The organism is Bradyrhizobium sp. CSS354 (genome assembly GCF_029051725.1).
Taxonomy (GTDB): domain Bacteria; phylum Pseudomonadota; class Alphaproteobacteria; order Rhizobiales; family Xanthobacteraceae; genus Bradyrhizobium.
The window spans coordinates 1-57,671 of record NZ_JAACFU010000027.1 but is presented as its reverse complement, the minus strand read 5'-3'; the positions used below and the strand labels follow the sequence as shown (position 1 = coordinate 57,671).

At 60.8% G+C, this 57,671-nt stretch carries 43 protein-coding genes, 8 pseudogenes and 1 other annotated feature; of the genes and pseudogenes, 32 read left to right on the top strand and 19 right to left on the bottom strand.

Translation table 11 applies throughout. The features are described 5' to 3' along the window. Window positions 1-37: 37 nt before the first annotated feature. Window positions 38-634 (top strand): 5-formyltetrahydrofolate cyclo-ligase, encoded by a 597-nt coding sequence (locus GWG67_RS35435; RefSeq protein WP_275174300.1) that lies wholly within the window; start codon window positions 38-40, stop codon window positions 632-634. Then, entirely contained in the window at window positions 612-1,436 is an 825-nt protein-coding gene (locus GWG67_RS35430) for a TIGR00282 family metallophosphoesterase (protein WP_275174298.1), read from the top strand. Before GWG67_RS35435 ends, GWG67_RS35430 begins: the two co-directional genes overlap by 23 nt. A gap of 218 nt (window positions 1,437-1,654) precedes the next feature. Here GWG67_RS35430 and GWG67_RS35425 read toward each other — a convergent pair whose 3' ends face one another. The 7 genes from GWG67_RS35425 to GWG67_RS35395 all read right to left on the bottom strand — a co-directional run bounded on the left by GWG67_RS35425 (window position 1,655) and on the right by GWG67_RS35395 (window position 12,289). Then, window positions 1,655-2,998: a cytochrome c gene (locus GWG67_RS35425; RefSeq protein WP_275174296.1), complete on the bottom strand. Its 1,344-nt coding sequence runs from the start codon at window positions 2,996-2,998 to the stop codon at window positions 1,655-1,657. Next, window positions 2,995-5,172, bottom strand: a complete 2,178-nt coding sequence (locus tag GWG67_RS35420) for a xanthine dehydrogenase family protein molybdopterin-binding subunit (RefSeq protein WP_275174294.1) — start codon at window positions 5,170-5,172, stop codon at window positions 2,995-2,997. Before GWG67_RS35420 ends, GWG67_RS35425 begins: the two co-directional genes overlap by 4 nt. An 8-nt stretch (window positions 5,173-5,180) precedes the next feature. After that, window positions 5,181-5,645, bottom strand: coding sequence for a (2Fe-2S)-binding protein (locus GWG67_RS35415; RefSeq protein ID WP_275174292.1), 465 nt, complete (start codon window positions 5,643-5,645; stop codon window positions 5,181-5,183). 445 nt (window positions 5,646-6,090) lie between these two features. Continuing rightward, on the bottom strand, window positions 6,091-7,962 hold the full coding sequence (locus GWG67_RS35410) for a HAMP domain-containing sensor histidine kinase (protein ID WP_275174290.1): 1,872 nt from the start codon (window positions 7,960-7,962) through the stop codon (window positions 6,091-6,093). A 13-nt stretch (window positions 7,963-7,975) separates the two neighbouring features. Then, window positions 7,976-9,316, bottom strand: coding sequence for a carbohydrate porin (locus tag GWG67_RS35405; protein WP_275174289.1), 1,341 nt, complete (start codon window positions 9,314-9,316; stop codon window positions 7,976-7,978). A gap of 437 nt (window positions 9,317-9,753) precedes the next feature. Then, window positions 9,754-11,700 carry an ABC transporter substrate binding protein gene (locus tag GWG67_RS35400; protein WP_275174288.1) on the bottom strand — a complete coding sequence of 649 codons (1,947 nt, stop codon included), beginning with the start codon at window positions 11,698-11,700 and terminating at the stop codon, window positions 9,754-9,756. A gap of 253 nt (window positions 11,701-11,953) precedes the next feature. Beyond that, window positions 11,954-12,289: a hypothetical protein gene (locus GWG67_RS35395; protein WP_245286150.1), complete on the bottom strand. Its 336-nt coding sequence runs from the start codon at window positions 12,287-12,289 to the stop codon at window positions 11,954-11,956. Between the two features lie 177 nt (window positions 12,290-12,466). On the opposite strand from GWG67_RS35395, the gene GWG67_RS35390 reads away from it, so the two are divergent. After that, complete coding sequence (locus tag GWG67_RS35390) at window positions 12,467-12,730, top strand: hypothetical protein (protein WP_275174286.1); 264 nt, start codon at window positions 12,467-12,469, stop codon at window positions 12,728-12,730. A gap of 108 nt (window positions 12,731-12,838) precedes the next feature. Next, entirely contained in the window at window positions 12,839-13,087 is a 249-nt protein-coding gene (locus tag GWG67_RS35385; RefSeq protein ID WP_275174284.1) for a hypothetical protein, read from the top strand. A gap of 732 nt (window positions 13,088-13,819) precedes the next feature. On the opposite strand, the gene GWG67_RS35380 is transcribed toward GWG67_RS35385, so the two are convergent. The 3 genes from GWG67_RS35380 to GWG67_RS35370 all read right to left on the bottom strand — a co-directional run bounded on the left by GWG67_RS35380 (window position 13,820) and on the right by GWG67_RS35370 (window position 17,729). Further along, window positions 13,820-14,221: a hypothetical protein gene (locus tag GWG67_RS35380; protein WP_275174282.1), complete on the bottom strand. Its 402-nt coding sequence runs from the start codon at window positions 14,219-14,221 to the stop codon at window positions 13,820-13,822. A 225-nt stretch (window positions 14,222-14,446) separates the two neighbouring features. Continuing rightward, complete coding sequence (locus GWG67_RS35375) at window positions 14,447-15,871, bottom strand: methyl-accepting chemotaxis protein (RefSeq protein ID WP_275174280.1); 1,425 nt, start codon at window positions 15,869-15,871, stop codon at window positions 14,447-14,449. A gap of 109 nt (window positions 15,872-15,980) precedes the next feature. Then, window positions 15,981-17,729, bottom strand: a complete 1,749-nt coding sequence (locus tag GWG67_RS35370; protein ID WP_275174279.1) for a methyl-accepting chemotaxis protein — start codon at window positions 17,727-17,729, stop codon at window positions 15,981-15,983. Window positions 17,730-17,935: 206 nt separating this feature from the next. Here GWG67_RS35370 and GWG67_RS35365 point away from each other — a divergent pair, with 206 nt between their 5' ends. The 7 genes and pseudogenes from GWG67_RS35365 to GWG67_RS35335 all read left to right on the top strand — a co-directional run. Then, on the top strand, window positions 17,936-18,682 hold the full coding sequence (locus GWG67_RS35365) for a YebC/PmpR family DNA-binding transcriptional regulator (protein WP_275174278.1): 747 nt from the start codon (window positions 17,936-17,938) through the stop codon (window positions 18,680-18,682). 71 nt (window positions 18,683-18,753) lie between these two features. Then, window positions 18,754-19,281, top strand: coding sequence for a crossover junction endodeoxyribonuclease RuvC (ruvC, locus tag GWG67_RS35360; protein WP_275174276.1), 528 nt, complete (start codon window positions 18,754-18,756; stop codon window positions 19,279-19,281). Beyond that, window positions 19,278-19,895, top strand: coding sequence for a Holliday junction branch migration protein RuvA (gene ruvA, locus GWG67_RS35355; RefSeq protein WP_275174274.1), 618 nt, complete (start codon window positions 19,278-19,280; stop codon window positions 19,893-19,895). Before ruvC ends, ruvA begins: the two co-directional genes overlap by 4 nt. Further along, window positions 19,892-20,416: a hypothetical protein gene (locus GWG67_RS35350; RefSeq protein WP_275174273.1), complete on the top strand. Its 525-nt coding sequence runs from the start codon at window positions 19,892-19,894 to the stop codon at window positions 20,414-20,416. The genes ruvA and GWG67_RS35350 overlap by 4 nt, the downstream gene beginning before the upstream one ends. Then, entirely contained in the window at window positions 20,413-21,465 is a 1,053-nt protein-coding gene (ruvB, locus tag GWG67_RS35345; protein ID WP_275174271.1) for a Holliday junction branch migration DNA helicase RuvB, read from the top strand. The genes GWG67_RS35350 and ruvB overlap by 4 nt, the downstream gene beginning before the upstream one ends. Window positions 21,466-21,594: 129 nt before the next feature. Next, complete coding sequence (locus tag GWG67_RS35340) at window positions 21,595-22,512, top strand: metallophosphoesterase (RefSeq protein ID WP_275174269.1); 918 nt, start codon at window positions 21,595-21,597, stop codon at window positions 22,510-22,512. A gap of 69 nt (window positions 22,513-22,581) precedes the next feature. Continuing rightward, a pseudogene (locus GWG67_RS35335) lies at window positions 22,582-22,665 on the top strand (acyl-CoA thioester hydrolase); the annotation flags it as partial. Here the strand turns inward: GWG67_RS35335 and GWG67_RS35330 are convergent. After that, window positions 22,644-24,290 (bottom strand): recombinase family protein, encoded by a 1,647-nt coding sequence (locus tag GWG67_RS35330; protein ID WP_275174267.1) that lies wholly within the window; start codon window positions 24,288-24,290, stop codon window positions 22,644-22,646. The pseudogene GWG67_RS35335 and the gene GWG67_RS35330 overlap by 22 nt on opposite strands. Continuing rightward, the gene (locus GWG67_RS35325; RefSeq protein WP_275174266.1) at window positions 24,268-24,489 is read right to left on the bottom strand and encodes a hypothetical protein; all 222 of its coding nucleotides are present in this window, start codon (window positions 24,487-24,489) and stop codon (window positions 24,268-24,270) included. Before GWG67_RS35325 ends, GWG67_RS35330 begins: the two co-directional genes overlap by 23 nt. Window positions 24,490-25,376: 887 nt before the next feature. Here GWG67_RS35325 and ybgC point away from each other — a divergent pair. The 5 genes and pseudogenes from ybgC to GWG67_RS35300 all read left to right on the top strand — a co-directional run bounded on the left by ybgC (window position 25,377) and on the right by GWG67_RS35300 (window position 30,562). Further along, on the top strand, window positions 25,377-25,820 hold the full coding sequence (gene ybgC, locus GWG67_RS35320; protein ID WP_275174265.1) for a tol-pal system-associated acyl-CoA thioesterase: 444 nt from the start codon (window positions 25,377-25,379) through the stop codon (window positions 25,818-25,820). A gap of 468 nt (window positions 25,821-26,288) precedes the next feature. Then, window positions 26,289-26,489, top strand: a complete 201-nt coding sequence (locus GWG67_RS35315) for a hypothetical protein (protein ID WP_057848204.1) — start codon at window positions 26,289-26,291, stop codon at window positions 26,487-26,489. A 2,339-nt stretch (window positions 26,490-28,828) separates the two neighbouring features. After that, window positions 28,829-29,051, top strand: a pseudogene (locus GWG67_RS35310) (hypothetical protein). A gap of 17 nt (window positions 29,052-29,068) precedes the next feature. Next, window positions 29,069-29,491, top strand: coding sequence for a hypothetical protein (locus tag GWG67_RS35305; protein ID WP_275174264.1), 423 nt, complete (start codon window positions 29,069-29,071; stop codon window positions 29,489-29,491). A gap of 666 nt (window positions 29,492-30,157) precedes the next feature. Continuing rightward, complete coding sequence (locus GWG67_RS35300) at window positions 30,158-30,562, top strand: hypothetical protein (RefSeq protein WP_275174263.1); 405 nt, start codon at window positions 30,158-30,160, stop codon at window positions 30,560-30,562. A 158-nt stretch (window positions 30,563-30,720) separates the two neighbouring features. Here the strand turns inward: GWG67_RS35300 and GWG67_RS35295 are convergent, their stop codons facing one another. Both GWG67_RS35295 and GWG67_RS35290 read right to left on the bottom strand, forming a co-directional pair. Continuing rightward, the gene (locus GWG67_RS35295; protein WP_275174261.1) at window positions 30,721-30,942 is read right to left on the bottom strand and encodes a hypothetical protein; all 222 of its coding nucleotides are present in this window, start codon (window positions 30,940-30,942) and stop codon (window positions 30,721-30,723) included. 2 nt (window positions 30,943-30,944) lie between these two features. After that, window positions 30,945-31,178, bottom strand: coding sequence for a hypothetical protein (locus tag GWG67_RS35290; protein ID WP_275174259.1), 234 nt, complete (start codon window positions 31,176-31,178; stop codon window positions 30,945-30,947). Window positions 31,179-31,379: 201 nt separating this feature from the next. On the opposite strand from GWG67_RS35290, the gene GWG67_RS35285 reads away from it, so the two are divergent. The 4 genes and pseudogenes from GWG67_RS35285 to GWG67_RS35270 all read left to right on the top strand — a co-directional run bounded on the left by GWG67_RS35285 (window position 31,380) and on the right by GWG67_RS35270 (window position 35,740). After that, window positions 31,380-31,646, top strand: a complete 267-nt coding sequence (locus GWG67_RS35285; RefSeq protein WP_275174257.1) for a hypothetical protein — start codon at window positions 31,380-31,382, stop codon at window positions 31,644-31,646. A 417-nt stretch (window positions 31,647-32,063) separates the two neighbouring features. After that, window positions 32,064-32,243, top strand: a complete 180-nt coding sequence (locus tag GWG67_RS35280) for a hypothetical protein (RefSeq protein ID WP_275174255.1) — start codon at window positions 32,064-32,066, stop codon at window positions 32,241-32,243. 1,000 nt (window positions 32,244-33,243) lie between these two features. Beyond that, window positions 33,244-34,461, top strand: coding sequence for a Fic family protein (locus GWG67_RS35275; RefSeq protein ID WP_275174253.1), 1,218 nt, complete (start codon window positions 33,244-33,246; stop codon window positions 34,459-34,461). A gap of 109 nt (window positions 34,462-34,570) precedes the next feature. Then, a pseudogene (locus GWG67_RS35270) lies at window positions 34,571-35,740 on the top strand (IS3 family transposase). Beyond that, window positions 34,798-34,911: a sequence feature (AL1L pseudoknot), on the top strand. (Overlaps the previous pseudogene by 114 nt.) A gap of 1,591 nt (window positions 35,741-37,331) precedes the next feature. Here GWG67_RS35270 and GWG67_RS35265 read toward each other — a convergent pair. Both GWG67_RS35265 and GWG67_RS35260 read right to left on the bottom strand, forming a co-directional pair. Further along, a complete protein-coding gene (locus tag GWG67_RS35265; protein WP_275174251.1) occupies window positions 37,332-38,000 on the bottom strand; it encodes a hypothetical protein in 669 nt (222 codons plus the stop codon). A gap of 11 nt (window positions 38,001-38,011) precedes the next feature. Then, on the bottom strand, window positions 38,012-39,793 hold the full coding sequence (locus GWG67_RS35260) for a hypothetical protein (RefSeq protein WP_275174249.1): 1,782 nt from the start codon (window positions 39,791-39,793) through the stop codon (window positions 38,012-38,014). A gap of 674 nt (window positions 39,794-40,467) precedes the next feature. Between GWG67_RS35260 and GWG67_RS35255 the strand changes: the two genes are divergently transcribed. Continuing rightward, window positions 40,468-41,877 (top strand): S8 family serine peptidase, encoded by a 1,410-nt coding sequence (locus tag GWG67_RS35255; RefSeq protein WP_275174247.1) that lies wholly within the window; start codon window positions 40,468-40,470, stop codon window positions 41,875-41,877. A gap of 126 nt (window positions 41,878-42,003) precedes the next feature. Further along, window positions 42,004-42,366, top strand: a complete 363-nt coding sequence (locus tag GWG67_RS35250; RefSeq protein WP_275174245.1) for a hypothetical protein — start codon at window positions 42,004-42,006, stop codon at window positions 42,364-42,366. Between the two features lie 425 nt (window positions 42,367-42,791). On the opposite strand, the gene GWG67_RS35245 is transcribed toward GWG67_RS35250, so the two are convergent. Continuing rightward, window positions 42,792-44,576 (bottom strand): heme peroxidase family protein, encoded by a 1,785-nt coding sequence (locus tag GWG67_RS35245; RefSeq protein ID WP_275174243.1) that lies wholly within the window; start codon window positions 44,574-44,576, stop codon window positions 42,792-42,794. A gap of 557 nt (window positions 44,577-45,133) precedes the next feature. On the opposite strand from GWG67_RS35245, the pseudogene GWG67_RS35240 reads away from it, so the two are divergent. The 3 pseudogenes from GWG67_RS35240 to GWG67_RS35230 form a co-directional block, all read left to right on the top strand. Beyond that, a pseudogene (locus tag GWG67_RS35240) lies at window positions 45,134-46,213 on the top strand (IS256 family transposase). Between the two features lie 105 nt (window positions 46,214-46,318). Beyond that, window positions 46,319-46,480, top strand: a pseudogene (locus GWG67_RS35235) (family 3 adenylate cyclase); the annotation flags it as partial. A 21-nt stretch (window positions 46,481-46,501) separates the two neighbouring features. After that, window positions 46,502-46,621: pseudogene (locus GWG67_RS35230) on the top strand (IS110 family transposase); the annotation flags it as partial. Between the two features lie 97 nt (window positions 46,622-46,718). Here GWG67_RS35230 and GWG67_RS35225 read toward each other — a convergent pair. Then, window positions 46,719-47,165: pseudogene (locus GWG67_RS35225) on the bottom strand (IS110 family transposase); the annotation flags it as partial. A 1,051-nt stretch (window positions 47,166-48,216) separates the two neighbouring features. Between GWG67_RS35225 and GWG67_RS35220 the strand changes: the two are divergent. From GWG67_RS35220 to GWG67_RS35200, 5 genes are all read left to right on the top strand, one after another. Then, window positions 48,217-49,890, top strand: a complete 1,674-nt coding sequence (locus GWG67_RS35220) for a hypothetical protein (protein ID WP_275174241.1) — start codon at window positions 48,217-48,219, stop codon at window positions 49,888-49,890. Continuing rightward, window positions 49,887-51,227, top strand: coding sequence for a radical SAM protein (locus GWG67_RS35215; protein ID WP_275174239.1), 1,341 nt, complete (start codon window positions 49,887-49,889; stop codon window positions 51,225-51,227). The genes GWG67_RS35220 and GWG67_RS35215 overlap by 4 nt, the downstream gene beginning before the upstream one ends. Beyond that, complete coding sequence (locus tag GWG67_RS35210; RefSeq protein ID WP_275174237.1) at window positions 51,224-53,017, top strand: ferritin-like domain-containing protein; 1,794 nt, start codon at window positions 51,224-51,226, stop codon at window positions 53,015-53,017. The genes GWG67_RS35215 and GWG67_RS35210 overlap by 4 nt, the downstream gene beginning before the upstream one ends. Window positions 53,018-53,153: 136 nt before the next feature. Then, a complete protein-coding gene (locus GWG67_RS35205) occupies window positions 53,154-54,071 on the top strand; it encodes a hypothetical protein (protein WP_275174235.1) in 918 nt (305 codons plus the stop codon). Then, entirely contained in the window at window positions 54,062-54,463 is a 402-nt protein-coding gene (locus tag GWG67_RS35200) for a hypothetical protein (RefSeq protein ID WP_275174312.1), read from the top strand. Before GWG67_RS35205 ends, GWG67_RS35200 begins: the two co-directional genes overlap by 10 nt. Here GWG67_RS35200 and GWG67_RS35195 read toward each other — a convergent pair. Then, a pseudogene (locus tag GWG67_RS35195) lies at window positions 54,366-54,931 on the bottom strand (transposase); the annotation flags it as partial. The gene GWG67_RS35200 and the pseudogene GWG67_RS35195 overlap by 98 nt on opposite strands. A gap of 131 nt (window positions 54,932-55,062) precedes the next feature. On the opposite strand from GWG67_RS35195, the gene GWG67_RS35190 reads away from it, so the two are divergent. Then, on the top strand, window positions 55,063-55,254 hold the full coding sequence (locus GWG67_RS35190; protein WP_275174233.1) for a hypothetical protein: 192 nt from the start codon (window positions 55,063-55,065) through the stop codon (window positions 55,252-55,254). Window positions 55,255-56,174: 920 nt separating this feature from the next. After that, on the top strand, window positions 56,175-57,131 hold the full coding sequence (locus tag GWG67_RS35185; RefSeq protein WP_275174231.1) for a hypothetical protein: 957 nt from the start codon (window positions 56,175-56,177) through the stop codon (window positions 57,129-57,131). Window positions 57,132-57,671: the final 540 nt, after the last annotated feature.

Here is a 57,671-nt window from a genome sequence, read left to right as displayed (position 1 = left end):
TGACAGCGGGGGGTAGCTCTGCCTCGGGGGCACGCGCATGACCAACACCAAAGCCGAACTCCGTGCCAAGGCCCTCGCGGCGCGCGATGCGCTGAGCGAAAAGAAACGCACCGCGGCCGCCGCCAAGCTCGCCAAGCGCGGGCTGCCGTTCCAGCTCCTGCCTGGCAGTATCGTATCCGGCTATTCGCCGATCCGCAGCGAGATCGATCCGATGCCGCTGCTGAAGAAGCTCGCCGAGCAGGGCGCCAGGCTCGCGCTGCCTTGCGTCACCGCGCGCGGCCAGGCGCTGATCTTTCGCGTCTTCCATCCCAACGATCGCCTGATGCTCGGCCCGCTCGGCATTCCCGAGCCGTCGCCTGGGGCCGCTGAAGTCATTCCCGACATCATGCTGACGCCGCTCGCTGCCTTCGATCGCCTTGGCCATCGCATCGGTTATGGCGCGGGGCACTACGACCACACTTTCGCGCATCTGCGAAAAGCCAAGACTATCGTCGGCATCGGGCTCGCTTTTGCAGCGCAGGAGATCAAGGCGGTTCCGGCACTAGCCCACGACGTCGCGCTGGATTATGTGCTAACGGAATCCGACGTATTCGATTTCCGGAGTTCTGAAGTTGCGCATTCTGTTCGTGGGTGATGTCGTCGGCCGTGCCGGGCGCAATGCCATCGCCGAATATCTGCCCGGCATGGTCAAGGACTGGTCGCTCGATCTCGTCGTCGTCAACGGCGAGAATTCCGCCGGCGGCTTCGGCATCACGGAAGCGATCTATCAGGAGTTTCTCGACGCCGGCGCCGACGCGGTGACGCTCGGCAATCACTCGTGGGACCAGCGCGAAGCGCTTGTGTTCATCGAGCGCGCCGAGCGCCTGGTGCGGCCGGCGAACTATCCGCGCGGTACGCCCGGCCGCGGCGCCGCATTGGTCGAGACCAAGAACGGGAAGCACGCGCTCGTCGTCAACGCGCTCGGCCGCGTCTTCATGACCCCGTTCGACGATCCCTTCGCAGCGCTGGAGCGCGAGCTCGGTGCCTGTCCGCTCGGCGTTGCCGCGGACGCCATCGTCGTCGATTTCCATTGCGAGGCGAGCAGCGAGAAGCAGGGCATCGGCTTCTTCTGCGATGGCCGCGCCAGCCTCGTCGTCGGCACCCACACCCATGTGCCGACCGCCGATCATCAGATCCTGTCGGGGGGCACCGCCTACATGACCGATGCCGGCATGACCGGCGACTACGATTCCATCATCGGCATGCAGAAAGAAGAGCCGCTGCGGAGGTTCACCTCCGGGATTCCGTCAGGCCGCTTCGAGCCGGCAGCGGGCGCGGCGACGCTCAGTGGCGTGGCCGTAGAGACTGATGACGCGACCGGACTCGCACTGCGCATCGCGCCGGTGCGTGCCGGCGGCCGGCTGGAGCCGGCGACGCCGAAATTCTGGTTGAGCTGAAGCGACAAATTCAGTGTCGTCCCGGCCTAGTGCGCAATTGCGCACGGGGGCCGGGACTCATAACCCCAGGGAGTAGTGTGAGGCTCAGCTCCCACTCCGAATCTTCGCCAAACGACTTCCTGTGGGTATGGTTCCCGGATCTGCGCTCCGCTCCGCTGCGCTTGTCCGGGACGACAGTAGAGATTGACGCGCGATTGCGCATCAATCCCGCTGCGCCACTACTCCGCCGTCTGCTCCCTCAACTCCGCAACATCCTTCGCCGTCAGCTTCGACCCCTTCGTCCCGAACCGCGCCGTGACATAATTCGCCACCGCGGCAATCTCGTCGTCGCTATACGCGTTGCCGAACGCGGGCATCGACAGCGCCCCGTCGGGCGTGTGGCGCTTGGTGCCTGACAGCACGATCTGCGCGACGTTGGTGGCGGCAGGGTCGTTGACGGCCCAGGTGCCGGTCAGCGTCGCCATCGGCGAGACCGGGCTCTCGCCGCTCCAGCCATGGCAGCTGGCGCAGGCGCTGGCGAACATCTTCTTGCCGCGCGCGTCCGCCGTAACACCGTCCTTGTGCGAGGCGGGCGCAACGGGTGCGGTGGTTGCGGGCAGGTCGGGCGAGGGCTGCGGCGGCACGCTGCGCAAGTACGCGACGATGCTGCTTATGTCCTCAGGCGCGAACTGGCTGAAACTGTGGTCGACCGCTTCACCCATCGGACCCGACGCCGAGCCGTGGCCCGGCGCATGGCCAAGCGACAGATAGGAGATCAGGTCCTCGTCGCGCCAGTTCCCGAGACCAGTGGCCTTGTCGGAGGAGATGTTGAAGGCGCGCCAGCCGGCCGTAATCGCGCCTGCGAATTTCTTGCGGTTGTCCAACGCAAAGCCGATATTGCGCGGCGTATGGCATTCGCCGCAATGCGCCAATGCTTCAACAAGATACGCGCCGCGATTCCACTCGGGGCTCTTGGAGGTGTCGGGCGCAAAGCGCGTGTCGGGATTGAACACGGCCGACCAGACAATCATGGCCCAGCGCTGGTTGAACGGGAACGCCAGCGTGTTCTCCGGCGGCTTCGCGCGCACCGCCGGCAGGCTGAACAGATAGGCCTTCACCGCCAGCACGTCCTCGTCGGTCATGTAGGTGTAGGACGTGTACGGCATCGCCGGATAAAGCCGGGCGCCGTCATGGCGCTTGCCGCGCTGGACCGCGTTGAGGAAATCCTGGTCGCTGTAATTGCCGATGCCGGTGTCCTTGTCCGGCGTGATGTTGGTCGAATAGAGCGTGCCGAACGGCAGCTTGAAGCCGAGCCCGCCGGAATAGTCCTTCTCGCCCGGCTTGCTGTGGCAGACCATGCAATCGGCCGCCTTCGCGAGATATTCGCCGCGCTCGACCATGCCAACCTTCTCCAGCTTCGCCGGCACGCCGGTCGGCTTGCCGGCGCGGTATTCCGCCAGAGCCACCTTGGGGCCGCCGGCGAAGTCGAGCGGACCCGGCCCGCGGATGAACCAGACGCCGAGCGCCGCCACGACGATGGCGATCACGACGATGCCGGTGAGAATACGCATCTTGCCGCTCATGCCTTTTTCCCCGCAGCCAGCAGTTTTCGATCGATCGGCAGGCGCCGCAGCGCGACGCCGGTTGCCGCGTAAATGGCGTTGCGCAGCGCCGGCGGTCCGGCGTTGACGCCGGCCTCGCCGATGCCGCCGGGCGCCTCGCCGCTCTTGACCACGATGACCTCGATCTTCGGCATCTCGTTGATGCGCATCATGCGGTAGTCGTGGAAGTTCGATTGCTGCACGCGGCCCTTCTCGATGGTGATCTCGCCATAGAGCGCGGCGGTGAGGCCGAACACCAGGCCGCCCTCGATCTGCGCTTTCACCGTATCGGGATTGACCGCAATGCCGGTGTCGACCACCGAGGTGATGCGGCGGAGCACGATCTCGCCGATATCGTCGATCTCCGCTTCCACAACGGTGGCGAGGAAGCTTGCAAACGACGGCTGGACGCAGACGCCGCGACCGACGCGCGGTGGCAGCGGTTGGCCCCAGCCGGATTTCTCGGCCGCGAGATTGAGCACCGCGAGCATGCGCGGATTCTTCGTCAGCATCGAGCGGCGGAATTCGACCGGATCCTTGCCGGCCTTGCGCGCGAGCTCGTCCATCGCGCATTCGACCGCGAACACGTTGTTGTTCGGACCGACGCCGCGCCAGAAGCCGGTGGGCACCGCCGGCGGTTCGGCGCGGACATATTCGACATGGAAGTTGGCGAAGTCGTAGGGCGCATCCACCGCGGCATCGACCGCGTCGATGTCGATGCCTTTCTGGAACGCCGGCGGCAGCCAGCGCGCCAGCACTGCGGAGCCGGCGACCTTGTACTTCCAGGCCGCGACCTTGCCGTCGACCAGCGATGCCGTGACCTGGTCGCGATAGACCGGTCGATAGACGTCGTGCTGGATGTCCTCCTCACGAGTCCATATCACCTTGACGGGATAGTCGACCTGTTTTGCGATCTTCACGGCGGCCACCACCATGTCCGGCTCGAGCTTGCGGCCGAAGCCGCCACCGAGCAGATGCTGGTTGACGATCACCTTGTCGACGGGGAGGCCCGCGGCCTTCGCCGCCTCCGACTGCACGCGCGTCATGATCTGCGTGCCGGTCCAGATCTCGCACACATCTGGCCTGACGTGAACGGTCGCGTTGATCGGCTCCATCGAGGCGTGCGCCAGGAACGGCAGTTCGAAGCTCGCCTCGAACCTGTCGCCGCTCGCGAGCCCCTTGACGATGTCGCCGACCGATTTCGCGACCACGCCGTCCTTCGCGCTGGCGGCGCGCAGATGCTGCCAGATGTCGTTTGTGCTGAGCTTCGCGTTCGGTCCCTCGTTCCACTCGATCTTGAGTGCATCGAGGCCTTTCTTGGCGGCCCACATGTGGTCGCCGATCACGGCGACCGTGTCCTCGAGCACCACGACCTTGCGCACCCCTGGGATTTTCACCGCCGCGCTGTCGTCGACCTTGCCGACCTTGCCGCCGAAGACCGGGCAATTGGCGATCGCGGCGATCTTCATGCCGGGCAGGATCGCGTCGATGCCGTAGACGGCCTTGCCGTTGACCTTGTCCGGCGTGTCGAGCCGCTTCAGGGGCTGGCCGATGATCACGAAATCCTTGGGGTCCTTGAGCGGCACGTCCTTCGGCGGCGTCTTGGCCTGTGCGGCCAGTGCCAGTTCGCCATAGCCGAGCTTGCGGCCGCTTGCGGCGTGCATGACCTCGCCTTTTGACGCGGTGCAGCTTGCAGGCTCGACCTGCCATTGCGTCGCTGCGGCCTGCACCAGCATCGCTCGCGCGCTCGCGCCGGCTGCGCGCAACGGCTTCCACCAGGCGCGGATCGAGGTCGAGCCACCGGTCGCCTGCAGGCCGAAGGCGGGATTGGCGTAGAGCTGGTCGTTGGGCGGCGCGTGCAGCACCGCAACCTTTGCCCAATCCGCGTCGAGCTCTTCGGCCAGGATCATCGAGATCGAGGTATAAATGCCCTGGCCCATCTCGACCTGCGGCATGATCAGGACGGTGCGGCCAGTGTCTTCGATCCGGATGAAGGCGTTCGGGGCGAACTTGCCATCGGTGGTGTCACGCGGCTGCTCCGGTTCGTTGACGGCGGCGCGCAGCGGCAGATGGAAGGCGAGCAGGAATCCGGTCGCGAGACCGCCAGTTAGCAGCGAGCGGCGGGAAACGTCGGGAAGAGTCTTGTCTGCGATCATGGCGGACCTCATGACTGGCGGCCGGAGGCGGCCTGCTTGATGGCCTCGCGGATGCGCACATAGGTGCCGCAGCGGCAGATGTTGCCGGCCATCGCGGCGTCGATGTCGGAATCGTCAGGGCTGGGCGTTGCCGCCAGCAGTGCCGCGGCCGCCATGATCTGGCCGGACTGGCAGTAGCCGCACTGGATCACTTCGGCATCGAGCCAGGCCTTTTGCACCTTTGCGCCGGCCGGCGTGCTGCCGACATGCTCGATCGTGGTGATGGCGCGGTTCGCGACCGCGCTGACCGGCAAGACGCAGGAGCGGACTGCCTTGCCATCGACGTGCACGGTGCAGGCGCCGCACTGCGCGATGCCGCAGCCGAATTTGGTGCCGGTCATCCCGAGGACGTCGCGCAGGACCCACAGCAGCGGCATTTCAGGTGGCGCGTCGAACGATTTCGTTTCGCCGTTGATGGTGAGAACAGTTGCCATATGCATCCCCTTGCTCGCTCGATCGCTTACGGCGATCTAGTCAGCGAATTCGCGCGCACAATAATCATATCGATGCGAAACGATGAAGCGTCGACATGTCCGGCAATGCATATTTGCGGAGCGTGAGCGTCAGGCCATGACGTTCACGAATTTGTGCGGCGATCGCTGCGGTGATTTTGGGCTAATTGATATGATAATCGTCATTTTCTGACGTTTTTTCGTCGCGAGCGTCATTGATCGCCGCAGATGATCGTGCGAATGCGCAAAATCATGCGATGACGAAACTCGTGCGATTATGGAAGTCAGACGGCGAGCACTTCTGACGCGATCAATTGCAGCGGCTCATTGTTGTGCCCTCTCCCCTTGTGGGAGAGGGCAGCGACGCCGGTAGACGCAGGCTCACTCTGGTGAGGGGTCGGTCTCCGCGTATGGGCGCCGTTTTGAATCAACCGACAAACGGAAGCCTGATCGTGAACGAGGCGCCGCCGTGCTCCCGATTACTCGCTGATATGAACCCGTTGTGCGCTTCGATGATGGTGCGCGCAATGGACAGGCCCATGCCCATGCCTTCGGCTTTGCTGGTGTAAAACGGCTCGAAAATTTCCTTTAGTTTGTCTTCGGGAATGCCGGGCCCGCGATCCGACACGGATAACTCCGCAAACTTCTCGACGCGCGAAGTCCGGATGCTGATGCTGCGATGTTCAGGCGGCGTATCCTTCATCGCCTCGATGCCGTTCATTACAAGGTTCAGAACAACCTGTTGAAGTTGAATGCGGTCGCCGAGGATCGGAAGCGCATTCTGCGTAGTCGGGCTGGTCAATTCGATCTGTCGTGCGATGGCCAGTGCTGAAAGAAAATCTATGGTTTCCCGCACAACATCGTTGAGGTCCAATTCTATCGGGTCGAAGGGAGCTTTTTTCATCAGACTTCGTAACCTTCGAATGACTTCGCTGGCGCGCTGATCATCCCTTAGAATATCGCCCAGGATCTCGCTTAATTCGGCAAGGTCCGGATTTGAGGATTTGAGTATCGCCTGTGCCGTTTCGGTATTCGTCAGAATAGACCCTAGTGGCTGATTTATTTCATGGGCAATCGACGCAGTAAGCTCCCCAGCGGTCGAGAAGCGGTTGACGTGGGCGAGTTCTTTCATTCGCTGCCGCGCTTGTACTTCCGCCAACCGACGCCGACGATGTGCGCTCAGCAGGGCCAAGATTAACCCAGCTTGCGCGAGAAGAACGGCACTGATCAGCAGGATTTGTGAGGAATAACGCTGCCATGCAGTTTGCTCCCGAAACAGGATTTCGCTCCCCGGCGGCAGGCGGCTCTCGCTGATGTTCCAGCGCTGAAGCAGTCGCCAATCGTATTTCGGCGCTGAAAATCCGATTGGATTGATGCCGCTGAGCTTCTCGCCTCGCAACATGCGCACGGCAACAGCAGCCATTGGTTGGGCGCCCTCAGCCGGTGAAAACATCGGACCGCCAACAACCTGACCGACAAAGTAAGACTGATCGAATGAAAAAATGGGAGCGTTGGCGACTTCATAGATGCGCCTCAATGGCTCCTTGTCTCCATAGACGGCACCTGCACCGTCCACCGCTAGCTGCTGATAGAAAAGTGCAGTGTGCGGTGGCAAAGTCGCAACTGCTTTCAGTATATCCGCTAGCGGCTGCTCGCCGTAAAAGATTAATTCAACGTTGTTTTTCTTCAGCAGTGGACCGACTATCCGTTGGTTCTCGCCAGCCCAAAAGCGCTCACTGGGGGAGCTTCCGAGGATGATCGCGATGGCCTTTGTTTCCGGCAGCAACCGCAAAATGTTTTCAAAAGCCGCGACTTGATCGTATCGCACCCCGGCCAAGGCGTCCCGCTCCGACAACATGGATGGCTCAACCCGCCGCACCTCAACTGCCGCAAGCAGCATCGGCGTTGTCGGATAGAAGTTTGGCCTGTGCTGCTGGACGAAGAGGGCAGCGGGTGCACCTAAAGCGACAATCAAATCCGGCGGCCGTTGAGCATAGAGCGCCTTAAGATACTCAACAAATTTCGCATCGGCGGCGTCGTCCCCGTCCAGCGCCGTGACGAGCGAGTGTTCCTGAATGTTCAGCGGCCAAGGCGATTGTTTGTTGAGTTCTCTCTGAATTTCCCTGCTCCATGCGGCTCCTTGCTCAAAATTCGGGCCGAATGTATGAAGCAGCAAAATCTTTTTCGGTTGGCCGGCAATCTGGCCAGACAGGGTTTGGGCGGTTGTGCTCCCCATTGAGACGACAAGCACGACAACGGCAGCAACCCACACGCAAACGCGCCGCTTTAGCGAGGTCATCGCGATGGTCGCCTCACCAGTACATCGTCGCATTGGCTAACACGTTGAGGGCGCTCCCGGTCTGCGGCGTATAGACTACCGGCGTGGGGTGATTGGTGTACCCGAGCCCGATGCCCACGCGGATGCCGGGCGCAATGGGTGCATAATAGGCTGCAGTTATCGAAAAATTGCCGGTATGCGCGAGCTGGCCGCCTCGCACGGCGGCATCGACCAGATATCGGCTGAAGACATTGCGGGAGACAACCAAGGATACCATATCGCCTGGCCGGGACGGCAGCAGACCTATGCCATAGAGGCGTGCCTCATAGTACTCGCTGACGCGATTGAATTCCGGCGGAGCGTACATCGCGGTGAGGCCAGCGTACCACCCCCTTGCAGCCTGACCTTCGACTCGAGCAAGTTGGACAAATTGTCGATCCGCCAGAAGATAGGCTGCGTAATTCCCGGCATTCCGTCCGCCGAATTCGAAATCGACATACCTGCTGGTGTTGATGATGGCTGCGGCACGCACCCAGGTCGCAAGCTGGCCGGGGGCGGCCTCTTTGCGATAGCCAACCTCGTTGATCGCGAGAAATCCACTGTTCGGCGTAGACCAGTCCAGGCCGGTCGGGTTAGCGGTCTTCTCGGCGAAGGGGCCATCCGGGCTGCTCGCCACCTGCACACCGAACTTGTCATATAGCCCCTCCGGGCCGTTGACCTTGATGTTGATCGCCGGTTTCGCCCAGGCCCAGGCGCTTAGACCCGCCGCGACCGGAATTTGTCCGCTCGGTCCAAAGATGCTGGACGACAAATTGCCTGCGAGAAATGGTCCCCAATACTCAACAACATTGGCCAAATATCCAACCTTCAATTCCACCTGCCGGTTCAGGAAGGTCTGATAATAGCTGAGTGTCGCGAGGCTAAATGCGTTCGGCCCAGCCGGTGCCCAGGTGTCGTAATTGTAGATGCCGCCAACCGCGATCTGACCGTCGGAAATACCGTATCTGCTGAGGTCGTAAGTCATCTGCATCACGTTATTCGTGAAGAAGGTTGGCTTCTGACCATTATAGACCTGCTGGCCGAACGTGCTCCGCTCCGCGGGCAGCATGTTGTCGTAAAAGTTGTTGTTGGTGTAGCCGACGTAGCCGATCCCGAGTGCCGCGAGACTTGATCGGATGCCGGCGAAATCGGGGTCGATGGTATCCTGCGGACCGGGCAGCGCCACGATGAGCCCCTTGATCCGGAGCGACTGGAAGTCAACCTTTGGCGCGGCTGGCGCGGGCCCGAATGCGGTGTCTTCTGTCAGCTCAGTAGCATGACAAGTCGCTTGCAGAAGGAAGCCAGCACAAATCGATAATGCGAACGCCTTCAACATGCAGTCCCAATCGCAACGCGAGGTGCACTATCAGGCTGGCACGGCTAGCAGACCTCATCAAGTGGTAGAGATGATGAGCTTTTGCGATCGCAAATATGCTTGCTTCTACGGGGGCACATGTCTTTGACATGCGAAATCGTGCTCCGTCATACCTCGGAGGACTACTGGAACATGCCCCACAATTTGGTACCAACCCGCAACGCAACCCCGAAAAACGCCCGGGTGAAATATCTTCAATCTATGGGGTCGCGCGGTCCCCCAACAGTTCTATGCCCGTCAAAGGACCCCGGAGACAGCCATTGAGATCGCGCAGGGGACGCGCGTGGTGCGCGTCTGGGCTCTTCGACGCATTCGGGTATTGTCCGCGCGGGGGACGCATCAGCGCGCGTCCTGCGTATGTAGGAGCTTCTCGCGTCCCGGCGGGAATAGGATACACCTCAGGATACATGAAAAACCCCACCACGGCGTTCGGCCAACAGGCGCCGTTTTGGATCAACCGACAAAGGAAGCCTGATCGTGAACGAGGCACCGCCGTGCTCCCGATTACTCGCTGATATGAACCCGTTGTGCGCTTCGATAATGGTGCGCGCAATGGACAAGCCCATGCCCATGCCTTCGGCTTTGCTGCTGTAAAACGGCTCGAAAACCTGTTTCAATTTGCCTTCTGGAATGCCGGGTCCGCGATCTGATACGGATAGCTCGGCAAACTGATCGGCGCGCGCAGTCCGGATGCTGATAGTGCGGCTTTCGTGAGACGTGTCCTTCATAGCCTCGACCCCGTTCAGCACAAGGTTCAAAATGACTTGTTGAAGCTGAATGCGGTCGCCGAGGATCGGTAGCGCATCCGCCGTGATCACGTTGACCATTTCGAATCTTCGGCTGACAGTTAGCGCCGAAAGAAATCTCACCGTCTCTTGCACAACCTCATTGAGGTCCAATTTCTTCAACTCGAACGGCGCCTTTTTTAGGAGGCTGCGCATCCTGCGAATGACCTCGGTGGCACGCCGGTCATCCTGTACAATATCGTTCACAATTTCCCTGAGTTCAACAACATCAGAAAGTGCAGCGATATCGGGACGCTGCGATTGCAGGATCGCGGCTGCGGTTTCGGCGTTCGTCAGAATAGACCCAAGCGGCTGGTTGATCTCGTGAGCAATCGAGGCGGTCAGTTCACCAGCGGTCGCGAAGCGATTGACGTGGGCCAGTTCAGCCATCCGCTGTCGCGACTGTACTTCGGCGAATTGACGCCGACGATGCTCAAATAACAAAAGTGCGATCAGTCCCGCTTGCGCGAGGACAAGCGCGATAGTGAACGTGATTTGCCACCAATATCGCTCCCACAACGTGGGCTCCCGGAAGTAGACGGCGCTACCGGGCGGCAGATCGCGCTCGGCAATTCCCCACCGCTGCATTTGTCGCCAGTCGAATATGGGAGATGCAACGTCAACGAATGATGGCTTGATGTCGGCGATCTTTTCGCCATTGAGGATGCGAAGCGCGACCGTGGCGGCTTTGGTGCTTTGCTCAACCACGGAATGCATGGGGCCACCGACGATGCCGTCTCCAAAAAAAGATTGGTCGTGAGTAAAGATCGGCGCGTTGGCCACCTTGGAAAGTTGGAGTAACGCGCCGGGCCCCTCATACGCCACGCCCGCGGCGTCAACATTCAGCAAGAGCCAGAAGATCGCACTATGCGGCGGGAGGGTCGCTGCGTCCTTCTGAATTTCTTCAAATGAAAGTTCATTGTAGTATCGAATTTGTACTCTCCCCGCCAGCGGCGCGGTTCGTCGGCGCGTCTCTTCCAGCCAATACGTTTCGCTTGGAGATGCTCCAATTACGACTGCAATTGTGGTTGTTAGAGGCAAGACGCTCAGAATATTTTCGAAGAACTCGATGGTGTTGTTGGTAGATCCCACCACGGTGTCATTTTCGCCCAATTTATCGAAGGCCACGCGCCGCCGCTCCACAGCCGTCAAGACCATCGGCGTATTTGGAAAAAGCTCTTTTCGGTGCCGCTGGACAAAATTGGCGGCTGGGGCGCCAATGGACATGATCAGATCGGGCGGGTTCTGGGTATTAAGGGCGTGAAGATATTCGACGAACGGACCATCTGATTTGTCGTTACTCAGGCGAGCAACCACAAGCGAGTGGTCCTGAAACTCCACTTTGCTGTGCCGACTTATTTCAGATCGAATGGCCTCTGCATAAACGGTCCAAGGCTTGAACCGAAGGCCGAACGAATGCAGCATCAGAACACGTTTCGGCGCTGGATCAGCTGCATAACTTTGGCCTGTCGTCGCGACCAACAATGCGACGGTCAACGCAGCGGTGAGGTTCCGCGCGGGACGGGTCCGCCATGGTGAGGGAGGCAGCCAGAAAAGCATCGCACTCCAAGCCCCGATCCAGGTGGAGCACCGTAACCGCTCGATTAGATTATCAACAAGGGGAAACTGCGGGGCAATTCTGACACAAGCAGGTCCGCAAGACCCGCGCGCTGCGTTGTGTACACTGATCTATATAATTTAGGGGGATGATTCTTGAATATCCTCGCAACAGGCCGTCGCGCGGTCCGCACAAAGCCACGCCCTCGAAAGGACCCGCAGAGTGCGAAGCCGCGCGATCGCGCGTCGCCACGGATTAATAGGCGCAAATATAGTTCCCGTAAGCATCGTAGCAGCTGCGGCGGTACGCAGCAGTGCCAAGGGCAGCCGCGCCGACCGCTGCCGCCCCTACACCGTAGCCCCGATAGCCATAGCCGCGATAGCCGCCCCGATAGCCGTAGCCACGGTAGCCTGCGCCCCGCACTGCAACAGCGCCGCCGCCTCGCGGTCCTCGAACTGCGACCGCACCGCCGCGGTATCCGCCGCCACCCCGATAGGCACCTCCGCCGCGCCGAGCCTCGGCATCATCGGGGATCAAGCAGGCGGTGAGCAAAACGAAAGCGGCAAGAGAAGCGAGAATATAGCGGAGCATGATGGAACCCTTCCATGAATTCATTGAGCCCCGCGCGCGAGATTGCGGCTCACTCCGGGCGTGAGGTTGATGTAGATCAATCGAACCCGCGCACTGCGACCCCTACGCTATGTTCAGCCGCATCTGAGGCGGCTTCCGTCACTTTCGGTGACGCAAGTGCGAAAAGGGAGGTCCGCCATGCATTCGAGAAAGCTTCGTTCGATAAAGTCCGCGACTGTTGCCGGGATTGCTGCCAGCGCCCTGTTCGGGCTTGCAGGTCTCACCCTCACTCCAGCCCCGGCCAATGCGGTCGTGTACTGCCAGTACACTGCTTACCCGGCGGGCTGCGTTGCCCGGGCAGGCGTCGTGCTCAGCCCGCGCCCGGTGGCGCGCGCCGCAGTCCGTCATAACGCCGGTGGCAATGCGAATGGTGGCGTCAATCGCGTTGGAGCCCGGCGGTAAAGGCCGGTTTCACAAGCCAGGAAGAAGCCGTCATCGTTTCGTCCCGGTGGCGGCTTTTCTTTCTCTGGCGGGGATAGGCCACCGGTACCGCCGGGGCGGCATTACGGCATGAAACACACTTGGTACGTCACTTTTGAGGTGCCGCCGGACGGCACACTGTCACGACGGCGACATCCGCGCCTGACCAACACGTTTGAAAGCGAAGCAGCAGCCAAGGATTTTGCGCGAACCAAATTTAACGACGGACTGGTCGTCACTGCAGGGACTATCATCCCTCACTTTCCGAGAGTGTCGATCCCATCGACCGAAATCCCAAAATGGCTTGAAGCACCGAACCAAGTTGATCCAGATCAATAAGGAGGCCACCGACGCTGGTGACATGCTCTGAGGGGGCAGCAACCGGGAGCCTGAACATGAATGAACGTTCGGAGCCGAAACAGGTCTGTCGTCGCAACGCACTCACTTTCCTTGGGCACGCAGCGGTGTTTGGGTTAGTGGCCTCGCCCGTGAGTTTGACGCTGTCAACGGCGGAAGCTCAGACCACGGCGCCGACCGCCACGGCCACCACGCCGCCAGCGGACGCGCCCAAGTCGGGCACAGAACGCCGCCAGGAGCGGCGCAGCGGTCGAACCGAGCGGCGACAGGAACGCCGGACCGGCCGCACAGAGCGGCGCCAAGAGAGGCGTACAGGACGTGACGAGCGACGGGACGCTCGCGACGGCACCCCGGCTGCCACGACGACCACAGAGCAGAAAAAGTAGGCCGTTCATCGGCAAAGCACAGCGACCGGGCCGCCTCAACGGAGGCCCGGAAGGCCCTACAGCGCCGCTAGCGCCGGGCCACCAGACAGCTGCCGAGCCCCTATCGTATCCAGCCTGAAAAACGATCTTATTCATCTTGCGCCGGAGCTTCTCAACGAGGGCGCGCAGGTCGTCAATGTGTTCGGCAAGTAGCTGCCGCGCCTGCTCTATACGTGATTGTTTCCGCTCCGGCGCGTCGTTGCCCGCAGGGCGTTCGTCAGGATCGTCCATTCTCCTTAGTACGCGGCGTACCGGAAAAAGATTTTATCAAAATAGGTAACAGCGTGCCCTAAATAGAGGCGCTGCGGTCTGCCCTATCCGCAGCCTCCAGTATCGCGAGCTGGCTCGCGAGGCCGGTAAAACTGCGGGATATATTCTTCAGGATGTTCACTGTTCGCTCGGGTGTGCCGGGTTTGGCGGCCTTGCATCTGAACGCAGCGGCAAATTCCAGGCAAGCTGCGGCCGTGGGCATCGCAGCAGGTCCGGTGCCGCCGACTGCTGGTCGATGCAGAAGTTCTTGAGATGCAGCCAACTGTGCGCGTGAGCGTTTTATCTGCTGCTGCACGGCGCCCGTTGCGTGCGGATGCTCGTCAAGTGTGCTGCGGTGGCTTTCTTCGAGGTCCTTGCCGGGGAAATAGCGCATGCTGTTCTTCGCCCTCTGCACGGATTGGATGAACGCAAATAGTTTCACCCCTCATGATCCTCTGCAAGGAGCGCGTGTGACTTTCGGAATAATAGCACTCTACGCCTGTTTTGCCCGACGGCGCAACGCCGCACGAGGCGCCTGAACCGGCGGATTCATCAGGCGCTTAACCTATTGATTCTGCTCACCCCGGCTACTGTGCATGGGGTTGTTTTCGAGGTTTTTGATTCAGGGAGGCCATTCGTCGCCGCCGTAAGCGCGTCGCGGCGACCGTCAGTTTTGTCGAAAGCCCATCCGGAAGGCGCCCCAGTGCTTGCCGCGGATCATGATCGGCGAAGACAGATCCTTCATCAGCACGAACTGACCGCCGCCCATGTCGCGGCGATAGGTCTGGAGCAGGAACGGCTTGGTATTGGCCGCGACCTTCTGCACCGCGCGATCTGTGAACAGGCGGCGGTTGCGGCAATTGGCGTTATTCCAGACCGGGTCCTTGCCCTGCGGCAGGCGGTAGTTCGGGTTGTGGGTCGGCAGATAGCCGCCCTTGGCCCAGGCGACGCAGAACACGATGCGGGGATCGGATTTCTGAATCGGATCCTGGATCGCGGGCAGCACGCGGTCGGTGAACTCGACATAGTCAGTGTTGTATTGCTTGGGATCGGTGCCGGGGATTTCCCGATAGTTCTCATCCATGAACTGGTCGAGCGTGATCTCGCCGCGGCCGATGGCGGCTTCGAACTCGTCGGAGATCCGCTTGGCGGTCTCGACGACAAGGCGGATCAGCGGCGCATCGGATGTCTCGACGCCGCTGTCGGCGATCAGCGCGATCAGGCCTTCAGACGTGTCGAGCAGTTTGGTCACGCGCTGATCGGCGTTCTTGAGATCGCGCGACGAGAGGTCGACGCCCTTGGCGAGTTCGTTGAGCTCGCTGATGACGGTGTCGCAATGTCCGAGATTGGAGGTCGCCGCGCGCGTGACGCTGCCGATCTCCGCTTCCACGGAGGCGAAGCCCTGCTGGACCCGCGAGATGATGCCGGAGATCCGCTGGGCGCCTTCGCCGGCGGTCTTCGCGCGCTGCGAGGCATCGCTGCTCTCGCCGATCAGGCCTTCGATCTGGCCGTCGAGATCGCGCACGGTGTCGGAGATCTGGTGTGTGGCTTGGCGGGTGGCTTCCGCGAGGTTCTTGACCTCGCTTGCGACCACCGCAAAGCCGCGGCCGGCATTGCCGGCGCGTGCCGCCTCGATGGTGGCGTTGAGCGCGAGCAGATTGGTCTGCTTCGCGATAGCCTCGATCGAGCCGGACACTTTGGCGACTTGTGCCAGCGCGGAGCCGACGGCGCTCAGTCGCGCCTCGATCCGCTCCACCGCCGCGACGAGCTCGGAAATGTGGCTCACCGCGGCGTCGACGGCGCCGCGCGACTGCGCGATCTCGCCGACCGCTGCTGACGTGGTCGTTTGCACCGCCTGTGACGCATTGGCGATGTCGTGATTGGCCGACACCATCGTCTCGGCGGTTTCCTGGAGATGATGGAACCGTTCCGACTGGTTCGCGACGCGGTTTGCGACTTCCTGGACGTTGCCGGCGATGTCGGCGAGTTCCACGCCGAGGCCGCCGATGCGGTCGGCGAGCTGATCGATCAGCCGTTCGGCAAGCGTTCGGTTGGAGCCGGTGTCCAGTACTGCAAGTTGTACGACGGACATGTCTTGAGAGTCCTCCAGTCAGAGCCGTTCGCCGGCTCTCCGCGGCATTCCCATTCCAATTCCGGTCTTAAGAGGTGATTCGCGCGTTGGCGTCTTGCCTGAGCGCGCACTAGAGCTTGTAGGCCGTCCTGAATCCGCCCCAGTGCCGGCCTTGCACGCGGATCGGAACGTCGATCTCGCGCATCATCACCGTATTTCCGTTGCCCATGTCGCGTGCATAGCTCTGGACCAGATACGAGCGCAGGTTGCGCGCGGCAGCCAACCCCGCCGGATCGTTGAACATCCGCCGGTTGCGGCTGTTGGCCGTGTTCCAGGCGGCATCGCCCGGCCGCTGCGGATGCGAATAGATCCTGTTGTGCACCGGCAGGAAGCCGTTGCGATCGACCATGGCGCAGAACGCCAAGCGCGGGTCCTTTGCCAGAAAGGCCTCCTGGAACGCCGGCAGCGCGCGGTCGGCCCAGTCCAGATATCTGGTGCGGTACTGCTGCGGATTGGTTCCGGCGATTTCGGCATAATCGGTGTCGAACAGGTCATCGATCTTCACCTCGCCGCGGGCAACCGCCTGCTCGAAGATCGCGGTCAGCGCGTTGCCCGCTTCCATGGCGCGGGTCACGAACTCGGTGTTTTCTTCGTGGATCGACCAGAGCCGGTCCTCGACCTTCTCGCTGAGCGCGGCATCGGGATTGACGAATTGCGCGCGGGCGCCGGCCTTGGATTGCTCGACCACGCGCAGGCGGCACGCCCCGACGCCTTCGAGGGTGCCTTCGATCATGGCTTGCGATGCAAGGCGGCCCGCGTCGGCGCCGCCGATCAGCACGCCGTCCATCGAAATCTCGTAGACTGGCAGCACTCCGCGTGCGGTTTCGAGCTTGAGATGGCAGGGCAGCCGCTCGGTCTTGCGGCGGTCGTCGTGCTCGCTCTGGCGGAGCAGCACGGCACAGCGCGATTTCAGTTTCTGTGCGAAGGCGGTCACGGCCTTGCCTGCGCTGGCGACGTTCTCGCCGTGGTTCTCGGCCGCCTTGGTCGCAGCATCGATCTCGGCTGCGCTTTCGCCGACCGAGATGATGAACTCCGACGCGCTTGTCGCGTTGCCGGAGACTTCGCTGGTGGTGGCGTTCTGTTCGGCGACCGCGCCGTTGACGGTCTCGAACACCGGGCGTATGGCCTCGATCGCCTGCGAGATGCGGTGCACCGCATCCGCGGAGCCGGCAGCGTCGCGCTGCAGCGCGTCGATCTTTTTGGTGATTTCCTCCGTCGCGCCTTGGGTCTGCACCGCGAGTGCCTTGACCTCGGTGGCGACGACCGCAAAGCCTCTTCCCGCAGCGCCCGCGCGCGCGGCCTCGATGGTCGAGTTGAGCGCGAGCAGCGTCGTCTGCCGTGCGATCTGTGCGATCAGATTGACGACGTTGCCGATGGCGGCCGAAGATTCGCGCAAGCGATCGACATTGGCGCGGGCTTCCTGTGCTGCGGCGCTGGCCTCGTCGGCGAGCTTGCCGGCCTCGCGAACCTGCGCGCCGATGCCCAGCGCCGACTGGGTGAATTTGTCGGCGGCATGGGCGAAGGTGGAGGCGTTCGATTGCGCGGCGTTGGTCCGGCCGGTCAGGGCGTCGGTGCGGTCGCGAATGGCGGCAAGCGTCGTGGCGGTGGCCTCGGCGCCGCCGGCCACCGAATTGGCGGCGCGCTCGAGCTGGCGAATCATGGCGCCCAGCTCGAGTTCCAGCAGTTCCAGAATTTCCTTGGCCGAATCGCCTTCGACGGCCGCCGCGGGCTCGGAATGGGCCACCGGCTGCGCAGCCTGCGGGGCAGCCGCAGTTGCAGCCATGTCCGGCAGACGCTTCCGAAATAGTCCGAATGCCATCAGGTCTCTCTTGTCGGGGGACGGTCGGACGCTATTTTCGCAGGCTGGAATGAAATCAGGGTTAACGATGCCTGACATCTAGGCACGGTCCAGTACGGTGTTACCTTAAAGTCGTAGAGCCTCTTTCTTTCCAGTGGGGTGGCGGCCTATAAGGCCGCGCTTCCCACGCTCACCTTGGCGCACGATTCCCCTAGAGAAGATCACGCATGGCCGGACATTCCCAATTCAAGAACATCATGCACCGCAAGGGGCGGCAGGATGCCCAGAAGTCGAAACTGTTCGGCAAGCTGGCGCGGGAAATCACCGTCGCGGCCAAGCTGGGGACGCCCGACCCCAACATGAACCCGCGCCTGCGTGCGGCCATCATCGCGGCGCGCCAGGAGAACATGCCGAAGGACAACATCGAGCGCGCCGTCAAGAAGGCGCTCGGCAGCGACGGCGAGAATTATGACGAGATCCGCTACGAGGGTTATGGCCCCGGCGGCGTTGCCGTCATCGTCGAGGCGCTGACCGACAATCGCAACCGCGCGGCTTCCGACATCCGCTCCTTCTTCACCAAGTCCGGAGGCAATCTCGGCGAAACCGGCTCGGTCTCCTTCATGTTCGACCGCACCGGCATCGTCGAATACGACCGCAGTGTCGCCTCCGACGATGCGGTGCTGGATGCCGCGATCGAGGCCGGCGCCGACGACGTGATCTCGAGCGAAGGCGGCCATGAGATCTACGCCTCGACCGAAGGCTATCGCGACGTCGCCAAGGCGTTGGAGGCCAAGTTCGGCGAGCCGCGCAAGGCCGCGCTGATCTGGAAGCCGCAGAACACGGTGGCGGTCGACGACGAGACCGGCGAGAAGCTATTGAAGCTGATGGACCTGCTCAACGAGCACGACGACGTCCAGCACGTCTACGCCAATTTCGAGGTGTCGGACGCGCTGCTGGCGAAGATGGGCGGGTAGGGGGCCACTTCCCCTGTTACTTCCGTTCTGTTTCTGTTTCCCCCACGGCGGCCAGCCGCTATCACTGGCCCATGACGACGCTCCCGATTCGTGGCCCCGTTCGCATCATCGGCATCGACCCTGGCTTGCGCCGTACCGGTTGGGGCGTGATCGAGGCCGAGGGCAACCGGCTGATCTACGTCGCCTGCGGCTCGGTGGAGCCGCCGGACGATTTGCCGCTGGCGAGCCGGCTGCTCGCGATCCATGAGGGGCTCGCCGCCATCCTGTCCGGTCACAAGCCGATGGAAGCCGCGGTCGAGCAGACTTTCGTCAACAAGGACGGCGTCGCGACGCTGAAGCTCGGCCAGGCCCGCGGCGTCGCCATGCTCGCGCCCGCGATGTTCGGCATCAGTGTTGCCGAATACGCGCCGAACCAGGTGAAAAAGACGGTGGTCGGCGCCGGCCACGCCGATAAGCAGCAGATCGCGATGATGCTCAAGATTTTGCTGCCGAAAGCCGATCCGCCGTCCGCGGACGCCGCCGACGCGCTCGCCATCGCCATCACCCACGCCCATCATCGCCAGAGCACCGCGCTGCGGCTGAAGGTGGCTGGGTTATGATCGGCAAGCTCAAGGGCCTGATCGATTCTTACGGCGAGGATTTCGTCATCCTCGACGTCGGCGGTGTCGGTTATCAGGTGCACTGCTCGACGCGCACGCTGCAGCATCTGCCCTCGCCGGGCGAGGCCGCCGTGCTGTCGATCGAGACCTATGTTCGCGAGGACCAGATCAAGCTGTTCGGCTTCCGCAGCGACCAGGAGCGCGAATGGTTTCGCCTGCTCCAGACCGTGCAGGGCGTCGGCGCCAAGGTCGCGCTCGCCGTGCTCGGCACGCTGCAGCCATCCGATCTCGCCAACGCGATCGCGCTGCGCGACAAGGCTGCGGTGGCGCGCACGCCCGGTGTCGGCCCCAAGGTCGCCGAGCGCATCGTCACCGAACTGAAGGACAAGGCGCCGGCCTTCTCCAATGTCGATCCGGCGGTCGTGCATCTCGCCGGTGCCGTCGACGACCAGCGCGCGCCGCGGCCGGTGGCGGATGCGATCTCCGCGCTGGTCAATCTCGGCTACGGCCAGCCGCAGGCGGCGGCGGCGATCGCATCGGCCTCGCGCAGCGCGGGCGAGACCGCCGAAACCGCGCAGCTTATCCGGCTAGGCCTGAAGGAGCTGTCGAAGTGAGTGCGGCCCGCGCCAATCCCGTCGCCTTTGTTTTTCGTCGCCTTTGGCGCGTGGCCGGTATCGTCGTGATCTTCTCCGTTGTGGGGCCGCTGACGGTCGCCGCGCTGGTCTCGGTGATGGTGACGACGCTCGGTGCCGCGGTGCTGCAGATGTTTCTCCTTGACTTGGAGGCACTGCGCACGCTGGTTTCGATCGCGATCGTGCTGCTGGCCATCGCCACGATTCTCGCCTCGTTCCTTCCTGCAGTCGCCGCCGGCTTGATCTTCGCACTGGCTGCGGTCTACGCCGACCTCAACATGATCTGGATGGCGTGGCTCGCCGCAGCCGTGGCCGGCGCCGGCTTCGTCGGGTTTGGCATGTTCGTTGTTCCTTCCGAAACCTCGGCGGTGATCTTGCCGAGTGTCCGTTCCGCGCCTGAGGCGCTGAAGCTCTCCGCCATGCTCGCCATCGTCGCTGTCATCCCGGCCAGCCTATGCTGGTGGCTCGCGAAACCGCTGCACCGTGTTATCCTGCCCGCATGAGCACTCCTCCCCGCATGGTCACGCCCGAGCGCCGCAGCGATGATGTCGGCGATACTGCGCTGCGCCCGCAATCGCTGTCCGACTTTGTCGGCCAGCAGCAGGCGCGCAAGAATCTGTCCATCTTCATCGCGGCGGCGCGCAAGCGCGGCGAGGCGCTCGATCACGTGCTCTTCGTCGGCCCGCCGGGCCTTGGCAAGACCACGCTGGCGCAGATCGTGGCCAAGGAGCTGGGCGTCGGCTTTCGTGCCACGTCAGGCCCGGTGATCGCCAAGGCCGGCGATCTCGCGGCACTGCTCACCAATCTCGAAGAGCGCGACGTGCTGTTCATCGACGAGATCCATCGCCTGAGCCCGGCGGTGGAAGAAGTGCTCTATCCCGCGATGGAGGATTTCCAGCTCGACCTCATCATCGGCGAGGGCCCGGCAGCGCGCTCGGTCAAGATCGAGCTGTCGAAATTCACCCTTGTCGGCGCCACCACGCGCGCCGGCCTGCTCACCAATCCCTTGCGCGACCGCTTCGGCATTCCGGTCCGGTTGAATTTCTACACGATCGAGGAGCTGGAAAGCATCGTCACCCGTGGCGCCCGCGTGCTCAACGTCGGCATGAGCGCGGATGGCGCCAACGAGATCGCGCGCCGCGCCCGTGGCACGCCGCGTATCGCCGGCCGGCTGTTGCGCCGCGTGCGCGATTTCGCCTCGGCGGCCGATGCCGACAGGATCGATCGCAAGATTGCCGACCACGCGCTGAGCGCGCTCGAGGTCGACGCCGCCGGCCTCGATGCCATGGACCGCCGCTATCTCACGACCATCGCGCAGAACTATGGCGGCGGCCCGGTCGGCGTCGAGACGATGGCCGCCGCGTTGTCCGAGCCGCGCGATGCGATTGAGGACATCATCGAGCCCTATCTGATCCAGTGCGGCTATCTGCAGCGCACCCCGCGCGGCCGCCTGCTCACCTCGCACGCCTTCCGCCACCTCGGCATCAGCGAGCCCTCGCGCGATGCGGCGGCGCAGTTCGGCCTGTTCGGCACCGACGAGAGCGACGACTGATCTGCGCAAGTGCAGGCTGCTCGGGCCGTCATGAATTTCCGGTCATCTCGTGCAGATGGTCTGCACAAACGCACCCCATTTCCGCTCCAATAGGGTCGCATCAAGAAGCCGCATCACGATCGGGCTGCCATGATCACGCGCCGTCATTTCTTCCGTTCCATCGGCGGCCTGTCCGCCCTTGGCGTCTCGACCGCGGCCTATGGCGTCGGCGTCGAGCCGATGCTTCGGCTTCGGGTCACCCGCTATCATCCAACCCCGCGGCAATGGCCGGCGGATTTCCCGCTGAAGATCGCCGTGATCGCCGACATCCATGCCTGCGATCCCTGGATGTCGCTGGAGCGGATCGAGGCCATCGTCGATCGCACCAACGCGCTGAACGCGGATATCATCGTGCTGCTCGGCGACTATGTCGCCGGCTTGCACCAGGTCACGCGCATCATTCCGGCGAACGAATGGGCCAAGGTGCTGGCCGGCCTGAAAGCGCCGCTCGGCGTCCATGCCGTCATGGGCAATCACGATTATTGGGACGACAGGACCGTGCAGCGGGTCGGGCACGGGCCGACGGTCGCGCATCGCGCGCTGGAGGCGGCCGGTATTCCCGTCTACGAGAACGACGTCATGCGGCTCGCGAAGGATGGCCGCGCATTCTGGCTCGCCGGGCTCGGCGATCAGCTCGCCTTTCTGCCGGCGCGACGCTTCCGGAGCACGGGGCGCTTTGGCGCCGACGATCTCGACGCGACGCTTGCCAAGGTCACCGACGATGCGCCGATCATCCTGCTCGCGCATGAGCCCAATATCGCGCCGCGCGTGCCCGCCCGCGTCGCGTTGCAACTGTCCGGGCACACCCATGGCGGTCAGGTCCGTCTGCTCGGCTGGTCGCCGGCGGTTCCGCCGCAGCACGGCCTCCGGCTCGCCTATGGTCATGTCCGGCTGAAATGCGACGTCATCATCTCCGGCGGCCTCGGTTGCAGCATCATGCCGCTCCGCGTCGGCGTGCCGCCTGAGATCGTCGAAGTGACGCTGGGGCGGGGGCCATTGGTCGTCTAGCCACGCTTGCGCAGCCGGCCGTTTTTGCGCAAAACGGGTTGGTGACCGCAATGCGAAGAGGCTAGCGACGTGACAGCTCATCTCGACGGCGAGATCCGCGACGGCCGCCACCATATGCAGGTCCGCGTCTACTACGAGGACACGGATTTCTCAGACTGGACGTTGTCGTAACAGCTCAACGTGCTGATGTTCCCTGTTTTGGGACAGTTTTCTGGGAAAAGCTGCGGGCTGAAAAGGGCTGCGGCGTTCAAGTACGGGGTGTACTCGTAGGGCATCCGCTTGCGCGCCGGATGCACTATAATGCAGTTGAGCAGGTTGCGGAAAGCGACACGAGTCTCGATCGCCTTCGGATTTGTCTTGAGCGCGGTGACCAGTCTCTTTGCCTCCGAACAATATCGGTCACCAAACCTCGGATGATCGAACGGGATCACGTTTTCGCCACCGTTGCCGAGCAACCGCAGGCGCTCCTCGAGAGTTTCCCGCTCCGCGTCACATTCATCTATCCGCTTGACTAACTCATCCGGCTTGCGACGGCTGTTCGCGATCGCATATGACAAGCGTTCGATCTCAGTGTTCAACACATGGCACCGACGCTCTAGGTTAGAGCGTTCGCTGGTCTTTTGCGGATTGCTCTTCTGCTCCTCCTTCCAGGCACGCATCGCCTCTTCAATGGCTTTCGGAGAAAGCAATCTTACTTCCATTTTTTCCGCAACATCCTTCAGTAGAACGTCCATATCAAAGCTGCGGGTATGCTCGCAGGTGCTTCGCTGATGCGCGTTGGCGCATGCGGCGCGTGGTCCGCCATTCCGGGAGGACTGAGCGATTCGCATATGGCCATAGCAAACGCCGCACCGAAGGACTCCTGCAAGCGGATGCTCGTTGTTGCGCGGGACCACGGGTCGGCGCCGCGGCTTGCCGGTCGGTCCGAACAGGTGGATAGCGCGCTCACTGCGAACCTTCTGCGCTCTATCCCAGAGCGTTTCGGGAACGATCCGCAGCTCGGCGTTTTTGACGATGATGTGGCGTTCTTCAGGATTGCGGCGCTTCTGCTTCTTCTGCGTTTCCGGATTGAGAATTGTTGAGCGAACATTCCAATGTATTTCGCCGATATACAGTTCGTTGCCGATAATGCCGCGACCATGGCGGCCGCCAGTGATGCACTGATGATTCCAGGTGGTACGACCAGCCTTGTTCTTATGACGAGTGGCCCCAGGCGTGGGCACGCGTTCGCGGGTAAGATCGGCGGCGATATCTCGCGTTGAACGGCCCGACGTATACTCGATGAAGATACGGCGCACGATCTTCGCTTCGCTCTCATCGATCATCCGCTCGCCAGGCGCGCCCGGCCTTGGCCGATAACCATAGGCGTATGAGCCGGGAATTCTTCCGTTGCTGACAGCGTTATCGTGCCCGCGCCGAACCTTGTCGGCGAGCTGTGGCTTGTAGATCGTATTGTAGAGACTTGCGATGCTGATGTCAGTCGCCGTCGCATAAACGCCTTTCTGATCCATCAGCTCAACGCGGTTGAACTCAAACACCTGCTTGAGCCGCTGGATTGTGGCGGGGTCGCGCGACAAGCGGTCGAAATGCTCGACGATGATCACGTCGAAGTCTTGCTTTCGCACACCTTCGAGCAAACGCTGATAGCCATCGCGCTTGTCTTCGGTAAGGCCAGACTTTGCAGCGTCGACAAATTCACCAACGACATCGAGGCTATTGCGTGCGGCGACCTTCCGGCAGAGTAATAGCTGACCATCAATCGAGGTCACTTTTTGCATGTCGCTCGAGTAGCGGGCGTATATCGCGGCCCTCTTTTTTTGTGATCGTGTCGCCATCCCGTTCCCCTATCGACTGCCCCGCAACGCCTTGTTCATCCCGCGCAAGCTGCCGTCCAATGGCACGCGCCAGCTCAAGCCAAATTTCCTCATTGTTGGGATTGTCCCAACTTTGCAGGTGAGAAGGATCAAGCGGTCGCATGATCGCCTTTTGGCCCCGAGGCGACCGGATTCGGATAGGCATTACAGCGAAGCCTTCACAAGCTACCGTAAATTTCTAGCGCGCGCTATGAATAGGCGGCTGGGATCACGTGCGGCGTTCGCATGCTCCGTTCGGAGGCTCGATCGAAGCCCCTGCATTCGGCTTTCGCCTGATGCGGATCGCCATCCGGCAGCAGCCTCAGTCGGCAAGCGCCATGACCTGACAAGAGTCACGACAGGGCGACGGATGACTTTTGCTCCCGCAGCGCTCATGGAAGTCTCAATTGGCAATGGCGAGCCTATTCATGTTGACTGTTGCAGCCGTGAATGAAAATGAGATTCTTCGAATGTACGGCGCGAGCGCGTCGCTGCGAAGCTAATCGTAAGCCGGCGGGAATTTGCTAAGCAAAGCGGAGTAGAAATACTTGTGTCTGAGGGTGCGAGACATCCGATTGATCCGGTTCATCGGCATGACGATGCCGTTTTCGCAGTCATTACACGACGAACGTCATTGAATGGGACGCAAGGCACGTCGGAGTCGCACCGACCCGCTGGCCTGCGACTCTGGGGCCGGATGGATCTAACTGCTCGCGCTCCTGCGACGCGAATCCGATGCCAACTCCTGGCAACCATCGGAGCCGTCATCTGCACCGCTGCGGGAGACGACGCCAAAGCAGCTGACTGCTATTGGACCTGCCCTAACCTTCCAGATATCATATCGAACAACGTACCAGCACTGCGGGCGAGAACCCCTTCGGCGCTTGCCCGCCCGATGCGCACAGCGCGAACGAGAGGGCGCTGCAATGCCCAAGATTTTGATGATTGCTTGGAAAAGAGCGTCCGTGCAAGAGAACGAGTTCTCGAAAACCCAACAAGGGAAATCGCACTGTGACAGCCTCTCTTGACGGCGAAATTCGCGATGGACGCCATCAGATGCAGGTCCGCGTCTATTTCGAAGATACGGATTCCGGCCAAATTGTGTATCACGCAAATTTTTTACGCTTCATGGAACGCGGCAGGACGAATTACTTGCGCCTGCTCGGAACGAGTCAGCACGCGCTGCTCCAAGAGGCGCGGAACGATGCGCCCGGCTTTGCCTTTGTCGTCCGGTCGATGACAATCGATTTTCTAAGGCCGGCAGTCTTGGACGACGTGCTTGACGTCGTTACTCTCCCGCAAGAGGTGAGAGGCGCGTCAATTACGTTACTGCAGGAATGCAGGCGCGCAGAGGATCTCTTGGTCACGGCGCGTGTACGTGTGGCGTTTATCTCATGCGGAAAAGCGCAGCGTATCCCGAAGGCGCTGCGGCTTGCTATAGAAGGGCATAAATGAAATCTGCTCGCAATTCAAGCCTTGGCCGTCCGGCGACAAACGAAGAGGTGCGTCGCGCCGCGGATCGGAGGCGCATAACTTCTGTGCGCTGTAGCGTGCAAATCGGACAGACCGGATGCGCTGTGGGCAAGCTCGCAGCACGCCGTGCCCGTGCTCACTTGGCCCGTGTGCAAAGAAAAGACGAAGGTCGGCGTGAAGGCGCGCCAGCGCCCGGGCCTTTCCAAACGTCTGGATGCCGCGCTCGCCGTGGAGAATTTGGCAGCACCGGTGGTCATACCCGCCGCCAGCACCGCATTAATGCGTGCTTGAACTTCGGGCACATACCGAATCTCTCCGGCATCAAATCGCCGGCAAAACTTACATCTGAGCGAGTTCACGCATCGGACCAGCGGATCGGGTCAACTGATGGAGAGTTGCGCCTCAATGTAGCTGTGCTAGTACGCCCACTTTCGAATCGAGGAGCTAAGAGTGGCGAAGAAGGCAAAGAAGACGGCTACGAAGAAGAAACCTGTGCGTCGTGAATACACGAAGGCTGACGTGAAGGAGCTGCGCGCTCATTCGAAAGCGAAGACTCCGGTTGCGAAAATTGCGAAGCTCACAAAGCGCTCCGAAGGCTCACTCCGCCAAAAGGCGCTCAAGCTTGGAATCCGGCTCGGTCACCAGCGCTAGAAGGCGCACCATGACGCGCTTCAATAGAGTGTTCTCGACCAGAACGTTGTTGCAGATCATCTGCGTTCTTGTCGCTGTTGTCACAATGAAGTTGTTGGGCGCTCATTATGACTTCAGCTGGGCAGCCGCAGGTTGCGGTTGACAAGAACACCTTGGCAGGCTGAGCAGAAAAGAAGTGCGCCTAGTGGCGAGCTATCACGCGGCGTTCAACCGTACGAAGTAACGGCGCCTTCAGAACCGCAGGGCGAAGGGGACCAGTCAAAAATCTAGTGCGGGCGCCTCACAACGCTGCCACAAGGCAAAAGACCGATTGTACAGCCGCGCACGACTATTCATGGTACGCCTCGGAACACTACTTACTTGAAATGAGCCGCTCTTCAATCCTTAAATAGGGTTGCAAGCTTAGATCGCGAGCTATTCGTTATCAACATCCGGGTTCGATACAGGTGCTTCACTGATTGGGGACGGAGAGGCCCGTCGCCTCAATTGTAATCAGTCGCCCGCTTTCGGCTGCTGGACGGGTGAGCCGCGCAACGCGCCGCACTCCGTCCCATTCTACGTCGGATCTGCTTCGAGAAACTTCTCCGCTCGGTGCCTTGCTCCATCATCGCCCGCACGTTCCAATTCGTAGATGGCGACTGCCGCTCCGGACAAATCTACCGCGTACGCCACGTAGCGCATCAACGACACTCAGCCCGGCGGAATGCTAGGATGAAAGGACGCAATTCTGACTCGGAGCGGCTGGGCCTCAGATGGTTCTCCTGGAGAACGGCGCCCTGATCTATTCGTGTACCAACGGCTGTCGTCGCCGTTGTGGCAGGGCTATCAACGATGCCGACCAGCTCCTGCCAGCATTCGTCTTACTCGCGGGGATGGAGACGCAAGCCTTGCTTCCAAAGGATGTTAGCTTTCATGATGGCTCGCAATCCGCACATCGACGTCGCGCGGGCGAGCCCATCCAGCCCAATGTTCGGGTTGCGACCTAGCGTCGTCTTCAAACCGCTCTTGATCTGCCGCTCAATTTGGCACGCCGTCTCCTGACGATTGTTCTCGCTTCTACATCTCGGACTCTGTTTCGAAGCTTCTCGACTTCTCTAAGCTCCGCCAGCATCGTTTGCAGACGTTCACGCAGAACCGCACAATTATAAACTTGACGAATACTGGACATTACCCGCCCCTAATTTTGTGAAGTAGTCGGCGAAAAACGAGAGAAGGTCGAATAATCGCTAGGCCGAAGCTCAGTGAGCTAGAGCCGAAACCGCCAGATGCTCCCAGTACTCTGCCTCTGCGAGCAGCTTCCAGCTTCTCTCGGGATCACGCACGGCGGCTTGTCGGCACAGCAACGCCATCGCGCGAAAGCGGCGCATAGCTTCCATCGAAAAACTCCCTGCTTCTGCCCAACCTTATTTTTTATTATTGCGGTGGAGTCATCATGATTACTGGGCATAACTAAATTTGTCGTTCAGCGCAGCGAGTTAAGTTCCGCCAGAGGGTCAAAGCGGAACTATTTTCGCTTTAGGCCTCACGTCAGTTTCGAATGCTACTCTGTGCAGCCTGTCGCGCGCGCAGCTAATGGCGCCAGATGGTGAGGAGTTAGGGGCACTATGGAAGAAGCGCGACCTTAAACGACGGTGATCCGGCGATCTTACCTCGGGCGTTGGCTCCTTTTGCTTTCAGGGCGATCTCCACGTGCTTTCCCGAAACCCCGTTTTCGTTTGTCGGCGCGCGGCAACGGGTGAGTAGCTGGCCACCAACTAGGTCAGGTTCGCGCTCCTATCGCTAGCCAACGCGACCCCATATGTTGTGGGGTGATTAAGTCTTGATCGATTTTTTGAGAACTCTGCACATTTAACCGCGCTTCCGGTGGGGAGCTTTGTTCATGCAAATCGATTTGAGGTGCGCCGCGCGCAGCCCGGCGAGTGACGCTGAGGTGGCTGAGGTGGAGGCCTGCTCCTCCGATCTTACACCTGCGAGCAAACCCGCCGCCGCGAACGACAACACCGAAAACACGCACTGGCCGCTCATTCCATTTCCTGACGGCTGGTACGCGACGTCTTGAAACGATCCAGATCAGTGCCTTGGGCGCGGGTCGCTCCGCAGTAGATCGACCGTTCAGCCGTCCCCGTTTTGGCGGCGGTGTCGCCGCGGCCCCTTCCGTTCGCGCCTACCGCTCCGGCGGCCTTCGCCCGTCCGTGCCGGCTCAGGTGGCGGCGGATCAGGTTTTTTTTATTTCAAGCGTCGCCAGAAGAACTGCCAAGGCGTGCCGAACTTAGGAACACTTTTCAGTGCTGCGAGGTTTGTTTCCTTCATCAGAGCCCTAGGCCTTGGGAGTTCTTTCCATGGCTACCCAGATCGTTCTGGACCACGCAGGCGACAGCAGACATTTCTTTGAACAAACTGATCCGAAGGGCCTCGCCGAGGCTGAACGGCGATTTAAGCGGCTCACGGATCAGGGATTTACCGCCGCCACGCGGAAGGCGGGCAGTGAACTAGAGGTCACACGGATCGTTTGATCCCACCGCGGATGAGACGCTATTCTATCCGCGTCTCGTCGGCGGCTAAGCTATCGCGATGCGACGATGTTTCTGTTCAGACGCAGTGAGGCTAACAGTGCGCGCTTCCGTGCCCTCCGTGAGCTTTATCGGAGCGTCACCGAGCAAAACGGCCCGGAAGCGCGTTCGCGGCGCCTGCTGCGGGATTGGTTATCTCCAGAGCAGCGCGCGCAATTCGATGCCAACAACTATTTCGAAGTCGCCGGTTCTCACACCGGCAGGCGATATCGAGTTCAATATGGTACCCTGAGCAATGTTGTAGAGCTCGACGCATCAGGGCAGCCCGCGATCGGCTGGTGTTTCGTTCCCGAACATGCCCTGGCGGCTGGCGATGTGATGCTCGCCCAGAAGATCGCGCTCGAAACCGACGAAGCCGCAGTGCTCGCGCTTGCCCACCGGTTTACTCCGAGACTGCCATCTCTGCCCCGGGTAGTGCGGCGTGCTTACTAGGTCGCCCATGGGCGGGGCCGCCGACGGGGGGACGGCGGCCCCTCGCCGCGAAGGCGCCGATACGCGAAAGGAGGACGACTTCGCGACTGCATCCAGCATCTGCGCAGGGCCGGATCGGCGCAAGAACGTGCGTGCGTTAGTGTTACTTGGGCCGCGGCTTCGTGGATCGGCCTCGTGAGACCATTTCGTCAACAGTTCGCAGCATCCGAGCAAATTCAGACTGAAGATGTCGAGCGTGCGCCGCATCTTTTGGCTCTGAGAGAAAAGCAATCTTCACGAGGAAGCGGTTCAATCGCGATGTGACGAGAAGATTGTCTGAGTGCTGCGAGCGCAAGTTCGTGATCTGTCGTCGCATCTCAACGAGATCGAACGGGTCACCGTCGGGCTTATTTGCCAAATGAAGCTCATAGCGTTGCAACGGATAAACGAAGCCGCCGCGTCGAGTATCTTGGCGCGACGGCCGCGCCATGGTGGACCCGGACGGCGCAATGTCCGGCGCAGAGAGGCTAGCGCTCAGCAGCCCCGGTGCAATCGAAACCGCGGATTAAGCTTGATGCCCTTGCTGGAAGTTAATTCGGGAACCGAGAAGCCGCGACGGAAGGTCTGAAGGTACTGACCCAGTGAATGCCCAATGAAGGGTGACTGAACAAGAGCTGCGAAACCTCGATGCGCTGCTATATCTTCACGCTCGACGACTGCGGTAGCACGCTGAACGCGCACGAAATCGACTGCAATAACGCCGAAGAGGCTCTACAGCTAGGCTCTGCCGCGGTGGCGAACGACCCAGTCGAGGTTTGGTGCGGTCCTCGGCGTCTCGCCCGCTTTGAGCCGGAGCGGAGGCAGGACCGGCCGCTTTCGCGTTTGGGCGAGCGCTTGATCGTAGCCGAGCGCTATCTTCGCGAAGGGGAGCAACTCATCAGTCAGCAAGAGAGGGTCATCGCCCACCTCAAGCGCGAGGGGCGCGATCTCGCTCTCGCGTTTTCCATCCTCGATGCCCTGATTGAGACCCAGAAGGCTCATTTGCAAGAGCGGGATTTGCTCGCAGCCGAAGTGGCAAAGCGGTCTGAATAGTGGGGCTAGCGCAGCCACAGATCACGATGGGTCCGGGCCAATTCTCGGGTTCTCGACCGCTAGCGGTTCCGTTCACGATCCGCGAGGTAGCGCCGAACGCGATCTATTGGAGACCGCGCCAATAGAGGCAGTGTCGCAGGTGGCGATCGCGCGCCATCCTACTGTTCAGGATTTCCGATATCGAAGGCGCCGAGACGATATTCTTCGCCAGCTGACTGCTCATCCGCCGTTTTCGTGACCAGAGTAAACGTCGCGTCCGGATAGCGTGCCCACACATCGAGGTCGTCAGGCGTGACGGTGAGATATCCGAAAAAGCACTTGTATCGACCCGGCTCCGTCACTCGGCCGATTTTGTCCCAATTGATCTTGTTAACGCGCATCGCTAGCTCCACTCGTTCTCAGGGAGCGAACCGGGCGGAGGTTTAAGTTCTTTGAGGCCAGCTTCGATCACAGCCAGTTCGTCTTGGATCGCCCTTACTGCGTTTTCGGGGTTGATGCCTGATACAGCTTGCAGTTCAGCGAGCACCTTGCACCGATGCGCCAGCAACTCCGTCAGCGCGCGACGGTCCCGCACCTTGACGTAGCTAGCGACGATCAATTCCATGGATTTCGACATGTTTCGTCGTTTCCCACCGGTTTGCGCCTATCGGGCGCGGCTAAGTTCTGCCAGGCCGGCTCCCGTCAAACGATATTCGACACCTTTGCCGGTTGAGCGTCGCTCCATCCATCCGTTTCGTAGAAGGGCGAGCTTTGTTCCGGGGTGATCGGTAAGCTTCGAAGAAGACACCCAATCGCGGTCACGAAGAGGATCGAGCATTTGCCGGTGATGCTGATTGAAAAGGGGCCTGCGCCTTTCCTCCTGACCGATGTCTTGACCTATCGCTTCAAGCGGGTGTTCGGCTTCCATGGCCGTTTGTTGCCATCGCATGGTTTACGATCAGTTACAAATCAGGAACAACCGGCAATCTTTTCTAAATGGTTCATGGATATTGTTCTGCGGCATGGATCACGAGGGTGCATCTGCTTGGCTCGTTCCGGCTCTCAGGCGAAGCTACGCTCGACTGGCGTGGATGACGCGCGGTAATCGCGTGCCAGACCACAGCCGCTTGCCGGCGCCGCCGCGCTCGGAACAGCCAACTCGGTTTCCCGACCCACCGCGCCGCCCGGCGCCGCCGCGTATCTAGGCGTTTGGGGCGTCGCGCATGACGAACGATGGCACATCGACGCGTCCGTGGCTGCCGGACGAAGAGGCGGAATTGCTCTCGCTCTTTGGCGCAGGCGCCACAGCTCAGGAGGTCGGCCGCCGGCTGGGCCGCACTCGCCAAGCGGTTTACGCTCGCTTGCAGCGCTTTCAAAAACAGCGTGGGCGAGCGAGTAGGAAGTGTGGGAAAATCTTTGCTCAGTTACTAGAGTGATCGACGGCGGCGGTCGACTATAAGGTGGCAAGGTCACATCCGCAGCGGATTAAGTAGCGCCGATCCGATCGCATTGAGGTCGACAAATGACCAGCCCAACTGATGACGAATTATGCGCCGCGGTCACCGCCGCCATTGAGCAGTGGAAGAGTTCGCGCCAGCTTCCTTATCTGTCGCCCAGCGATTGCCAGACACTGAACAAGTTGATCATCACCGGACTTCAAACCGTTCTGTTCCAGCGTGCGAAGGCCTTCGACAAGCGCTAAATTGGACAGCTTGATCAAATCCGGAGGTTCGTCTTTCGTCCGCAGTCCGTTCCTGCTTGTTGGAAAGGACTTTTGGAAAGACTTTTCCGGACGTTCTGGCTTGACAGTACGGATTATGGCGGTCGTAGGCAGGTAAGCGTTGGCCTCATGACCGACGCGTCCACACACCCGCCTCTGGGGCTCCGCCGCGGTGTTTGCGAGCGGCGCTCACCAACGAAATGGCCGGCGGGCATCACTGCCGCCGGCCATCGCTTCGCGCTACCGTGGCTGGGGGGCTAATCGGCAGCGCTTACCGCAAGCCTGCCGAAGGCGGATTAACAAATCTTTAACCAATTCGGGCAGGCTCTGGCTATTTCGCGGGCAATAGCGGGGCGGTGTGCCGGGCGGCTCTGCGTTGAACCGTTCAGCCCTTTCGCCGCCGTATGGCTACATCCACCATCACGCCTCCGCATGCCTGGCAGCCCACCGTCGCGCCAGCAAGAGCTACGGTAGCTTGTTCATCTGTGTCTTTGAGCGCACCCCCATAGCATCGGTGCGCTGCTGCCGCTAATTTCGCCGCATCCCGTTCGGGGCGCGGTTGCACCGCAGGCGCACGCAGCGCCGTCAGCTCATAGACCTCGTCGGCCAGCCGCATCCAATCGTCGCCTGCCACGAGCCGGGGTAGCGGCGGGCCCTGACATCGGCAGGAAGGGTTGTCCAGGACGGCTCGCTAGTAAGCGGTGGCATCTCGTCTCTGGCCGACCGGCGCGATTGGGGCAGAGTTCTGCCTACGGCCGCCTTGGCGGCCAGCCTCTCCGTCTGTTCAGGAGCGTGGATAGGGCGCTGCGCGGCTTTGCCAGTGGCCACTCGTGGCGCGGAACATATGGGGAACAATGAGGCTAACGGAACTTCGGCGTACTTCGAAAACCTACATTCGCGACCTTGAGATCGCAGCATGATATGGCTTTTTTCTGGAACCCTAATTATAAATAGGAAATCTGGTGCCTAACTTTGGCTTTTCATGAAGCGCAGCGATCTCAGCCACACCATCCGGGAAACCCTGAAGCGATTGCCGCCGCCGTACGATTCTCACTACGGTATCGTCCCGCCGGCCCCACCCGAGGAAGGAGTGTCGGTAGCCGGGTCTGTAAAGGCTTTGGACGCCGCCCAAGCGGCCTTCGGCAAGGTAGATGCCGTCGCCGCCCACATGAAAGACCCTTACATCGTCAGCCGCGTCCTGACCAGACGTGAAGCGGTGAGTTCGTCATCGATCGAAGGTACCCAAAGCACCCTCGACGAACTGCTGTCGGTCGAGGAGACGGGGGACGACGGCGCCAGGGATGAAGCGCGTCAAGTACGCAACTACGCCGTGGCGCTCGATGGCTTCATTCCACTCGCTGCCAAGGACGGTTACGGCGTCTTCACGATGGATCTGATCAAAGATCTCCATAGCGCCGTGATGAAGGATGATCCGGACTACAAGGATGTTCCCGGCGACCTTCGCACGCGTGTCGTATGGATCGGCGGAAATAAGGACATCGCATATTCGAGTTTGAATCCTCCGCCTCCCGACGACGTCCCCGGCTGCTTAGCTCAGACCGTCGACTTTCTGCGGAACGAGGGAATGCAGCAAATGACTCAAGGGTTCATCACGCGCATGGCGATAGCGCACACTCATTTCGAAGCGGTCCATCCCTTCCGCGATGGCAATGGCCGTGTCGGTCGTCTCCTCCTACCGCTCATGATGGCGGCCGAGAAGCACGTGCCGCTGTACCTGTCGCCATATATCGAGAGTAAAAAGGATACGTACTACGCTTCGCTCAAGGATGCCCAACAACGGCTGGACTGGCAGCCGATCATCACCTTCATGGCCGACGCCGTCACCGGCACGGTTGACGAACTCATCCAGACCCGTGCGGCGCTGTCCGAATTATCCGATGTCTGGAGAGAACGCCGCAAATTCCGCAAAGGGTCGGCGGCTGCGCGCGCTCTCGACGAACTTCACAACTATCCGGTCGTGACCGCCAAGCGGCTCGGCGAACTGCTGGACATCAGTCCTCCGCAGGTCCATCAAGCGATCGCTCAACTGCAAGAAGCGGGCATTCTGGAAGAGCGTACCGGCTATTCGCGCAACCGCGTGTATGCCGCCACAGAAGCGCTCGGTATCATCAATCGCCCGTTCGGCGAAGAGCCCCTGCTCCCCGATCAGGTGGATAACCGACCACCGCAAACAGGGTGACCAGTATTGAACCGCCCCGGGTTTGCCGGAGGCTCCAACTCCTGAGAGGATGGAGCCGTGACAAGCAAGACGAAAGTTTTCGCCTGAGGTCCGGGATCGCGCGGTTCGGATTGTTCTGGATCACGCCAGCGGGCACCCTTCGCGCTGGGCGGCGGTGACATCGATTGCGGCCAAGGTCGGCTGCACACCGCAAACGCTTCATGACTGGGTCAAGAAGGCCGAGATCGACAGCGGGCAGCGGACCGGTGTCCCGACTGAGATGGCCGAGAAGCTGAAGGCCCTGGAACGGGAGAACCGTGAGCTTCGACAGGCCAACGAGATCCTGCGCAAGGCGAGCGCTTATTTGCGATGGCGGAGCTCCACCGCCGGTCCCACGATGATCGCCTTTATTGACGATCATCGTGGGGCGCATGGGTCGAGCCGATCTGCAAGGTGTTGCCGATCGCCCCTCGACCTACCACGCCCATGTGGCCAAACGGCGCGATCCGGCCAAGCGGTCGGCGCGCGCCAGGCAGGACGGCGCGCTGAAGATCGAGGTTCGGCGCGTCTTCGATCAAAACTTCTCCGTCTACGGCGTGCGCAAGGTCTGGCGCCAGCTCAAGCGCGAAGGCTTCGATGTTGCCCGTTGCACGGTGTCGCGACTGATGCGGGACATGGGTTTGCAAGGGGTTACCCGCGGCAAACCGGTCAAGACCACGATCAGCGACAAGGCCGCGCCATGCCCGCTGGATCACGTCAACCGCCAGTTGAAGGCTCCAACGCCGAACGTTCTCTGGCTCTCCGACTTCACTTATGTCGCAACCTGGACCGGCTTTGTCTACGTCGCCTTTGTGATCGATGCCTATGCCCGCAGGATCGTCGGCTGGCGGGCCTCGCGCACGGCGCATGCAGGCTTCGTGCTCGATGCGCTGGAGCAGGCACTACATGATCGACGGCCGGTCCATCGTGGCAGGCTCGTGCACCACAGCGACAGGGGTAAGCCAATACGTATCCATTAAGTACACCGAGCGCCTGGCTGAGGCCGGCGTCGAGCCTTCTGTCGGCAGTGTCGGAGATTCCTACGACAACGTCTCGCCGAAACCCTCAACGGTCTCTACAAGGCCAAGGTGATCCATCGGCGCGGGCCATGGCGCAGCTTCGAGGCCGTCGAGTTCGCCACTCTCGAATGGTCGACTGGTTCAACAACCGACGGCTCCTGGAGCCCATCGGAAACATCCCGCCGGACGAAGCCGAGCAACGCTACTACGCCATGCTGGAACAACCGGCCATGGCAGCTTAACTTAACCAAATGGCCTCCGGCAAACCCGGGACGGTTCAATCGGCAAGGTGACGTAGCTTTCATTCCAGCTTTGACGAGAATCTGAAGAACGAGATCCTCATCTATTCCGGGGGTGAGATCGACCGCGGTGGTATTAAAGATCGTACCCCAGGTTCGATCGCTTAGGAGAAAAGTGCGAACTTTCTCGCCCAATGCAAACCAAGCAGTGGTCCACTTCCATTCAGGTGTCGGAGTGATCACCAATGTTTTGTGATACTGCGTGTCATCAGTGTACGCTCCGAATGTAGCGAGATCGTAAGGGATTAGCTTTCTAGCTGCCCTCATCACGCCGAGAACCAGCTCTTCTGGTTCGTAGCCAGGTACACTGAGGACTTCCTGTAACTCCGCCCGTACGAGCTCTTCCGCCATCGGCACAATAGTAATGATTGCGCCCGAGCGGCTTTCCTCAGTGTCGAAAGCAGGCGCAACCGTTATCCGAAGCGGAGTAATCTGTCCGCTGGTCGATACGAGTGCTGCCTTCTCCTTGCGACCGTCCGGCGATTTGAACCAATCCTCAAAAACGGTGTGGCGTTGTGCGACGTCGCAGCTGGCAAACAAAGAGCTGCGTGTTGACCCGCTATTCTGTTCTGCTACCCCTATCAACTGTTCGCTCGCTGGTTTGCAAAAGCGATTGCGCCTTCTGGGTCGAGACGTAGGAGGCGACCGTGAAGAGCATCAAATCGCGCTTCCTCCTCTTTTACGCCGAGAAGGAGTGCGTATGATCCTGTCCTGCCAAACTCATCAGGTAGAGGGCCGATCTCTCCTCGAAGTTGCCCCGATGTAGATCTAATCGAAAAGTCTGCTGTTTATGCACGGCCAAGTGAACTAGTTCACATGGATATCAGGCAGCTGCTTAGCCGCGTGCAGAGAAGGTCAGCCGCGCTGCCAATTCTGGGCTGCCGATACAATTGCAAACGCCTTTGGAGATGCGTGAACTGGACTGAATTCTCTTTCCCGACTGCGGCGGCCACGAACGGATCGGATCTCGGGCGCAATAGCTCAGCCGCGTTCCAGACGCGTGCGACCCGCGCGGATGAAGCCCTCGCCAATTTGTGAGCGAGGCGGTCGCGAGGGTGCAATGAGGAAAACGCATCGCCGGCTTTTACGTTGTGGTGCTCAAGCGTGCCGCGGATCGAGAGCGATCTCTAGACCAATCGCGAAGGCATAGTAGTAGGTCGGCGAGGGGTCTAGTTCGGCCGCTGACCGACATCTTCCATACCAAGGCATACGCAAATGCAGCCGATTTTGACCGAAAATTGTGCGAATGGCTGGCCGACGCCCGAAGCTCGCGGCGCATCATGTAGCCGAAGATTGTGGAGTAGGGTCGGCGATGGCGCACAGCAGGCGCTCCCGTCGGCGTCTTTATCGAGCTTGAATGGGCTGTGGATGCTCGCAATCACAAAATCGAAAGTCGCCAGCACATCGTCCAGATAGTCGAGCGCACCATTTACCAGGATGGGTAAGCAACGTTTCTGGACTGGTATGACCACTCAGTTTAGCAGGGGCACTTAAAGATCTGCGTTCATCCCGATCTTCACCCAGGCATGTCGCTTTATCGCTTAGCTCGACGCTTCACCTGCATCTGCTCGTTGCCGCAATCGGCTCCATGAGTCGCCGCTAGCGTCGCCTTGCGTTCATTGCTCATCAGCCTCACCGAGATCTGCATGGTATTTGGGTCCCATCCTTGCTGGCAGTAGATGCTGACGCAGTACTTCAAATCGGGCTCTTCCGAATAGTTGCTCTTGAAATGGACCTGATAAAATGAGTGGTGTGTGTCCTTGATGATCTTGAAGTAGGAGAATTGATAACTGCCCTGCGACGGAGCTTTAGCGGCCTCGCGTGCTGCCGCATTCAAGCCAGCCCTGACACAGCTAAAAGTCCTGGCATTTAGGTCGCTGAGGCCGTCACCCGCGGGTGCGGTGTTCTCAAGGGGAGCAGATTGCCGCTGTGGCGCCGGTGTATTCTGTACCGCCTCGTCCCCAGTCTGTCCGTGGGACGCGGTGCTCCAGGCGACCAGCGCCAGCACCGCGGTTCTCATGACGTTTTTCAAACCGCATCCAGCGAATGTGGTCTTGAAAGGTGCCCGCACTCCATCCGCCTCTTGCTGATGCAAGCAGATCTGCGGTTTCGTCGTGGATTCAACGGCCTGGTGGGCAACGCATTGCATCGCGACGGTTCCCTTCTCTTTCCCGCCGGCCCGTATGTTCACGACGAGGCGCAACGGTCGATGCGTCAGAGGCCGTACTGAACGACCTTATTGCTGAATGTGCCAACGTAGACCTTCCCGTTCGCCACCACCGGCGTGGAATACTTTGCGAAGAGTCCTAACTCGCCGGGTTGGCTGTGAAAAAGCTGCTTCAGTTTGCCATTGGCAGCCGGGGTCGCGTTGTACGCGACGAGAGCGCCGGGGACGACTTTGGAGTTCGCGTCCCCGAGCACCGGGTACGTGCCCCAGACGACGCCGGTCCCGGGATCCGAGCCGTTTGATGAGATGACGAGGCGTCCGCCGGGCATTCCGGGATCATTTCCGGATGCTACCTGCGTGCCTTGGGCGCTGAAGGATGTGATGCGCTTCGTTGTGAAATTGTAGTTGTAGGCCTTGAGGCGCTCATTCTCGCCCCATACAAACACGATCCCGCTGTTTGCCCCTTCCATGTACACAGGGGTTCCGTGGATATGATAGCTCTTCCCGTTAGGTGTTTGCGCGGGAAGATTGCGTTCGAGTTTGATGATCGGCCAGTTTGGATCGGTCGTCGTGGTCGTCGGAAGGCCTGCCGGTCCGTTTGGCGCATTCGGCAGGTACGTCGCGACGAACGGGAGGTTGAAGTGGGGATTCCACGTGTTCTTTCCGAGATTGTCCTTATTGAGGTTGTAGAGGACGCCGTCCTTACCACCGCCGATCAGGTTGCCTCGCGCGGGAATGAGGACGACACCGGCGGAGCCAAGGTCCTGATCTTGAGCTGCCTGACGGTCCGGAGGCGCGGCTCTGTCGCGGCGCTGAAAATCGCTGAACGCACCCCAGTAGTCGACAACATCGAGGGTCGGCTTGCCGTTGTTTACGTCGGCGATGCCGGGGGTATACCGAAGTTTCACGAAGCTCTCGGCGAAATTGCCGGCCATCGATCCGGGATCCATCCCGTTGCCAGTGGAGAGGTAAATATCTGTGCCGTCGATCGCCGGCCCGGAGCCCGACATCCACACGCCGCCGGCGCCTCCTCCGGGGGTGACGTTCCAAATCCCCGGCGTCGGTTTGAACCCAGGGTCGCGATTGAGGCCGCGCACGTCATAAGCAACGACGAATCCGTGTCCTGGCCCATTCGGGTTCTCACCATTGATCGAGAACGAGATCACCACGGCGCGATTGCCACCAGGGTCGGTCAACAACCCCAAGCCCGCGCGCATCTTCTGGTATGGCGTCGTGAAGCCGTTCGCGATCCCACCCCCGCCGTTGTCAGCATTTCCGGCAATGAGCACTGGCGGGTTCTTGTCCGCCAGGCTAGTTGCGTCAAGTGTCCAGAGCATATTGTTACGTTCGATGTTCTGGCTGGCCTCGTTTGGCTTGCCAAACGTGGTCACATAAATGGTGTTCGTTGCCACCTCGATCACAGGGGTCGCCGTTATTCCCCAATGGCGATACATATTGTGGAGGTCCATGCCCATGCCCTGCGGGTTGGCGATATCGGCGGGGTCGAACGGTGGGGCAAGTTGGCGTTTGACGAGTTCGGCGCCGGTGTTGACGTCGAAGACATAGGCCGTGTTCGTCATCGTGAACACATAGAGCTTGTCACCGACGACAAGCGGGGACACGTCAATCTTTTCGTCAACGGGAAATTCGCGAATTTTCTTGAGCCTAGGCACGTTAGCGGGCTTCAAAACCGTTTCGGACCTGTTCCAGCCCTGGCGGGTGTTGTCGACGCCGACAGTCCAGATATCGACAGCCTGGGCGGACGATGCCACCACAAGGGCAGGCACCACGAGCAACGAAAGCGCGCTCCGGTAGGATAAATAGTTCATGATGTTGGCTCCGGTGCAGGGTAGACACAAACCGCGTCACGGACGCACGACCCGCAGCTTGCATCCTGCGGCAATATTGCTCTCATTTGGGCCGCCTGGCGACCACTCAGCTCCGCCTGTGCGCCTAATAGGCCGAGTGTACCGGCACCCAGCTAGTGAGCCAAGCTCGCGCTCGGCGGCTTGCTCTCTGTAGCTGTAAGCAGGCTGTCGCCTTGCTCGAACGCTAAAGTCCTCTGAAGCGTTTTCCCAACGCATGAGTAAGCGCACATGTTTTTTCCAATACGACATCGTTTGCAGTGACGTTTGGCGCAACGGTCCGGAAACAAGAGATAGTCGCTCCTCGACAATGCCATCCGATCAGGAAATGCGAGGCGGGGCTGGACAGTGCTGAGAGAATGTCTGCTACTCGATCATTATAATTTGGCTGCGACGCGAACCAGCGCAAATGCAGCCCCTCCAATCTCCTGAGATACATCGGCATAAGTCGCAAGACGGAGCGTGCAATGTCGGTATGAGGCATATGGAAGAGCGAATTGCTCGGGCCTTGAATCCTGCATGGAAGGTGCTACCGTCAACCACTGCGAGCAATGCTACAATATTTAATCTTGGGTAAGAGCGGCTGACTAACATCGCGCGTCGGATTTTTTCAAAGCATTTTTACGGGAGCAACGAAGATGTCGACATCCAGTCTGCAAGATACCGTAGCTTCGATTGGCTTTGCCAAGGTGATTGTTGCGCTAAAGGGAGTTCCAGATGGTGCTGCGGCTGCCTCGGCGCAGACGAAGAGTTCGATAGAGAATCATTTTATGATTCCAAACATGGCGCAAGCCGAAAGCCTGGCGGCTTCAGCAAGCCACTTCGCAAGCCGCAACTTCAAACGGGCAGAGCCGCCGACGTCGCGCCGTGTTCGAGTCTATCCGCATCTTGGTTTGGCGATAGGCTATGTTAATGCAAACGGTCTTGCTTCGCTGGAAGCTGACCCGCAGGTCAAGAAGGTCGAAAAGGCTCCGGAGTTGAGCCTTATCCGGCCGGTCGCTATCGAGGCCGCGAAACTCGGCATCGGCCCGACCTGGGGCATCAAGCGCCTGAAGGCGGACCGCCTGTGGGCGGCCGGTATCACCGGCCAAGGAGTTCTTGTTGGCCATCTCGATACCGGCGTCGATGCAGCCCATCCCGCGCTGAAGGGGGCGATCGGAAGGTTCGCGGAATTCGACATGGCGGGGGACCAAGTACCGAACGCGCAACCATCGGACAGCGATGAACATGGAACGCATACGGCCGGTACCATCGTCGGCCGTTCCGGATTGAAGGGCGAGTTCGGGATGGCGCCTGAAGCCCAGCTCGCGAGCGCCATGGTGATCGAAGGCGGTCAGGTGATCGATCGAATCCTGGCCGGCATGGACTGGGTGATCGGTGAGGGCGTGCGCATCATGAGCATGTCGCTAGGTCTGCGCGGCTTCACGCCTGCATTTCAGACTATTATCGATGCCTTGCGGGCGGCAAACGTTCTGCCCGTGATCGCGGTGGGCAATGAGGGACCGGAAACGAGCCGCTCACCCGGTAACTACGCCAACGTCCTATCCGTCGGCGCGATGGACTCCAGCGATCGGGTGGCCGACTTTTCGGGCAGCCAGCAATTCGATCGGCCGGTCAATCCGCTGTGTCCTGCCTTGGCGGCGCCGGGTGTGGACGTTCTGTCATCCGTCCCGGGCGGAAAGTTCAAGACCATGAACGGAAGTTCGATGGCAACCCCGCATGTCGCGGGTCTTGCGGCGTTGCTTTTGCAGGCCAGCCCATCGGCGACTGCTTACGACCTCGAACGGGCGATCGTTGGTTCATGCACTCTGCCAGCTGGCATGCCCCAGGCTCGTGGCAGTCACGGCGTGCCCGACGCCGTACGCGCTTTCCAGCTGCTGACGGGATCGCAGCTTCCGGTCGCCACGGCCGCAGCCGCGCCGTCGAGACGAGTTGCCAAACGACGCGCTCGCGGTAAGACGCCCGTGCGGCGGGTAGTGGTACGGGCTGTCAAGAAGCAGCGGCCCAAGGCCAAAAAAGCCCTGGCCTCAAAGCGAAAGCACGGCTGATCGGCCAGGGACCGGCTCTAGTCCGTATAAATCGGGCCAAGTCATGCTACTATGTTCAGCCGTGGCAAACGGCTGAGCATAGGATGGCTAAATGTGCGCTGGGAGCCACCCAGGCAGGAGCTGCCCATGAGTGACAAGATCAAGGCGTCGTCCGAATGGGAGTCCGAAGCCGTCGCCAAGCGGCTGCGCGAAACGACGTCGCCCGGACAACCATCGTCGGTTCAAGTGTTCTTGAACGACGAGATTTCCGCGAATGATCTCCCAGAAAAGGCCAAAGAGATCGTAAACGACATGAGCGCGAGCCTCAGCCTTCCGGCCGACGCGATCAAGATCGGCAAGGTATACCGATCCGCAAAATCCTTCTCGCTTTCGACCGACGTGCCTGATGTCTTCGATGCCATCGCAAAGCGGGGTGAAGTCAAGACGATCCTGGAGTCTGCGCAACCTGATATTCAGCCGAAGCCGAAGAATGTGAAGGACGTGCCGTAGGTCGTAAAGCGACGCCGCTCTCGGAGAGCAGTCTGATGCAGCATGCTCGATCTTCGACGGGCCGATCGCTATTCTGTCCATTGCTACTCCACCAACCGTCGCACGATGTCGACAAGCGCGCTGTCGGCACTGCTCAATTCTCTGAGGAACCCAAGCAAGCTGACCGTCGGGCTGGTCCGAGCGCCGGTAGCGGCTGGCCGTGCTTGGGCCGAAACGGATTCTACGCGACTTATGACCGGCCGACGACTGCGGTTTGCCCATGATGACGACGCGTTCCGAGTGACAGTAAGTTCGCTGCCGATTCCGTGGCTGCTGCAGCCCTAATCCAGCGCCCGCATGTGCGATCGGCCAGTGGGCCTCGCCGCTGTTGCGGCGAGGCCCACTGACGAAAAATAGATGGATAGTCGAGCGATTAACCAGTGGAACTATTCCATGACGCTTGCAAAGCGCATCCATTTTGCAATCGAGTCGATCGGGCTGCTGTCGCCCATCCGCAACGGACTTTGCGTCGGATCGAAACCACGCGACAGCGCGGAATCGGGATCCGCCAGCAAAACGCCAACAAAGGTTGATGCCACGAGGAAGCTGCCCACTTCTCCTAATTTATTGCCACCGCCTTTCTCCGCCTCCGCCAGAATATAGAACCACAGCGGCGTCCGTTCGAAGAACTTCGATTGCGAGTTCTTGACGAAATCCCGCAGCTGGGGCTTGGAGTTGAAAATGGCCGACAGGTCGGTGATCGGATCGGACTCAACCGCTCCAGTCTGTTTGAGGTGTTTATGGAGGGCTTGGCCGGTGGGCAGTCTCAGATTGTAGCCCCGTCGAAGGTTTCTCCGTGCAAGGCTCTTGAATAGCGCCTTCAGTTGCCCGTCCGTTTCGTCGTTGCCTTCCTTGACCATCTCGCCCAACGGCGGCGCCAGCGCAGTATCTATCTTTCGGGCTACACGTGCCGGTAGCCCGTCCGCGGAATCGTGCGGAGCGACACCGACAAATCGTGTCCAGTCCATGACCCAGTTTTTGGGAAGCTTTTTCGGACCATCGATATTGCCGCCGCCACCGGTAAAGCCGAACAACAGGTTAAGGGGCGCTTTGTCGAGAAAGGCTCCTCCCGAGGACCGGCCGAAGTTCTTGTTGTAATCATAAAACGCGCGAACCATGGAATGTCCGAACCGGTAGCCGGCAACGGAGAACTCCAGGGGTAGCGCATTGCCAAGTCTGGAACCCGGTCGTCGCGCATCAAACTCGGCCCTGAACTTGAAGAAGTGCGAAGCCCGATCCTGAACCACCCGGTCCACCACGGCCGGATCGCAAACGCCCTTTACGTAGCCTTCGACAATCAGCCATTGGTAGTGGAGACGCGTGAGAGCCTGGGCCGACGAAAAATCCGGGATCCAGCCGGTATTGTGACTGGCCAAGAAGTCGATAGACTTGTTGTGGAATCGGAGGAAGCTCAGATGAAATTGGGCAACAACGAGGTTCTCGTCGTTGCGCGTGTCTCCGATCAGGGCTCGCTGCGGAAGTCCCGCCGAGAATTTTGCGAACTCCGGGGGAGGCAGAGACGCCTGGGCGGCGCGAAGTGCGGCATCCCGAACGGCGGCCTGCACTTGGACGTATCGCGGCAGATCGCGGTGCTCATCCAATCCATCCGGAAGCGGACCCGGATCAACCGCCGTTCCGATCCGCATTTTGTTCACGAGGGTTGGGTGACGCAGACCCGATATGACAGTGACTGTATCGGCTGTAATGCCGGGACCGATCGGCGAGCCCCCATAAACGCTGTCGAGATCGAAGCGCGGTGAGCGGGCGTTTCTGAACTTGCTTTCGACCGTCGAAGACACAGCGGGCGGATGCGGTTCTTTGACGCTAGTAATTTCGGACTCGCGGTCGGTGCGCGCGGTCAGTTCGTGATCGAGGAATTGACCCCAATATGTCAAGACCGGAGGCATCGTCGAATCAGGGCCAGAGTCTTCTGTATTGGGGGCCGCGGCAGCTTCGATCATAAGGTCGCCGAGCGTATCGAGTTCGCCGACCGTCGCGGCTGATAACGGTAAATAATTCTCGGGCGCATCCAGCGGTGGAACGAAATAGCCGAAGTCCGCCTGCTCATCGACCGCAATGTCCGTGCCAGTGGGCGGAGCTGCAAGCGCTGCTGATGGGCCGGCGCCTTTTTCTTTTTCTCTTCCGCTGTGGGATTGAAATAGGATCGTCATGAAACAAATCCTCCAGATTGCAGCCCCAAGTGGATTGTTGCACAGGTTGTCACTTTTTCTGTGATCTATCTCACTCATTCAGCCGTAATGGCGAATTGTTCGGACCAGAGCATTTTAGGCAAATTGCTTCGGAGGCGCTCTGGAGCCAGCAGCGTTATAGCAAGCGCTGGACTCGGTCCTAATGTCAGAGGCGTTCGACGCTGATCGTCGGTGATGCTGCCGGGCGCGGGAATTTCCGAACGTGACATTCACTTGGAGTAACCGTCGATCTGCCTTTGGCTCTCATAATAGTAACGTGAATCTAAAGTTCGCCACATAATGTCTGCTGAGCGTTGTGACAGAAACGCTCCAGCGGCGAGCATCGTAGAACGGCGACTGGCAGCTATTTTCGTCGTGTCGCCGGTGGTGGTGTAGCTCGGTAGAGCAAAGCCGCCCGGACGCGCCCCCGATAGCGCCGTAGCGGGCGGGCGGCTTTGCGGTGGTCACCGGCAGTTCTCCGGTAGGATCGGGTTGCGACACGCCAACGCAACCGAGGAACCACCGATGACCGACGACTGATGAACCTGCGCACGCTGGTAGAGAAGACCCCCGACGCCGATCTGTTGGGCGAGATGATCGGCTTTGCCGCCTCGCGTCAATGGAGCTGGAAGTGGGAGGCCCCAGACCGGGGCGGCCTATGGCGAGAAGAATCCCGAACACCTGGCCCAGCGCAACGGTTACCGCGACCGGATCTGGGAGACCCGTGCCGGCGCCGTCGAGCTGCGCATCCCCAAGCTGCGCAAGGGCTCCTACTTGGCGCAGGCCATGGGCATGACCGGCATCTCCAAGAGCCAGGTGAGCCGGCTGTGCGCGGAGATCGACGACAAGGTGAAGGCCCTCCTCGCCCGTCCAATCGAGGGCGACTGGCCGGATCTGTGGATCGACGCCACCTACGTGAAGGTGCGCCAGAATGGCCGCATCGTCTCAGTCGCGGTGATTGTCGCGGTCGGCGTCAACCGCTACGGCCGACGCGAGGTTCTCGGCATGGACATCGGGCCGTCCGAGCCCGAGACGTTCTGGACGGCGTTCCTGCGCAAGCTCACCCGCCGCGGTCTGCGCGGCGTCAAGCTCGTCGTGTCCGATGCCCACGAATTATCAACGCCGCCGTAGCCAAGGTGCTCAATGCCAGCTGATGGCGGTGCCGCGTCCACTTCACGCGCAGCGCGCTGGCGCATGCCGGCAAGGCGGACGGCGGGTCGTCTCCGCCCTCATTGCCACAGCCTTTGCACAGGACGATGCCGATGCCGCGCGAGCCCAGTGGCCCAAGGTCGCCGACCAGCTCCGGCCAAAGCTGCCGAAGCTTGCCGGCTTCCTACACGACGCCGAGACCGACGTGCTCGCCTACATGACCTTCCCGCCGCAGCACCGGACCAAGCTGCACTCCACCAACCCGATCGAGCGCAAACGGCGAGATCAAGCGGCACGCCGAGGTGGTGGGCATCTTGCCCAATGACGACGCCATCGTTCGCCTCATCGGCGCGATCCTGCTCGAACAGAATGATGAATGGGCCGTCCAGCGCGCCCGTTACATGACACTGGAAACAATCGCCACGTTGAGCGATGATCAGAGCGTCAGCCTCACGGCGATCGCCAGCTGACCAGCCCGGCTCTCGCCGGCGAACGTGGTGACCCGCCACCAGCTACACCACGCCACGAGACACGATCGCTATTTTTTGGCGGCGGACGCTGCGTAAAGCCGCCTGATGGGTACCGACGAAGAAGGCACGCTGGCCCAGCTCAAGGCGCTCAGGAAGACCCTTGTCGACCCAACTATCGCTGCCCATCGAGGACGGATATCAAACACCAGTGGGGACGGCATGCTGGTCGAGTTCGCCAGCGCGGTAGGCGCGGTTCGTTCCGCCGTTCGCTGGCGCACTAACAGGGTCACGGGTCTCGGGCGACGTGCTCGCGAGGAGGAGGTATCGCGCCGGCTAATGACCGGTCCCGGCATCGGCCCAATCTCCGCCACCGCGATCGTCGCTCTAGCACCGCCGGCCGAGACCTTTGCCGCGCCGAGCGTGCGTTCGCCCATCTAGGACGTCGGCCACGATCCCCTTGGCGCACCACGTTTGCTCGCCTGTCGCTGCCGATGATGAGACCGCGACGGCGACAGAACGCATCATCACGCACAGTTGCTAGCACAGCCTTGCGTAGCCTCGCGTACTCTGCCTTCAAAGCCGGTCGGGCCGAAAGCATGCTGTGGCAATGCGCTCCAATGTCGCTTGCCCGGCAACCAACTCTCGGATCCGCGCTTCGAAATTCTTCCGCGTCACGGGCCAACCTTCAGCCCAAAGCCACGCAAAATCCCGGGGATACTCAATTCCACATCGATAAGTCGCCCAAGAAGCTGCTTGCGTGCAACCAGCAGCGCTCGAACCTCTTGAGCCCCTATCCGACTTTGCGAGCACCGAGGGGAACCATCCCGTCCGGATCAACTGGGTAATCCCGCGTGCATCGTTGCGATCAGTTTTTACCGTCATCGCTGATAATGCTGCCTTCACATGCCATTGTTTCCAGCAGGACCGTCTCGAATCCTGCTCTGTTCAGCGCACATCAGCCATTGCGAGGCTTATTCGCGGCAACCACGCTTTTTTCCTGTAACGACTACGAAATGTTCCAGATGTTCGGCGCGGTCCTTCCTTCTCGTTGTCGCGGTAGTACTGCAACCACAATTACCTGACAGCCTCGCCTACTTGACAGCCTCGCCACTCGGCAGCTGGGTAGACCTCCGCGGCACGTGCGCCAGCCTCGGCGGGCAGTCCTCCTTGGCTTTGCTTGCGGCGTCCCAGCGCCGTGCTTTTGGACGACACGTGGACCTGCCTTTACTTGCGGCACAAGGTCGCAGCTTCGGTCGAGTTGCTTGGACGGTGTTGCGTCGCGGGCCCTGCCTTGGGGCGCCGGCTTCGTCTCGCAAGAAGCCCCTATGCCTGGCGAGGACTCACTGGAATTCCCGGCAAACTATTGCTTGGATTGGCACCCACAGAAATCGCCATTTTCGTCCTTGCAAGAAGGTTTACGGAAGCAGCGTTCGTCCGCGCGTTGCCGGGTTGAGGAGCGAACCGATCAGTGCGGGCTAACGTGAAGAACTCCGAAATGTGCACGGGGAGAAATTCGCACTTCAACTAGAAGACGAACATCGCTAAGGTTGTGCCGCGCCGCTCCAGCTGGAGGGATGACGATGAAGTCAAGTTCTCTGCGCATGATGTTTCATATCGCGTTCTTTGCTTCTTTCCCTGCTTGCACTGTCGATACCTACGACGAGTTGCTGGACGATCGCTTTAGCTACGGCGTCACTGGCCAAAATGAGGCGCAACTTCCCAAAAAGCTCGGACCACCTCTTGAGCCCAGAAGGTTAAGCTTGGCCGGTTGGTATTCTTCGATAAAGGGCTCGGCATACGTAAGACCAATTCAATCGGGCTGTCGTTCCCCAACCCACGGCTTCGGTGACACGCAAGCTCTCGCGATCTGCAGCGCCTGTCAGTCCTCGTGAGCAATGCCTCCTCAAGGGGCGGCACGACCGACCATGCGATGGTGGAAGTCACGATCAAGGTGAAGCGTGAACGATCACCTCATTTGAAGCAATCGCACCCCGGGAGGCAGCATGCCGATCCAAGCCCTGTTCATCACTCCATCATTCGCCGTCGCGCGCCTCGGTGGTAGCACTACTCCACTCCACAGTTACGATTGGGTCGACAGCGAGCGGCTTCGCTCCGAAAGCGAGACGGACATCGCTCCTTCGTGGACACTGGCGGTGCAACCGGACGGATCGGTGGCGCCTTTCCTGCCGACCTCGATCGCCTTCCGAGATGGTGATCTCATCCGTCCTGTGGCGCCCTTCTTCGAGGTCTGGGCGCGACTCGGCGAGTCCGGAAGCGCGCCCGCGACGTGGACAGAGGCGCCGCTGACCACGGCGCTGTTGGCGGCAGACGGCCTCTCCCTCGCCTCACTACGCGTCGCTGTCACCGCGCGGAACCTCAAGGCCGCGCGCCGCACGGGCGATCCCGCGCATGCATTTGGCAACTGGCAGGCGGTGATGCTCCTCGGCAACGATTTCACCGCGCGAATGGTCGAGGGCCGCTGCCCTCCAAGCGTAACGGTACCTATGATTCCGACCAACCGGAACATCCCACTCGGCACGGTGCAAATGCTGCGAAGTACGCCACAACTCGCCGGACAGCCGTGGTCCGGCAGCGTGCGCACCGACACAATCCGCTTCCGCTACACTCCGGGACGCGGCCAGTTTTATGGCCCGCCGGAAGCTGCGAGCGCTCAGCCGACGCTTGGGCGACCGGCGCCTGCCGTGCCGAGCGCCAACGCCTTCCTCGATCCCGCAGCCGGGTGGCGAGGAGCTTCAACAGGGAACCTCGTCCAACCCGGGGATACTTATGATTTGATCAATCAAAACGGCGATACCGACGGACCGTCACTTGGGGTTGTCGACGATACTTGCGAGGTGCATTTCGATGTCACGTTGCAAATTTCCGGAGAGAGAGCCTTGAAGACGCGGGCCATCGCATTCGTTGCGCCGCCTGACTTCGCACCGGACCGCCGGCCATTCCTGTCGGTCGCCGACGAAATCAACGATCGTGATGGGACGGCGGCTGCTCGCAATGCGGGTCTTACCGGCGCGGCACTGGCTGGCTGGGTGGAGGATCTGTTCGAGCGCATCTACGAGACAGTTTCGTTGTTCAATGTCGACGACTACCGCAGCCGGAGGGCCGCCGTGCGCCCGCCGCCCGATTTCGTTCCGGCATCGCTGCCGGAGGCCAAGTTGCAGGCCATCGACATCGATCAAGGTGTCCGGTCAGCCCCCGACCGAGCGATGGGCGGGCGCGACGCGTTGCGCTCGCAGGTTTATCGTCTGCCAGCCGCGACGAACGACGATCCCTTGCCGCTCAGCCAGCACGCCCGCATGCGGCATCGAGCGCTAGCGGACATTCAGAACCTCGTGGCACTTGTCGCCCAAGATGCCCTCGCCGGCCGCAATCGGGTGGCCGAAATCGTGCGCGCGCCATTCGAGGTCGAGAGCTTCGAAAACGCCATCGCCAGCTCGATGCGCATGCCTCCTTTCATGCGCCAGTCGAATGCTCTGCCTCTGACTCTGGCGGCTTGGCAATACGAGCTGTTGATGCGGTGGGTGGATGAGACTAGGGCGCTTACGATTGCCGGGCTCACGGCCGCTCTGCCGGAGCGGGCGGCACGCACCCTGTCGACCTCGGCACGCTCGCGACGGAGGGCCGTTTTGGCACGTATTGACGCGGTTGCGAGGCAATGATGAACGTCATTACCCACCTACCCGCGCCGTCGGCGGCGCCCCTTTATAAACGTTTCCGCTCGGCCCGAGGCGAGCACCTTCTGGTGGTGCCACATTCGCGCCTGTTCGACCTCCCTCCAGAGGTGGCGGCCGACCTCGATCTTCGGCCGGAGGAGGCGCAGCGGCTGGCCAGTGCCTTGGGAGAAACCGCGCCGGGGGAGGCGCCACTAGACCTTGTGGTGGAGCCGCAGCCGCAAAGCCTTTCCCTCAACGTCAGCTCGGCTTGCAACCTCGCCTGCAGCTACTGCTATGCCGACAAAGGCGCTTTTGGTGGCAAGCAAGCCGACCGCATGAAGCATGCCACGGCGATCGCGGCGGTCGACCGGCTGCTCACTGTGGCGGATCCGGAGCGGCCGATTACGATCGGTTTCATCGGTGGCGAACCGCTCCTCAACAGAGCGTTGATACACTCTGTCGTGCTGTACGCCGGTCGCGCCGGCAACGATCGCGGGCTTGACGTGCGCTTCTCCATCACTACGAACGGCACGACGTTGTTACCCGCTGATATCGACCTTTTTCGAACGCACCCTTTCGCGGTGACAGTGAGCATCGACGGTGATGCAGCGACGCAGGATGCGCAGCGCCCGGACACGCGGGGCCGGGGCACCTTCGCGCGCCTCGTCGAACGTCTCGCCCCATTGCTCGCCGAGCCAGGACGCGCCCAAGTCGCCGCCCGCCTGACGGTCACAGCCGGTGCGCTCGATCTCGCAACCCGACTCTCCGCCGTGTACGCACTGGGCTTCAGCGAGGCTGGCGTGGCACCGCTGCGGACCGCGAAAGACAATGCGAACATAGACGGCGACGGGTGGCAGGCATACCTGGACGAACTCATCGCGGTCGCACGGAGCGAACTTGCCGGTGCGCGGAGCGGCCGAACTATCCGCCTGACAAACCTTGCGGTCGCGCTGAAGCAGATCCACGCTGGCGCTAGCTCACCCTATCCCTGCGGGGCAGGCGGGGGCTACTTCTCTGTCGCCGCCGATGGCCACTGGTACGCTTGCCACCGGGCGATCGGTGAGGACGACTTCATCTTGAGCAACAGTGAAGGTCTCGATTCGCACCGCCGACGGCGCTTCCTCACCGCGCGTCACGTGCATGCGCAGAAGCCCTGCAACACTTGCTGGGCACGGTACTTGTGCTCGGGTAGCTGCCACCAAGAGGCAGCGACGCGCACGGAAGCCGGCTGCGATTTTATCCGCGGCTGGCTGACCTTCTGCCTCGCCGCCTACTGCGAGCTCGCCACCGAGCGCCCAGACTACTTCGTCGCGTCGTACCCAATCCGAGGGATACAGCCATGAGTGGCTCCAACTCCGCGAAAATTGTCGCCCGAAACGTCGCCGCGTTCCGCCGTTTCGGCGATCAGAGCGGAATCACCCAGGTGATCGCAGGCAATCCGGCTGCGACGCGCCTCGAGTCTGGCGTTGGTAACTGCTTTCCCGGGCTCGAATGCGATCTCCGCAATCTCGAACGCCGCTTCTTCCCGTTTCTGGAAGCGGAGGCAATCGGCAATCTTCTGTTGATCGTTGCGATCGACATGGATGCAGTAGAGCGTGGCGGGGCGGCTGGCTCGGTCACGCCAGCCGATGTAGCGGTTTACCGCACCCTCGCTGACGACGTCGCAGCTAGCCGCTTTGTATTTGTGTCGCGTATGGCCGGAAGTTTTGGTCCGCTCGGGCAGATGGCATTCGACCTCGCCCTCATCGCAATGGACGGCGAGGCGGAAGTGCAAGGCGACCTATCCGACACCAGCTCAGGTGTCGGGCGTCGCCCCTCCGATGCCTGGACAGCTATTCGGCTCCTGACAGAAGGTATCGACGTGACGCTAACGTTTAGGCGGCAGGGCGCAGCCGGGGCACGGCCCACACTCACGGCGCCGAGGGCCCGCTACCTCGACGACAATGGTGCGCTGGCAGCGGTGTTCCTTCCGGGTGAATTGACCCAATCACTGTGCAGCCCCTGGACTCACGACTTTCGTGATTGCGGCTGCTTTTACTGGGCGTCGAACCATCCCGACATAGCTCAGCCAGTGCTGCCAAGTGGCGGTGCAACTGGTCAGTCGTGGCAACGCGACGTACCCTGGGAGCGCAGCGCGCGTGTGGTCGGCATTCAGCCGCCAGAGCCAGCGACTGACACGAGCTCCCAGCCAGTCGAGATGCGGCATTATGAGATCAACAATCGCTGGCAGGAGCTGCACTTCGTCTTGGGAAGACGGGAGATAGTCGCGCCGTATGCGTCCGGGGCGACGGCGCCCGGGGCCCCGCTGCAAAACCTTAACACCCTGATCGAGCATCTCCGTTACGCGGCGGGGGTTGAGTTGGCGGTGGCACAAGAGTACTTGTGCGCCGCCTACTCTCTGAAACCGATAACGGACCCGGGCGTTGCGGGCAACGCTGCCTTACGCGATGATATTCGCGCGAGCCGCGCCGAACTGATGCGCATCGCCATCGGCGAGATGCGGCATACCCGAGCGGTGAACGACATTATTCGGGGCATGATGCCCCCTGGCACATTCGAGCCCGCGCTGCGTGTCGCGAGCCGAGTTCCCGGGGCAGCGGGCCAGATGCGCGACGTTTCGATGCGAGCCGCTACCAAGGCGGCCGTTAAGGACTTCATTGACGTCGAGGCGCCATCGGCTGGCGTCGACGGCCTGTATTCCCGCATTCTCGCGACACTAGTCGCGCCGCCGGCTGATGTAGCTCCACTCGCGACCGACGAGTGGCGTGAAGCAATCCGTTCCATTATCGCTGAGGGTGAGGACCACTTCCAAACGTTTCTCGACATGCAGGAGTGGCTCCAGGAGCACGCGGAGGCGGCCTATCTGCGGTCGGTCGCGCCAGCACGCCCGCCTGCTGGACATGCGGCGCACCTGGAATTGCAGACAGCATACGGGGGCATGCTCGAAAGTCTGCGAGACGGCTACCGGAAGGGCCGCTTCCTCGGCGCCACCGAGATCAACGCCGCTCGTACCAGCATGGTCATGCCCGGTGGCATCGATGTTTTGGCGGATGCCGTGGCCGGCCAAGGCTTCCTCGTCGTATTCGATCCACCGGCGGGCGCAGACTTCGCGCCGCTCGATCCCCCGGCATGAAACTATGGGGCAAGCAGCGATGTCCGGTGGCCGCGCTCGCCCGCCGCTCACCATTCTCGGTGCAGGCCCAGTGGGCCTCATAGCCGCTATCCGTGCGCGGCAACTTGGCGTCGACGTTGAGATCAGATCGAACCGTATGCCCTCGCTGACCGATCCCTCACGTCTTGAAGTGATACCTGCACAACTTCTAGCGTTGCTCGTCGAACTCGGCGTTCCGCCGCGCTCGGTCGGCGTTGATCGGTTACACGACAAGCGGCTCACGCAGTGGAGGTCATCTACGATCCTAGCGGAGCCCGCACCGAGATCGGCGCATATCGCCCGTCCGGCGCTTGAGCTGATACTCTTGGGGCTAGCGGATCGCGTCGGAGTGCGTATACGATCCGGCATTCAGCCCGGGGAACAGTGGCTGCGCGGCGGTAAGCCGGTGCTTGATGCAACAGGGCGGTCTGCAGTCACGGCGCATCGGGTGCTGCGCCCGAAGAGACCTATCATCTGCCGGACCTTCAGGTACGCCGTGAGCAGCGACGAGCTCGGCGGGTTCGCCATTGTAGCTGGGCCAGAAGGCTATGCCTACCGTCTCAGCAACGGCCTGCATGCTACGCTCGGGGTCGTCGGTAACGGCGGGCTACTACGCGGTAATGCGTGCGACGTTGTGGCGAAAATCCGTGCGTTCGCCCCTTGGTTCGCCGACAAATTCGATCCCGCCCGCTTCGAGAGCGGCAGTACGGGAGTTGCCTCCCTGCAATGGGTAGAGGAGAGGGAGGAAGGCGCCCATCCGATCGGCGACGCCAGCCTCGCCCGCGATGCTCTCGCCTCGCAGGGGCTCGCCCTCGGGATCGGCGATGCGTTGCGAGTGGTGTCTGAGGTGGCGATGCGGTGTGCCCGCGTACCGAGGCCGATTGAAGGCAGTCTCGAGGGTCACCGGCTCCGGGTCTCCGATTTAATTAAGGCGAGTCCTTTCGCCACAGCTCCTATTTGGAGGAGCTATCTGCAATTTCTCGATGTCGCGGGAGTCGGCAAAGTGCGGGTGCCTCGGAGCCAAAATTGTCTGTAATCTTCCGCAACGCCATTCCAAATTCCGACGGGCGCTTGTGGTGTAAAAACACCTCTTTCGAGGAAGTCGCTAGGAAAAAGGGATGGCTGGCCCACCTGCCGGACTTCTCGCCGCCCTACAAGACATTGGGGAAGGTGGTGCACCGGCCATGGTTCAGCCCGGATGAATACGAGCAGCTCTATACGGCGACGCGCGAGCGCGTGCGCAACAGCCAGCCGCACTACAAGTGGAATGCGGAGCAACTCCACGACTACGTGCTGTTCCTGGCCAACACCGGCCTGCGGCCGGACGAGGCCACGACGGAACGGCGGGACCGGGAACGGGAGCGCCGGTCGGGGCAACGACGCCGCCAGCAAGTCTCTCCTCCACATAAGTGCGCAAGGTTGCATTGAGCGCAAGCTTGGCCGGCTTGGGCCGGCGGGCGGATCGCGATCTGCATGCAACTGGGCAGTTGTTGCCCGATACTCCAACCCGCCGCCGCGGGTGGCCGCATTGCGCCGCAGTTCACGGGAGATTGTCGAAGCAGCCCGCCCCAGGCGACGCCCGATCTCCTGTATGGAATGGCCCTGCACCTTGGGAAGTGCGATCTCCTCGCGCTCAATCAACGAGAGGTACCGCCCGGAGAGCGCCTTTGCCGAAGTTCTGAACATCGCTGGTGGCATGCCGCCCGCCTTTCGGAATAATCTGCCTCCGACAGGTTGTGACAATCCGGCTTCGAGTGCAGCAGCTTCGCTGCTTAACCCAGCGGCAATCGCCCGCCAAAATTTGTTCTGTTCATTGCGCCCTGCAACAGACGGCCGTCCTGGCGAAGGCAAGGGGGCTCGTCCTGACCGCGCCGATCGACGCATTACAACGTTCATCGCAACCTCCAACCCTCCGAGTGTTGCGACGACCGTTTGACTCCGCCCGCAGAACTTCCACCTGTGTCGGCAAATCGGGCGCGCGAGCTTGCGGACAACGATTTGCTGCATCTGGCGTTCGGAGTAGCGACATGACTAGAGTCATCGAAAGGCGCATTGCTCTGCTGGAGCAACGGAAGTCTGTCGGCAATAGAGTGGTTCATTTCATCAAGGCCGCTGATCGTGCCGACAGTGACCGGCCGATTGCCGCACTTGTCGACGCGGGGAAAGTCGGCCCCCGCGAGGGCTTTATTTCGGTCACCGGCTGGAAACCACTCCATTGACGCGCGCTGTGGCAAATTTGCGTGTCGCCGTGCTTGAGCACCGTCATCGCCACCGCCTGCCGGGCTTATCCTATGAACGCCGAAAATGCCTCATCGATCGGGCAGTGGCAGGTGACCACGAAGCGATGCAGGAACTCAAACCTGCACCGGCGGCAGATTACCCAGGCCAGTCCCGAGCAGCGTGCTGCGGCCGTCGCCGCCGGTCTGAGGGCCGATCTATGACACGGGTGCTTAGGCAAGGATCGAAAAGCTCGAGGGTGACCGTGGCACGCAAGGCATCCCAAGCGTAATCGTGGCCACCTGCCCGATCCCAGAAACTAACCTGCCATTGGGTCCCGAAACGATTGGACGGTGGCTGGCGGCCGGTCTGGCGCATGTCGCCTTCAGGGGGCACGCGGTACTGTACGATGGAGGCCGGCGCCATCCTCTCACTGCCGAGGAATGGCAGGCGCGGCATTGCCCCATCGACGGATCACTGCACTGAACTCATCGCACTTAGACAGACCGGCCTAGTGCGATGCGGGCGGGGCAGGGGGGTTGTGGGACCACTCCCGCGATCCGAGGATTCAATGGCACTTTGGGCAAGCTGGCGCGTTACCTCGCGAAATCCTGTTGCAAATCTATCACAGCGGGAATAAACCCCGTGTTCACCGATTCGATACATGGTTCTTTTTCACAACTCACGATGGTACGATTCGTCTATCGGGGGCATTTTAAATGATTGAATTTTTAGTCGTGGCCGGCGTGGTTAGCGCAGTTGGCACAGCAGTGGCTGGCGGCATTAGCTATGGTTCTAGGTACGTAGATCAAAAGCTCAAATATGAGCACCGAAACTTCAGCTTGGATGAACCTATCCTAGCCCCTCCTAACAAAACCGAACGACAGTTTAGAGAAAAGAGCTCCGCTTAGCGGTCTCTTCTGTGGTTCTTCTTGATCGAATAAAGAGTAGCGCCAAAAGCACTCTATCTGACTCTTTGAAAGAGGGTTGGAAGAAGGTGCGCGGTTGGTTGTATGCAGCAATTGGCCTGTACGCCCTTTCGCTACTTCAAACCGTTTACGGGCTCGACCACGCGCCGACTTGGCCCGAAGCGGGGCGATTGGTCTGGGCCTCAGTCAAAAACTTCCCAACGTTTTTGCGCGATTGGTTTATTTCGACCCCCTACGACCTTGTAGTCGAGAACCCGGTTCAATCTGCGGCGCTCCTGATACTGATTGTCGGCTACATTATCCTAGTGACGCTGTTGATACGCGCCAACAGAAGCCTCAACAGGAAAAGCGAGATTTTGAAAGGTGCTGATGCTAACCACGCCTTGGTTTCTCAGGCAGGCATTAAGGCCAGATATCCCCACGCACGGCAGACGGACGGTGGCGCGCCTTGGAAGACGCTTTGCGAAGAAATTTTACATCCAGAAAACAAGTTTGTTTACATTTTGGGAGCGAACGGGATCGACACGTTCGGTAATCCGAAGTCGCCGCTTTATGACGCGATGGAAAGCTTTCGAGGAACGATCCGTGTCGTCTTGTGCAAGCCGGACGGATCTCCAATGAAGGGCCGCGCCGCCGCGGTTGGGATCCCTGTCGCCGACTATACGAAAGCTATCAAGGCATCAGTCCGTCGATTGAAGGAGCTAAAGAAAAAACAGCACGCTGTTGATGCTCGTTTCTACGATGGCCAACCGAACTGGAAGCTAATCATAACGAACAGCACGCTTTGGATACAGTACTATCAGCCGGGCGGTCCGCATGTTGATCAAACGCCGGTTTGGCTCGTATCCGCGACAGAGGGCGGCGACGGTTTGTACCATCTGTTCCACATGGAATTTGATAGGATTTGGGCACGCTGCAACGGTGCCGGCTCGCAACCTAACCTTAATTAGATGCAGACGGCCCTAACTGCCGTTCAGATGTGGCCGAGCGCGTCAAACGAACGGTGGTAGATCTATGCTCGAAATAGCACTTTTGGTCCTGATCCTCTGCGGACAAGCCGCCGTCGTTTGGGCCCTGGTCGAGCTGAAATGGAGTTTTGAGGCTTCGACTGAGACCTGGGGCAAAAATCCCCTGCCTGCCTCCGACTACCACGCCAAGGAAATAGACACTTCAAGAGGCGGCACATTTTGCGGCGGTTGAGCATCTCCCGAAAGCAGAAGATCGAAGATGTGCAAAAGCCGCGTCTATACGAGTAGCCGCCGCGACCTGAAACGTCGGCCGCAACGAGACAGGGGAAGCCATGAACAGATTCGTCAGGATCGCAGCTATATGCAGCGCGCTTGGCTTGGCAGCCTACTCCGAAGTAACCCTACGCGGTAGGCCGCAGCGCGCTGATCTTTCCAGTTAACCGTTAGAGCTCGTCGGACTCCTCGGTTTTCGGCTTCATCGTCGCAGCGAGCACTTGGCGGCGTTTTTCGATGATGCTAGGG

Excerpts from the sequence above, each read along its gene's own strand:
- GWG67_RS35435 (WP_275174300.1), top strand. The coding sequence starts at position 38 with ATGACCAACACCAAAGCCGAACTCCGTGCCAAGGCCCTCGCGGCGCGC.
- GWG67_RS35425 (WP_275174296.1), bottom strand. The coding sequence starts at position 2,998 with ATGAGCGGCAAGATGCGTATTCTCACCGGCATCGTCGTGATCGCCATC.
- GWG67_RS35420 (WP_275174294.1), bottom strand. The coding sequence starts at position 5,172 with ATGATCGCAGACAAGACTCTTCCCGACGTTTCCCGCCGCTCGCTGCTA.
- GWG67_RS35415 (WP_275174292.1), bottom strand. The coding sequence starts at position 5,645 with ATGGCAACTGTTCTCACCATCAACGGCGAAACGAAATCGTTCGACGCG.
- GWG67_RS35410 (WP_275174290.1), bottom strand. The coding sequence starts at position 7,962 with ATGACCTCGCTAAAGCGGCGCGTTTGCGTGTGGGTTGCTGCCGTTGTC.
- GWG67_RS35405 (WP_275174289.1), bottom strand. The coding sequence starts at position 9,316 with ATGTTGAAGGCGTTCGCATTATCGATTTGTGCTGGCTTCCTTCTGCAA.
- GWG67_RS35400 (WP_275174288.1), bottom strand. The coding sequence starts at position 11,700 with ATGCTTTTCTGGCTGCCTCCCTCACCATGGCGGACCCGTCCCGCGCGG.
- GWG67_RS35395 (WP_245286150.1), bottom strand. The coding sequence starts at position 12,289 with ATGCTCCGCTATATTCTCGCTTCTCTTGCCGCTTTCGTTTTGCTCACC.
- GWG67_RS35390 (WP_275174286.1), top strand. The coding sequence starts at position 12,467 with ATGCATTCGAGAAAGCTTCGTTCGATAAAGTCCGCGACTGTTGCCGGG.
- GWG67_RS35385 (WP_275174284.1), top strand. The coding sequence starts at position 12,839 with ATGAAACACACTTGGTACGTCACTTTTGAGGTGCCGCCGGACGGCACA.
- GWG67_RS35375 (WP_275174280.1), bottom strand. The coding sequence starts at position 15,871 with ATGTCCGTCGTACAACTTGCAGTACTGGACACCGGCTCCAACCGAACG.
- GWG67_RS35370 (WP_275174279.1), bottom strand. The coding sequence starts at position 17,729 with ATGGCATTCGGACTATTTCGGAAGCGTCTGCCGGACATGGCTGCAACT.
- GWG67_RS35365 (WP_275174278.1), top strand. The coding sequence starts at position 17,936 with ATGGCCGGACATTCCCAATTCAAGAACATCATGCACCGCAAGGGGCGG.
- ruvC (WP_275174276.1), top strand. The coding sequence starts at position 18,754 with ATGACGACGCTCCCGATTCGTGGCCCCGTTCGCATCATCGGCATCGAC.
- ruvA (WP_275174274.1), top strand. The coding sequence starts at position 19,278 with ATGATCGGCAAGCTCAAGGGCCTGATCGATTCTTACGGCGAGGATTTC.
- ruvB (WP_275174271.1), top strand. The coding sequence starts at position 20,413 with ATGAGCACTCCTCCCCGCATGGTCACGCCCGAGCGCCGCAGCGATGAT.
- GWG67_RS35340 (WP_275174269.1), top strand. The coding sequence starts at position 21,595 with ATGATCACGCGCCGTCATTTCTTCCGTTCCATCGGCGGCCTGTCCGCC.
- GWG67_RS35330 (WP_275174267.1), bottom strand. The coding sequence starts at position 24,290 with ATGCAAAAAGTGACCTCGATTGATGGTCAGCTATTACTCTGCCGGAAG.
- GWG67_RS35325 (WP_275174266.1), bottom strand. The coding sequence starts at position 24,489 with ATGCGACCGCTTGATCCTTCTCACCTGCAAAGTTGGGACAATCCCAAC.
- GWG67_RS35305 (WP_275174264.1), top strand. The coding sequence starts at position 29,069 with ATGTTTCTGTTCAGACGCAGTGAGGCTAACAGTGCGCGCTTCCGTGCC.
- GWG67_RS35300 (WP_275174263.1), top strand. The coding sequence starts at position 30,158 with ATGCGCTGCTATATCTTCACGCTCGACGACTGCGGTAGCACGCTGAAC.
- GWG67_RS35295 (WP_275174261.1), bottom strand. The coding sequence starts at position 30,942 with ATGCGCGTTAACAAGATCAATTGGGACAAAATCGGCCGAGTGACGGAG.
- GWG67_RS35290 (WP_275174259.1), bottom strand. The coding sequence starts at position 31,178 with ATGTCGAAATCCATGGAATTGATCGTCGCTAGCTACGTCAAGGTGCGG.
- GWG67_RS35280 (WP_275174255.1), top strand. The coding sequence starts at position 32,064 with ATGACCAGCCCAACTGATGACGAATTATGCGCCGCGGTCACCGCCGCC.
- GWG67_RS35275 (WP_275174253.1), top strand. The coding sequence starts at position 33,244 with ATGAAGCGCAGCGATCTCAGCCACACCATCCGGGAAACCCTGAAGCGA.
- GWG67_RS35260 (WP_275174249.1), bottom strand. The coding sequence starts at position 39,793 with ATGAACTATTTATCCTACCGGAGCGCGCTTTCGTTGCTCGTGGTGCCT.
- GWG67_RS35255 (WP_275174247.1), top strand. The coding sequence starts at position 40,468 with ATGTCGACATCCAGTCTGCAAGATACCGTAGCTTCGATTGGCTTTGCC.
- GWG67_RS35250 (WP_275174245.1), top strand. The coding sequence starts at position 42,004 with ATGAGTGACAAGATCAAGGCGTCGTCCGAATGGGAGTCCGAAGCCGTC.
- GWG67_RS35245 (WP_275174243.1), bottom strand. The coding sequence starts at position 44,576 with ATGACGATCCTATTTCAATCCCACAGCGGAAGAGAAAAAGAAAAAGGC.
- GWG67_RS35220 (WP_275174241.1), top strand. The coding sequence starts at position 48,217 with ATGCCGATCCAAGCCCTGTTCATCACTCCATCATTCGCCGTCGCGCGC.
- GWG67_RS35215 (WP_275174239.1), top strand. The coding sequence starts at position 49,887 with ATGATGAACGTCATTACCCACCTACCCGCGCCGTCGGCGGCGCCCCTT.
- GWG67_RS35210 (WP_275174237.1), top strand. The coding sequence starts at position 51,224 with ATGAGTGGCTCCAACTCCGCGAAAATTGTCGCCCGAAACGTCGCCGCG.
- GWG67_RS35205 (WP_275174235.1), top strand. The coding sequence starts at position 53,154 with ATGCCCTCGCTGACCGATCCCTCACGTCTTGAAGTGATACCTGCACAA.
- GWG67_RS35190 (WP_275174233.1), top strand. The coding sequence starts at position 55,063 with ATGACTAGAGTCATCGAAAGGCGCATTGCTCTGCTGGAGCAACGGAAG.